The organism is Planomonospora antibiotica, assembly GCF_014647955.1.
GTDB lineage: Bacteria > Actinomycetota > Actinomycetes > Streptosporangiales > Streptosporangiaceae > Planomonospora > Planomonospora parontospora.
Genome location: NZ_BMQE01000048.1, coordinates 1 through 56042, shown reverse-complemented (window position 1 = coordinate 56042; position 56042 = coordinate 1). Strand labels below are relative to the sequence as shown.

Below are 56042 nucleotides of genomic sequence, written 5' to 3'. Positions count from 1 at the left end.
TACTCCTCGGCGGGGACGCCGATGCCGGTGTCGGCCACCGTGACCGCGACCGTTCCGCTCCAGCAGGTCTCCGCCTCCCCGGGCGGGGACTTTCCTCCGTCGTGCTTCCGGCTTCGGCGGCCGTCGTGGTCGGGCGCGTCGTGGTCGGACGCGCCGTCCCCGGCGGCACCGTGGTCGGGGGCGCCGTGGCCGGGGGCGCAGCCGGCGGTGACGGTGACGGTGCCGCCGTCGGGGGTGTACTTGATCGCGTTGGACAGCAGGTTGTCGAGGACCTGGCGCAGGCGCAGCGGGTCGGCGCGGGCGGGCAGGTGCAGGGCCAGGTCCACGTCGACGGTCAGGTGCTTGGCCGCGGCGGCGGCGCGGTGGTCGTCGACGGCCTGGCGCACCAGCCGGGTCAGCGAGACGGGCCGGGGGTCGACGGCGATGTGGCCGGCGTCCAGGCGGGCCAGGTCGAGCAGGTCGTCGACGAGGTGCTGCAGGTGGGTGCTCCTGCGGTCGATGACGTCGGCGAACATGCGGGGTTCGTCGGTCAGGCCGGGCAGGTCGGCGAGCATCTCGGCGTAGCTGCGGATGACGGCGACGGGGGCGCGGATCTCGTGGCTGACCAGGGCGACGAGTTCGTCCTTCATCCGGTCCAGGTCGCGCAGGCGGCGGACCTGCTCCTGCTCCCTTTCCAGGAGGCGTTCGCGTTCCTCGGCCATCCGGTGGCGCTCGGTGACGTCGGTGCAGATGCCGTCGGCCAGCAGGCGGCCGCCCTCGCGGCGGGGGAAGGCGCGGGTCCAGATCCAGCGGGTGACGCCGTCCAGGCCGACGACCCGGTACTCGGCCTGCGCGGGCCTGCCGGAGGCGACCGTCCCGTGGAGCTCGCGGAAGGCCGGCAGGTCGTCGGGGTGGACGAGGTTCTCGGTGAAGGCGGCGGCGTCGACGCCGAGGGGGACGTGGCCGCCCAGGATCCCTGCGGTGCTCTGGCTCTGGTACGTCCGGCGGGCGTGGCCCCCGTCGTCGATCTCGACGGTCCACACCAGGTCGTCGAGCTGGGCGACGACCTCGTCGAAGCGGCGCTGGCTGGCGGTCAGGGCCAGGGCGAGGTCCTCGGCGCGGCGGCGCTCCATGAAGCGGCCGACGTGCGCGCAGACGCCGTCGAGCAGGTAGAGCAGGTCGTCGTCGGGTTCCTCGGCGGTGTCGGCGAAGAAGGTCAGCACGGCGAGCACCCGTTCGCCGCTGCGCACCGGCAGCCCGACGGCGGTGCGCAGGCCCGCGTGCAGCGCGTGCGGGGTGCGCAGGAAGCCGCCCGGCTCGTCGCGCAGGTCGGGGATCCAGGACCGGCTGCCGGAGGCCCACACCCGGCCGGGCAGTCCTTCCCCGGGCCGGACGGTCATCAGTTCCGGACCGGTGAACTCCGAGAGGTCGTGGCCGGGCTCGACCCAGGAACCGGTGCGGGAGATGCGCTCCCCGCCGGGATCGACCTGCCAGTACTCGCCGCAGCTCCAGCCGAACGCGCCGGCGATCGCGCCGATCACGCCACAGGAGGCGTGCTCGACGGAGCCGGCTTCGGCGAGCGCCTTGATCACGGCGTGCTGGGCGTCGCGGAGCACCTGGATGCGGTGGTGGTCGGTGACCTCCCGGCCGGTGCACATCGCCCCCAGCCGGCGCCCGTCGGCGGTCTCGATCGGCCGCCCGTTGACCGTGAACCGGCGCGGGGGCCTGCCCGGGGCGCGGACCACCACCTCCTGGCCGTCGAAGCGCCCGCCGAGCAGCGCCCGGACCACCGGCGCCTCCTCGGGGGCGAGCAGGGTCCTGCCGTCGGGGCCGAACAGGTGGTAGGCCCGCGGCCAGGCGATCATGTCCACCGGCTGCTCCGGCGCCTGGACGAACTCGCGCATCGGCTCGTTGAAGCGGACCAGCCGGCCGTCGGCGTCGCAGGCCGCCACCCCGACGTCCAGGCTGTCCAGCAGTGCGGACAGGAACGTCCGCTCCTCCTCCAGCTCCCGCCGGGTCTCCTGGAAGCCCGCCTGCGCGGAGATCACCGCCTCCGCCATCGCGGCCAGCTCCTCCAGCGTCCGCAGCTCCTCCGGCTTCCACGGGCGGGGGCGGTGGTCGATCACGCAGAGCGCGCCCAGCGCCTGCCCGCCGGGATCGTGCACCGGGACCCCGGCGTAGGCGGCGAGCTCTCCGCGGAAGACGGCGACGATGTCGCGCCACCGCTCGTCGTCGCGGGTGTCGGTCACGGTCAGCGAGGCGTCGTCGAGGACCAGCTGCCGGCACATGGACTGCGACAGGGGGCTCTGCCGCTCGGACAGGGAGTCGCTGGACCCCTCGGCGCTGACGACCACCTGCCGGTCCTCGGTGATCAGCGACACCCGGGCGATGGGCACGTCCAGCAGCCGGACCGCCATCCGGGTCACCCGGTCCAGCAGCGGCAGCCGGGGAACGTCCAGCAGGCCGGTGGCCCGCAGGGCCTCCAGCCGTCGCACGTCGCTCACGCGGTCCCTGGTCTTCAACGCTCCACCCCCCGAGCCCCCCTCCCTACCCAGCTGCGGGTGATTAATGCATTTACATCCGTTATTTCATAGAATGCCGGTTTCCGATGTTCGAGCTCAGCCCTCGACGTCGGTCGCACCGTGCGGCGCGCCGACCGGCTTGGACTCCGGCGACCCCCGCTGGCGCAGGTACACCGAGAGCACGACCATCGAGAGCACCGCCAGGAACTCCGACTGCCAGTTCTGCAGGGTCCGGTTCCAGAAGTCGGCCGAGGTGACGTACCCCCACCAGTCCAGCGGGTCCTGCAGCCGGGAGAGCCGTTCGGAGTTCCAGCCCGCCAGCCCCGCCACCGACTGCGCCAGCCACGACAGCAGGAAGACCAGCCCCATCACCAGGCCGAGGGAGTTGCCGTACAGGGTCTGCCGCAGGCCCGTCGCCCTGGCCCAGGCCGGGCTGCCGGGCCGGGCGTGCGGGCCGACCTGCTGGTCGGCGTCGCTCTCCGGACCCTCCTTGCCGGGCTGCTTCGACTCCGGCGAGCCGCGCTGCACCCACCAGACGGTGGCCAGGATGAACAGCAGGAACTGCAGGTACTCCGACTGCCAGTTCTCCGCCACGTCGACGGCGAAGTCCGAGGAGGTGACGTACGCGGCCCAGGAGACCGGCGCCCCGCCCTCGGCGAGCTGCCGGTCGTTGTACGCCGCGGTCCCGGCCGCGGACTGCCCGGCCAGCGCCAGCACGAACAGGACCAGGAAGAACAGGCTGAGGGCGTTGTCCCTGGCGAAACGTCTCACGGTCTGCCTCCTACCGGTGCAGCAGGCCGATGGCGAAGACGTACGCCAGGCCCGCCACGATGACGACGACGGTCACGGCGAACATCACCCGCATGGTCACCCCTCCACCTCGCACGAGTACGGCAGCGCGCCGCGCGGCCGGCAGCCCGCCGCGCGCACCAGCCAGCCCTGCGGGAAGCGGTGCAGGAAGACGGTGTCGCGCGCGAGCCGTACCAGGGCCTCGTCCCCCCAGACCTCGGCTCCGCCCGGCGCCCCGCCGGGCAGGTCGAGCTCCAGCACGGCCTGCCCGCAGTCCTGCCCGCCGGTGCGCAGGCCCTCGGCGGCCTCGGGGGCCAGCAGCGCGCACGCCCGACCGCCCTGTCCGGCGGTCACCGCGGCGTAGAACGACTCCGCCGCGTGCCGGGCGGGCTCCCGCTCGGCGGACGCGCAGCCCGCCGACGCCGCTCCCGCCGCCAGCGCCACCGCGGCCCCCAGGATCACTCTCGTCCTCATCACCGCCCCCTGCCCCGGCGGTCACGAAAGTCACCAGGAGAGATCACGGGATCAGCCCCCGGCCGCCTCGCCGAGCAGGCGGTCCCAGTCGGCCAGGAACCGGGGCAGGCCGTAGCGGGCCAGGGCGGCGGCCCGGGCGTGCTTGCCGACCTGCCGGGCCAGCTCCGGCTCTCCGGTGAAGGCCTCCAGGGCGGCGGCGAGCACGGACACCCGGGTCGAGATCACACCCGCCTCCGGCGGGACCGCCTCCACCGCCTCCGTGGCGGCCAGCGCCACGACCGGCATGCCGATCATCATGGCCTCGATCAGCGATAGCCCCAGCGAGGTCCACCGGTAGGGGTGCAGGTAGACCCGGCGCCGGGCCAGCTCGGCGTGCATCGCCGCCTGCGGCAGGTCCTCGAAGGCGCCCAGGGGGATCCCCAGGTGCCCGGCCAGCCCGGTGACCTTCATGCCGAACACGTCCAGCGGCGCCTCCTCGGCGAACCGCGGCAGCAGGTCGGTGCCCGCCACGCGGGTGCGCCGGACCGGCTCGTTGACGACGACGGCGGCCCGGGGCAGCTCGCCGGTGTAGAGGGGACCGGGGTCGAGGACGCCGTGCTCGATCACCCGGACGGGGGCCCGGCCGTTGTCCCAGAACAGCGCGTTGAAGTGGGTCACGTGGACCAGTGGGACGTCGTCGCGGTCGGCCAGCGGGTGCCGGGTGGCCGGGACCTCGCCCTTGGGCGTGTTGTGCTCGACGTAGACGGCGGGCACGTCCCGGCCCGGACGCCGGCCCAGCCACCGCTCGGCCAGCTCGATCTCGTGCGGCCGCTGCAGGACGACCAGGTCGACCTCCTCCTCGCGCAGCCGGTCGGCCGGCACCTCCCGCACGGCCTCCGGCCACGGGAAGGTGCGCGCCCGGCCGCGTCCGTCGGGGCCCCGGTCGGGGGTGAGGGGGACCAGGTAGTCGTGGGTCCCGTGGACGAAGGACGTGGTCCACGAGCCGTGCACGTGCCAGAGCAGGATCCTCATGACGCCGCTCCCCGGGCGGGGACGGGCACGGCGGGCGGGCCCGTGCGGCCGGGCGGGGCCGCCGCGTCCGCGCGGCCCTCGGCGCGGCCGCTCTCCGCCCGGGCCGGCGCGGCGGAGCCGAGCGCCAGGGCGACCGCGGCGGAGAGGTCCGGGGCGACCTCCGGGGCGGCGGCGACCTCCTCGGGCAGGGTCACCTCCGTCGGGACCAGGATGCCGCGCGCCCCGGCGGCGCGGGCCGCCTCGACGTCCCGGCCGATGTCCCCGATCACCACGCAGTCGCGGGGGTCCGCGCCGAGCTCCTCCGCCGCGCGCAGGACCAGCCCGGGGGCGGGTTTGCGGCAGCCGCAGCCGTCGGCGTCACCGTGCGGGCAGACCGCCCACACGTCGAACGGGCCGAGCAGCTCCTCGACGCGGCCGTTGACCGCCGCCAGCTCCTCCGCGCCGATCAGCCCCCTGGCCACTCCCGACTGGTTGGTGACCACGCCGACCCGGACTCCGGCGCGGCGGAGCCGGTCGAGCACCTCCCGGGCGCCGGGGACCGGCTCGACCAGCTCGGGCCGGCGGTTGTACGGAACGTCTTTCACGAGTGTGCCGTCACGGTCGAAAAGAATGGCGGCTGGTCGTTCTTCGTGCGGCACTTCATTCCTCCCGAATGCGCTGTCCCTTGCTTTCCCCTACTTCCCGTTTGCCCGGAGGTTAATCGAGAAAAAAACTACTCAGAGTGACAATCTGCTGGTTGCAAGCCATCTAGCTGCACTTCTACCGGAGTGCGGTGTTTGAGAAGCGCTCCTCTCGGTAGTGACTAGGTGTCTGCGGGAGGCGAATGCATGAAATTCCTTGGATTGAATGCGATCTTTCATGACCCGGCGGCGGCCCTGGTCGTCGACGGCGAGGTGGTGGCGGCCGCAGAGGAGGAGCGGTTCAGCCGGCGCAAGCACGGCAAGCGCCCGGTGCCCTTCTCGGCCTGGGAGCTGCCCGAGCAGGCGGCCGCCTGGTGCCTGGCCCGGGCGGGGCTCGAGCCCGAGGACCTCGACGGGGTCGCCTACTCCTACGATCCCGCGCTGGTGCGACCCGGTCAGCAGGGACTCGACGAGCGCTGGGAGGACCTGCGCACGACCTACGCCCGCCGGGCCCCGAACTTCCTGGCCACCGCGCTGCCCGGCCTCGACCCGGCGCAGGTCCGCTACGTGCCCCACCACGTCGCGCACGCCGCCTCGGCCGGGCTGGCCGCGCCGTACCGCGACTCGGCCGTCCTGGTCTGCGACGGGCGTGGCGAGGCGGTCTCGCACCTGGCCGGGCGCTACGCCGACGGCGAGCTGACCGTCCTGGCCGCCCAGGAACTCCCGCACTCGCTCGGCCTCATGTACGAGGAGGTCACCGAGCACCTGGGCTTCATGCGCTCCAGCGACGAGTACAAGGTCATGGCCATGGCCTCCTACGGCGAGCCGCGCTTCCTCGGCGAGCTGCGCGAGCTGATCCGCGCCACCGGCGACGGCGGGTTCCGCGTCGAGCCGGTCGACTGGGCCGGCTACGCCAAGCGCCTCGGCCGGGGCGAGCCGTGGTCGGAGGACCACGCCGACCTCGCCGCCAGCGTGCAGCAGCGGCTGGAGGAGGTCCTGCTCGACCTCGCCCGCTGGCTGCACGAGCGCACCGGCGAGCGGCGGCTGACCATGGCCGGGGGCGTGGCGCTCAACTGCGTCGCCAACACGCGCCTGCTGGCCGAGGGCCCCTTCGAGGAGCTCTGGGTCCAGCCCGCCGCGGGCGACGCGGGCACCGCGCTCGGCGGGGCGCTGCACCTGGCGCAGGCGGCCGGGGAGCCGGCCGCGCCGATGCCCGGCGCCGACCTCGGCCGCGGCTGGACCGACGAGGAGCTGGCCGCGTGGCTCGACGCGGCGCGGGTGCCGTACGAGCGCCCCGCCGACCTGGCCGCGGCGGTCGCCGCCGAGCTCGCCGCCGACCGCATCGTCGCCTGGTTCCAGGGGCGCAGCGAGTACGGCCCGCGCGCGCTCGGCCGCCGCTCCCTGATGGCCCACCCGGGCCGGGCCGCCAACACCGAGCGGCTCAACGACGTCAAGGGCCGCGAGCAGTTCCGCCCGATCGCGCCGATGGTGCTCGCCGAGCGGGCCGCCGCCATCTTCGAGCGGGGACCGATCCCGAGCCCCTACATGCTCTTCGTCCACGACGTGCGCCCCGAGTGGCGCGACCGCATCCCGGCCGTCGTGCACGTCGACGGCACCGCCCGGATCCAGACGGTGGACCGGGCCGACGACCCGCTGCTCGCCCGGATGCTGGAGGAGTTCGAGGTCAGGACCGGCCTGCCGGTCGTGGTCAACACCAGCCTCAACACCGCCGGGCGGCCCATGGTCGACGACCCCCGCGACGCGCTGGAGTGCTTCGGCTCGGCCCCGGTCGACCTGCTCGTCCTCGGCCCGTACCTGATCCACCGGGGGCGGGTGTTCGCGTCATGATCACCGTTGTCGTGCCGACGATCGGCCGTCCCACCCTGACCGCCACCCTGGCGGCGCTGGACCCCGGCACCGACGTCATCGTGGTCGACGACCGCCCGGACCCGCTCACGGGCGACGGCCGGGAGACCGGCGGCGTCCCCGCGGACGGGCCCGCCGCCGCCCCCGGCGGCCCGCCCTTCGTCGGCCCGGCCTCGCTCGGCACCGACGCCGACGTGCTGGCCGCCGTACGCGCGGCCGGAGGGCGGGTCACGGTCCTGCGCTCCGGCGGCCGGGGACCGGCCGCCGCCAGGAACACCGGGTGGCGGGCGGCGTCCACCCCGTGGATCGTCTTCCTCGACGACGACGTGATCCCCGAGCCCGGCTGGGACAAGGCCGTCCGCGCCGACCTGGAGGACCTGCCCGCCGACGTGGGCGGCAGCCAGGGGCGCATCGAGGTGCCGCTCCCGGCCGGCCGCAGGCCCACCGACGCCGAGCGCAACACCGCGGGCCTGGCCGACGCCGACTGGATCACCGCGGACATGGCCTACCGGCGCGAGGCCCTGGAGCGGACCGGCGGCTTCGACGAGCGCTTCCCGCGCGCCTACCGGGAGGACGCCGACCTCGCGCTGCGCGTGCAGGCGGCCGGATACCGGCTGGTCAAGGGGGAGCGCGTCACCCGGCACCCGGTCCGCGACGACGGCTTCTGGGCCAGCGTGCGCTTCCAGCGGGGCAACGCCGACGACGCGCTGATGCGGCGCGTCCACGGCCCCGGCTGGCGGGCGATGCTCGGCGGCGCGCCCGGCCGGCTCCGCCGCCACGCGCTCGTCACCGGGTTCGGCCTGCTGGCGGCCGGGGCGGGGCTGGCCGGGCGGCGGCGGACGGCGACCGCCGCGGCGGCGGCGTGGGCGCTGCTGACCGCGGAATTCGCCTGGGCGCGCATCGCCCCGGGCCCGCGCACCCCCGAGGAGATCCGGCGGATGGCGGTCACCAGCGCGGTCATCCCCCCGGTGGCCTGCGCGCACCGCCTCCGCGGCGAGCTGAGGGCACGCCGATGACGGACGCTTTCACGGGCCCGGAGCCGGGCCCGCCCGAGCGGCCTGCCGCGGACCGGGTGGACCGGGTGGACGGCGTGGACCGGGCGGACCGGGTGGACCGGGTGGACCGGGTGGACCGGGTGGACCGGGTGGACCGGGCGGATGGCGTGGACCGGATGGACGGCGTGGACCGGATGGACCGGGCGGGCCCGCGGGCGGGGACCGTGCTCGTGGCGCGGCCCGACAACGCCGGCGACGTCCTGCTGGCCGGGCCCGCGATCCGAGCGGTCGCCGCCCGGGCCCGGGAGGTCGTCCTGCTGGCGGGCCCGCACGGCCGCGCGGCGGGCGAGCTCCTGCCGGGCGTCTCGCGGGTGCTGGAGTGGCGGACCCCGTGGATCGACCCCGAGCCGCCGCCGGTGTCCGGCGCCCACGTCACCCGGCTGATCAGGGAGATCCGGCGGCTGGCGCCGGAGCAGGCGCTGATCTTCACCTCCTTCCACCAGTCGCCGCTCCCGCTCGCGCTGCTGCTGCGGCTGGCGGGCACGCCCAGGATCGCCGCGATCAGCACCGACTACCCGGGCTCGCTGCTCGACGTGCGGCGGGTCGTCGACGAGGACGGCGAGGACGCAGACGTGCCCGAGGCCGAGCGCATGCTCGGCCTGGCCCGCCAGGCCGGCTTCGACCTGCCCCCCGGCGACGACGGCCGGCTCGCCGTACGGCGGCCGCTGCCCGACGCCGGCCGCCTGGCCGGGCCGCCCGGATACGTGGTCGTGCACCCCGGCGTCTCGGCGCCCGCGCGGGCGTGGCCGGCCGAGAGCTGGGCCCGGCTGGTCCGGCTGCTCGCCGCCGGGGGCCACAGGGTCGTGGTGACCGGCGGCCCCGGCGAGCGGGTGCTGACGGCGAGCGTCGCCGGGCCCGCCGCGGCCGGATCCGGCGACCGGCCCGCCGCGGACGCGTTCACCAGAGGGGCCACGCCCGGGCATCGGGTGCCCGCCGGGCCGGGGAGCGTGCTCGACCTCGGCGGGCGGACGGACCTCGCCGAGCTGGCCGGGGTGATCGCCGGAGCGTGCGCGGTGGTCGCGGCCAACACCGGCCCCGCCCACCTGGCCGCGGCGGTCGGCACCCCCGTCGTCAGCCTGTTCGCCCCCGTCGTCCCGGCCGCCCGCTGGGCGCCGTACGGCGTGCCGTCCGTCGTCCTCGGCGACCAGCACGCCCCCTGCCGCGGCAGCAGGGCCAGGACCTGCCCGATCCCCGGCCACCCCTGCCTGTCGTCCGTCCCGGCCGAGGAGGTCGTCGAGGCCGTCGGCCGCGTGGCCGCGCCAAGGGAGGCAACCGTATGAGAATCGCTCTGGTGTCCGAGCACGCGAACCCGCTCGCGGCCATCGGCGGAGTCGACGCCGGCGGGCAGAACGTCCACGTGGCGGCGCTGGCGGCGGCGCTGGCCGAGCGGGGGCACGAGGTCGTCGTCCACACCCGGCGCGACGACCCCGACGCCCCCGACACGGTGGCGCTCTGCCCCGGCGTGACCGTGGAGCACGTCCCGGCCGGTCCCGCCGCCCCCGTGCCCAAGGACCTGCTGCCGCCGTACATGCCGGCCTTCGCCGCGCACCTGCGGCGGCGCTGGCGGCGCAGCAGGCCCGACGTGGTCCACGCGCACTTCTGGATGAGCGGCCTGGCCGCGCTGGAGGCCGCCCGGCCCCTCGGCGTGCCGGTCGTGCAGACCTTCCACGCCCTCGGCACGGTGAAGCGGCGCTGGCAGGGCACGGCGGACACCAGCCCACCGCAGCGGATCGCCGCCGAGACCGCGATCGGGCGCGACGCCCAGCTGACCGTCGCCACCTGCACCGACGAGGTGAACGAGCTGCTGGCGATGGGGGTGCCCGCCGAGCGGGTCACGATCGTGCCGTGCGGCGTCGACCTCGAACTGTTCCACCCGGACGGCCCGGCCGCACCGCGCGGGCGGCGGCCGCGTATCCTCAGCATCGGGCGCATGGTGCCGCGCAAGGGCGTCGGCACCGTCGTCGAGGCCCTGCGCGCGCTGCCCGGCGCCGAACTGGTGATCGCCGGGGGCGCGCCGGACGACGAGGAGGCGCGGCGGCTGGAGCGCCTGGCCGCCGCCCACGGGCTCTCCGACCGGGTCAGCGTGGTCGGCAGCGTCGGCCGCGCCGACGTCCCCGCCCTGATGCGCTCGGCCGACGTCGTGGTCAGCGTGCCCTGGTACGAGCCGTTCGGCATCGCCGTCGTGGAGGCCATGGCCTGCGGGGTCCCGGTGGTCGCCTCCTCCGTCGGCGGGCACCTGGACACGGTGGCGGGCTGCGGCGTGCTGGTCCCGCCCCGCCGCCCCCGGGCCCTCGCCCGGGCCCTCAGCGACCTGCTGAAACGCCCTGATCTGCGGGCGGCCCTCGCACTGTCCGGCGAGCGCCGCGCCAGGTCCGGGTACGGCTGGCCCCGGATCGCCGAGCGGACCGAGGCCGCCTACCTGGACGTGATCACCGGCCACCGGACCCGGGGCCGGAACCGGATCGCCGCCGCCGCGGGAGGCTGAAGAACCATGCACCCACACCTGTCACGCCTGAGCGCCGCGCTCGCCGCGGTGGACGACGAGACCGAGACCATCGCCAGTTGGGGGCGGAAGCTCGCGGCCGTGCTCACCGGCGGCGGCCGCCTGCTCGCCTGCGGCAACGGCGGATCCGCCGCCGAGGCCCAGCACCTGACCGCGGAGCTGGTCGGCCGCTTCCGGGACGACCGCCGGCCGTACGCGGCGATCCCGCTGCACGCCGACACCTCCAGCGTCTCCGCGATCGCCAACGACTTCGGCGCCCAGGAGGTCTACGCCCGCCAGGTACGGGCGCACGGGCGCCCCGGGGACGTCCTGATGTGCCTGTCCACCAGCGGTTCCAGCCCGAACGTCCTGGCCGCCGCGCTCGCCGCCCGCGAGTGCGGCCTCACGACCTGGGCGCTGACCGGCCCGGCGCCCAACCCCCTCGCCGACCTCTGCGACGACGCCCTGCCCGTGGCGGCCGCGGACACCGCGACCGTCCAGGAGGTGCACCTCGCGGTGATCCACATGCTCTGCCACGCGCTCGAGGAGGCCGCCGCATGAGGCCGGGGCCGCTCGTCGTCGTCGGCGACACGCTGCTCGACGTGGACGTCGAGGGCGAGGCCGAACGGCTCTGCCCCGACGCTCCGGTCCCCGTGGTGGCCGCGGGCCGCCGCGACCGCCGCCCGGGAGGGGCCGGTCTCGCCGCCCTGCTCGCGGCCCGCGCCGGGGCGGAGGTCGTCCTGGTCACCGCGCTCGGCGACGACGAACCCGGCCGGTGGCTGCGGGAGGCGCTCTCCGGCCTGATGGAGGTCGTCGGGCTGCCGCTGCGGGGCGGGACCGTCACCAAGACCAGGATCCGGGCCCGGGGCCAGACCCTGCTCCGGCTCGACACCGGTGAGGGCCGGGCGCACGTGCCCGGGTTCGGCGCCGGCGAGGGTCAGGCGCACCCGTTCCGGTTCGGCGGCGGTGAGGGCCGGGCGCACCCCGGTCCGCGCGGCGGCCGGCTCGCCGACGCCGCCCGGGACCGCCCGGCGGCCCTGAACGCCCGCCGGGCCGCCGCGGCGCTCCGCGGCGCGGGCGCGGTCCTGGTCTCCGACTACGGCCTCGGCACGGCGGAGGCCCTGCGGGAGGCGACGACCCTGACCTCGGCGCCGGTGGTCTGGGACCCGCACCCGCGCGGGCCGGTCCCGGCCCCCGGCTGCGCGCTCATCACACCGAACGAGGCCGAGGCCCGGTTGCTGTGCGCGCCGGAGCCGTACACCTCGCCCGAGCAGGCGGCCCGCCACCTGGCCCGCGCGTTCGCCGCCGAGGCGGTGGCCGTCACCCTGGGCGCCCGGGGCGCGGCCGTCGCCCGCCGCGGCGGCGCGGTCGTCCGGGTCCCCTCGCCCCCGGTGGCGGCGGGGACGGACGCGTGCGGCGCGGGCGACCGGTTCGCCGGGGCCGCCGCGCTGGCGCTCCGCGACGGCGCGCGCGCCGAGGACGCCGTCGCGGCGGCGTCCCGCGAGGCCGGCGGCTTCGTGGAGGGCGGGGGAGCGGCCGCCGTCCGGCTGCCCGACCCGGAGCCCGGCGGCCGGCTCCCCGGCCTGGGCGACCGGCCGCGCACGCCCCTGGAGGTCGCCCGGGTGGTCCGCGCCGCAGGATGCAGGCTGGTCGCCACCGGCGGCTGCTTCGACCTGCTCCACGCCGGCCACGTCAGCCTGCTGCGGCGGGCCAGGGCCCTGGGCGACGCGCTGATCGTCTGCGTCAACTCCGACGACTCCGTCCGCCGCCTCAAGGGGGCCGGGCGCCCCGTCGTGGGCGAGGAGGACCGGACCGAGGTGCTGCGCGCGCTGGAGTGCGTCGACGCCGTGGCGGTCTTCGACGAGAGCACCCCCGCCGCGCTGATCGAGCGGCTCCGGCCCGACGTGTGGGTCAAGGGCGGCGACTACGCCGAGTCCGACCTGCCCGAGGCCGAGGTCGTCCACCGCGCCGGCGGTGAGATCGTCATCCTCCCCCTGGTCCCCGGACAGTCCACGACCAACCTGATCGCCGCCGCCCGTGCGGCGCTGTGAGACCTGGAGGAACGGCAATGCCTGCGACACTGGGGAACATCCTGATCACCGGCGGCGCGTCCGGCCTCGGCCTGGCCTGCGCCGAGGCCGTCGCCAAGGCCGGCGGGCGGCCGCTGGTCGCCGACGTGAACGTGCCCGCCTACGACGTGGAGCACGTGGTGGCCGACCTGTCCGACCGCGGGGAGGCGGAGCGGGCCGTCACCGAGCTGGCGGAGCGGGCCGGAGGGCTCGACGGCGTCGTCACCGCCGCGGGCACCGACGCCTGCGGCCGCCTGGCCGACGTCCCCGCCGACCGCTGGGAGCGGGTGATCCAGGTCAACCTGCTCGGCACCGCCTCGGTCGTCCGCGCCGCGCTGCCGTACCTGACCGCCTCCCGCGGGCGGATCGTGACCTGCGCCTCCACGCTCGGCCTGCGTGCGCTGAGCGACGCCACCGCCTACTGCGCGTCCAAGTTCGCCGTCGTCGGGTTCACCCGGGCGCTCGCGGCCGAGCTCGCCGGGCAGGTGGGCGTGACCCTGCTGATCCCCGGCGGCATGCAGACCCACTTCTTCGATGACCGCGACCCGCAGTACAAGCCGGGGCCCGACGCGCGGCTCAACAGGCCGGAGGACGTGGCCGCGGCCGTGGTGTTCGCGCTGAGCCAGCCGGAGGGCTGCGAGGTCAGGGAACTCGTCGTCTGCCCGTCCACGGAGACGTCGTGGCCCTGAGCCGGACCCCGGCCGCGCACGGACCGGGATGAGCGGGCAGGACCGGACCGGGATGAGCGGGCAGGACCGGACCGGGATGAGCGGGCAGGACCGGGCCGGGACGGCGGAGCGCGGGAACGGCCGGACGGCGGGAGGAGGCGCCGACCGGCCCGTGCTGCTGGCGCTGCGCGCGCTCGGTCTGGGCGACCTGCTCACCGCCGTGCCCGCGCTGCGGGCGCTGCGGCGGGCCTTCCCCGGCCACCGGATCACGCTGGCGGCCCCGGTGGCACTGGCCGGGCTGGTGCCGCTGATCGGCGCCGTCGACGAGCTGTGCGACGTGCCCGGACCTGATCCGGTCCCCGAACGCGTCCCCGTCGAGGCCCCGGACATCGCGGTCAACCTGCACGGCCGCGGCCCGCAGAGCACCGCCGCGCTGCTGCGCACCGGGCCGGGACGGCTCCTGGCCCACGCGCACCCGGGGATCCCCGGGGTGGAGGGCCCGCGGTGGCGCGACGGAGTGCACGAGGTGCGGCGCTGGTGCGACCTGCTCGGCTGGTACGGCCTCCCGGCGGACCCTGCCGACCTGCTCCTGGCCGACCCCGCCTCTCCGCCCGGCCCGCCGGGTCCGCCCGGCCCGCCGGGTCCGCCCGGCCCGCCGGGTCCGCCCGGCTTGCCTGGTCCGCCCGGCTTGCCTGGTCCGCCCGGCCTGCCCGGTCCGGTGGGCCCGCCCGGTCCGGCACCGGCGGGAGAGCGGACCGGCCCGGTCCTGATCCATCCCGGGGCCGCGTACCCCGCCCGGCGCTGGCCGCCGGAGCGGTTCGCCCGGGTGGCGGCGGGTCTGCGCGAGGCCGGCCACGACGTGGCGGTCACCGGCGGCGCGGCGGAGCGCGACCTCGCGCGGCGGGTGGCCGCCCTCGCCGGACTGCCCGCCGACCGGGTCCTGGCCGGGCGCACCGGCCTGCCGGAACTGGCCGCCCTGGTGGCCCGCGCCCGGCTGGTCGTCTGCGGCGACACCGGCGTGGCCCACCTGGCCAGCGCGTTCGCCACCCCGTCCGTGGTGCTGTTCGGACCTGTCCCGCCCGCCCTGTGGGGGCCGCCGCCCGGCGGGCCGCACACCGCGCTGTGGGCCGGGTCGCGTGGAGACCCCCATGGAGAGCGGCCCGATCCCGGGCTGCTGCGGATCGAGGTCCCGCAGGTCCTCGGCGCCGCACTCGACCGACTGGAGGTGAACGTCCGATGAGTCTTCCGACCCACCGGCGAAACGACGACGGTGCCCGGCGGGGCGCCCGCCGGGCCGTGGTGACCGGCGGAGCCGGATTCCTCGGCTCCTACCTGTGCGAGCGGCTGATCGAGCGGGGGACGGAGGTGATCTGCATGGACAACTTCCTGACCGGCTCGCCGGACAACGTCGCGCACCTGATGGGCCGGCCGGAGTTCCGGCTCGTCGAGTGCGACCTCACCGGCTTCGTGCACGTACCCGGCGACGTCGACCTCGTGCTCCACTTCGCCTCGGCGGCCTCGCCGGTGGACTACCTGCGCCACCCCATCGAGACGCTCAAGGTGGGCAGCCTCGGCACCCTGCACGCCCTCGGCCTGGCCAAGGACAAGGGCGCCCGCTTCGTGCTCGCCTCCACCAGCGAGGTGTACGGCGACCCGCTGGAGCACCCGCAGCGGGAGGGCTACTGGGGCAACGTCAACCCGGTCGGGCCGCGCAGCGTCTATGACGAGGCCAAGCGCTTCGCCGAGTCGCTGACCACGGCCTACCGCAACTCGCACGGGACCGACACGGCGATCGTGCGGATCTTCAACACCTACGGGCCGCGGATGCGCCCGCACGACGGCCGCGCCATCCCCACCTTCATCCGCCAGGCGCTGTCGGGCGAGCCGATCACCGTGGCCGGTGACGGCGGCCAGACCCGCTCCGTCTGCTACGTCACCGACACGGTCGAGGGCGTCCTCGCCCTGGCGGAGAGCGACTTCTCCGGCCCCGTCAACATCGGCAACCCGGCGGAGCTGACCATGCTCGCCCTCGCCGAGACGATCCGCGACCTGACCGGATCGTCCTCGCCGATCGAGTTCGTGGAACGGCCCGCCGACGACCCGGCCGTCCGGCGGCCCGACACCTCGCTGGCCGGGTCCCGGCTGGGCTGGCGGCCGGAGGTGGACCTCCTGGACGGGCTGCGCCGTACCATCGCCTGGTTCGTCGAGGAGCTCCGCCGGCCCGAGCCGGTGGCCCGGCGGCAGGACGCACCGGTAAATTAAAGATCATGACATATCCGGATCCGCGGTATCTCGGCGACGGAGGCGAGGTCAACGCGACCTTCCGGCCCGCCGGCCACGAGCCCGAACTGACCTATCCCAACGGCGGCACCGTGGTGCACTACCTGGCGACGGGAGCCTCCACCGGCGGGAAGTTCGGCCTCTACCGGTGGGACATGGGCCCGAACCCGTCGGGGCCGAGCGCGCACTTCCACCGGTCGATCTCCGAGTCGTTCTACATCCTGTCCGGGACGGTGCGGATCTTCGACGGCACCCGCTGGATCGACACGGCCCCGGGAGACTACGTGCACGTCCCGGAGGGCGGCGTGCACGCCTTCCGCAACGAGTCGGGCGAACCCGCCTCGATGCTGCTGCACTTCGCGCCCGGCGCCCCGCGGGAGGGCTATTTCGAGGGACTGGCGGAGTTCGCCGTATCGGGCCGGCCGAGCGAGGAGGAGATGACGGAGTTCTTCATCCGGCACGACACCCACTGGATCTGAGGCATGTCGCGAAGGGTGCCTGCCGGAGAAGCGTTTGACGCTCGTCGGTGTCCGACGGTCGGATGACGTGCCATGAGCACAGGGCAGATGCATCCCGGCATGCATCCCATCGACGGCGACCTCGTACGGCGACTGGTCGCCGGGCAGTTCCCGCAGTGGGCGGGGTCGGCGGTGGAGCGGGTTCCGTCCGGCGGCACGGTCAACGCCATATACCGGCTGGGCGACGACCTGGTCGTGCGGCTTCCGCTGGGGAAGGGCGGGGCCGGCGACGTGTCGATGGAACGAGCATGGCTGCCCCGACTCGCACCCCACCTGCCCGTACCCATCCCCGAGGTGCTCGGAGCCGGGCAGCCCGCCGACGGGTACCCGTGGCCGTGGTCGGTGTACCGATGGCTCGCGGGAGTAAATCCCGAAGTGGGGGCGCTGAGCGAACCTGTCCTGCTGGCCGAGGATCTGGCCGGATTCGTGGCGGCGATGAGGAGCATCACCCTGCCCGGCGCGCCGCAGGCCCACCGCGGCGGGCCGATCGCCTCACTCGACGCGCAGACCCGGGCAGCGATCGAGGAACTGCGCGACATCCCGCAGGAGGGCGTCGACTGCGACGCCGCCACCGCCGTATGGGAGGAGGCGCTGCGGGTCCCGGACTGGGACGGTCCGCCGGTGTGGCTGCATGCCGATCTCATGCCGGGCAACCTGCTGGTGGACGACGGCAGGCTGACCTCGGTCATCGACTTCGGGTGCCTGGGGGTGGGTGATCCGGCGTGCGATCTGTTCCCGGCGTGGAATCTGCTGCCGGCCGATGCGCGGGAGGTCTTCCGCGAGGCGCTGGCCGTGGACGACGCGACCTGGATCCGCGGCCGGGGGCGGACGCTTTCGCAGGCGCTGATCGCACTGCCGTACTACCGGAGGACGAACCCGGCGATGGCGCACAACGCCCGGCACGTGATCCGGACGGTGCTCGACGAAAGCTGAGGCATCCCACTACGCGTCGGGGACCGAGCCGGACGTGGCCACCCGGCCGGGACGCCTGAGAACAGCAAGGTCGTGGTGCTGCACTTCAGGTCACACCCGGCTCCCCGCCCCTGCCTCCGTGACGTCAGTCGACGTAGGCGTTGGTGATGCTCCACGGGCCGCAGTCGGAGCCGAAGGTGCCGCGGTCGCAGCCTTGCACGACGAAGGTCCACCTGTCCGTCGCCCTGCCGTGGCTGACGGTGTCGTCGTAGTCGACGGCCACGTTCTTGGGCAGGGACAGGGCTCCGCTCCACGGGGTCAGCCGGGTGACCTTCACCTGGTGGGTCCGGTTGCCCAGGTGGGCGTCCTTGCTCCAGCGGACGTTGAAGAAGTCCCAGTCGCGGCCCAGGCCGCTCCACCTGAAGGTGATCCTGCTTCCCGACTCGTAGACGCGGACGAGGGCGCCGCCGCCGAGGTTCGGGGACCAGACGATCTTGCCGTTGCGGAAGCCCTGGTAGGAGCCGCGTTTTCCGGCGTAGCCGTACTCCTTGGTGACAGGGCAGCCGTAGACGCTGCTCTGGCCGCCGTTGGAGCGCCACAGGCCGCCGATGAGGCTCCCCGGGGGAGCGACGAGGGAGGCGTCGCAGGCGGTGCGGGCGGTGGCGGCCTGCGCGGCGGTGGCGGGCGCGACCACGGCGGCGGCCGTCACGGCGGCCGCGGTGAGGCCGAGGAGGGAACGGGAGGTGCGGCTCATCGGAGTGGTCCTTCCGGTGGCGGTTCGCGGCGACGACTCATGTGTACGGCGGGCCGCTTTCACCTGGACTGCCACGCCTTGAGGGCGGCTTACTGGAAGAACATTTCCGACATATCAATCACCTTCCCCGGAGGCTCGGTCTCGGGATTCCAGGGGAAGGGATCGGGCGCCCGCCGTACGCCGCCACCGCGAGCCGGGATCACGCCGGAGCGGCTCGGTTAGGGTGTGTTCCATGATCCTTCGCCATGTGACGATCGACTGCGCCGATCCCTACGGGCTCGCGACGTTCTGGAGCGCCGCGATCGGGTGGCCGATGTCCGAGGAGGACGAGCCGGGCGACTCCGAGGCCCTCGTCGAGGCCCCGGCGCCCGCACCCGGAATGCTGTTCATCCGGGTGCCCGAGGGCAAGACGGTGAAGAACCGGATCCACTTCGACTGGATGCCCACCGAGCGGACCCGCGACGAGGAGGTCGAGCGCCTCCTCGCCCTGGGGGCGAAGCTGCACGAGGACCACCGCGCCCCCGAAGGGCCGGGCTGGGTCACGTTGCTCGACCCCGAGGGCAACGAGTTCTGCGTGGAGCGGAGCGCGGCCGAGCGCGGCCTCTAGTCCTGCCGGGCCCGGAGCAGGTCGGTGAGGCGGGCGGCGTTGCGCTGGGCGTTGTCGCGGCAGCAGTTGTTCATCAGGACGTGGAGGGTCCCGGCCTGACCGGAGAACTCCCGGAGCCGGGCCGCCCAGTGCTCCAGCTCGGCCTCGGAGTAGAGGTAGGCGAAGCGTTCCTCGATCTTCTTGCTGGTCCACTTCTCCGAGTGGCCGTGGAAGCGGACCACGGCCAGGTCGGCGGTGGCGGCCAGGACCGGCGGGATCGAGGAGGGATGTCCCTGCGGCATGTCGACGCCGACGTACGGGACGCCGTGCTCGGCCAGGAAACCGAGGGTCCTCTCGCGCTCGTCCTCCTCCATCCAGGTGCGGTTGCGGAACTCCACGCACGCGCGCATCGGGGCGCAGCGCCGTACGGATTCCAGCACCCGGCGCCGGTTGCCCTCGCCGGCCGGGAACCACGGCGGGAACTGCAGCAGGACGGCGCCCAGCTTGCCCGCCTCGTGCAGCGGCGCGAGCGCGCCCAGGAAGCGCGACCACACCTCCTCGGCGATCTCGGGGCCGACGTCGCGCAGGTAGAGGGTGCCGTCCGGGTCGCCGAGCCGCAGGCGGAGGTCCTTGTAGAGCGAGCGCGCCCGGGTGGGGTGCCCGGTCAGCAGGGAGAACGCCTTGACGTTGAAGGTGAACCCCGGCGGCGTGCGGTCCCGCCAGGCCTCCACTGTCTTGACCGACGGGGGGTGGTAGTAGGTGGCGTCCACCTCCACCAGCGGGAACCGCTCCGCGTAGTAGGCGAGCCGCTCGGCGGGCGTGGACACCCCGTCCGGGTACCAGCCCGAGTCGAGCAGCGACCTGTCGGTCCACGAGGCCGTGCCGACGAGGACGTTCCCCGCCGGCGCGCCGGAGCCGCCCGTCGTCGCGGTGCCCGCGCGGCGCGGCGGGCGGGGGACCGGGATCGGCAGGGAGGTCTGGGTCGCCATGTCAGGGCACTGCCCGTCCGGCGGGCCGTGTCACCTCCCGGTTCCGGAGGCGTTCACCCGCGTCCTCACCGTCAGAGCAACTTGTCCGGGGTGACGGGCAGATCGCGCACGCGCCTGCCGGTCGCGTGGCGGACGGCGTTGGCGATCGCGGCGGCGACGCCGGTGATGCCCACCTCGCCCACCCCGATCAGGCCCAGGGGCATGGTCGGGTCGGGCACGTCCAGGCAGTGCACGTCGATGGGCGGGACGTCGGCGTGGACCGGGACGTGGTAGTCGGCCAGGCCGGGATTCATGATCCGCCCGTTGCGCGGGTCGACGAGCGTCTCCTCCGACAGGGCCATGCCGATCCCCATCACGATGCCGCCGCGGAGCTGACTGGCCACCATCTTCGCGTTGACCACCCTGCCCACGTCGAAGACGCCGAGCCAGCGGGAGACCCGGACCTCCCCGGTGTCCGGGTCGACCCGCACCTCGCAGAAGTGCGCCCCGCACGCGGCCTTCACCCAGCGCCGCCGGTCGCGCAGGAGCTTCGACATGAACCGGAGCCGCCCGGTGACCTTCCCGACGCGGGTGTCGGACCCGACGGCGGCCTCGGCGGAGTCCCGGCCCGCCCGGGTCAGGATCGCCGCGTAGGTCTCACCGGGTCCCGCGGGCCCGGCCCAGAGCCCGCCGTCGCGGGCCTCCAGGTCGCCCGGCCGCCGGCCGCGCAGCGGGGAGCCGTCCGAGCGCCGGGCCAGGGCGAGCAGCGAGCCCTTCAGCTTCTCGCACGCGGCCAGCAGGCTCGCCGCCACGCTCGCGGTCTGCGCGGAGCCGCCGGCCCCGGGCCCGCTGGGCAGGGCCGAGTCGCCGTACTCCACCCGCACGGCCTCGAACGGCACGCCGAGGGCGTCGGCGGCGATCTGCGCCTGCGCGGTCGCCCCGCCCATGCCCATCTCGTGGAAGCCGCAGCGCACCAGGACGGAGCCGCCGGCCGACAGCCTGACCGTGACGTTGGCGGGCATCTGCCACGAGGGGTGGTACGCCGAGGCGACGCCCAGGCCGACGAGCCACCCGCCGTCCCGCATCGAGCCCGGCTCCGGCGTCCGTCCGGACCAGCCGAACCGCTCCGCGCCGAGCGCGTAGGCCTCGCGCAGCATCCGGTGCGCGAACCGCTTGCCGTCGATCGGGTTGCGCTCCGGCTCGTTGCGCATCCGCAGCTCGATCGGGTCGAGGCCGAGCACGCAGGCGAGCTCGTCGACGGCCGACTCCAGCGCGAAGGTGCCGATCGACTCGCCGGGCGCGCGCATGGGCGTGTTCGGGATCGCGTCCAGCTCGACCAGGTTCTGCCGGAGCAGGATGTTCTCCGCGGCGTAGAGGTGCCGTGACTGGGAGGTCACCTGCTCGGGCAGGCCGCCGGTCCGGCCGGTCTGCGTCACGCTGGTGTGGATCAGCGCGGTCAGCGCGCCGTCCGCGCGGGCGCCCAGCGCCACCCGCTGCGCCGACGGGGTGCGCCCGCCGACGGTGCGGTAGACGCCCTCCCGGGTGAGCGCCATCCGCACCGGCCTGCCGGTCACCCGCGCCGCCAGCACCGTCAGCACGGTGCCGGCCCAGACCATGGTCTTGCCGCCGAACGCGCCGCCGACGTACGGCGCGACCACCCGCACGTTCCCGGCCGGGACGCCGAACCGCAGGGCCAGGTGGTCGCGGACCCAGGTGATGTTCTGGGTGCCCTCGTGGACGGTCAGCCGGTCGCCGTCCCACACCGCCGTCGTCGCGTGCGGTTCGATCGCGTTGTGGTGGTACGGCGGCGTGGTGAAGCGCAGGTCCACCGAGACGGGCGCGGCGGCGAGCGCGGCCTCCGCGTCGCCCTTGCGGGCGCCGCCGGGCTGCAGCGCGCTGCTCTTCTGCGGTGCGGCGTTCCCCTCCTCGGCGGTGAAGTCCACGGTGGCGGGGAGCTCCCGGTAGGAGACCCGGACCAGGCCGGCGGCGTGCCGGGCGGCCTCCGGCGTCTCGGCGACGACGACCGCGACGGGCTGGCCGTTCCAGTGCACCTCGTCGGTGTTGAGGTAGTTGACGCTCGACCCGGAGGCGAGGCTGCTCAGGTTGAGCACGCTGACCGGGGGCGGCGGCTTCATCGCCGGGGCGTTCTCGTGCGTGATCACGGCCAGCACGCCGGGGACGGCCTCGGCCCCGGCCGCATCGATGCCGGTGATCCGGCCGCGGGTGACCGCCGCGTGCACCAGCGCGGCGTGCGCCAGGCCGGGATGGGGGTGGTCGGCCGCGTAGCGGGCCGCGCCGGTCGTCTTGACCTGCCCGTCGACCCGGTCCAGCGGCCTGCCGACGCTGCGGCCGGTCGTCGTCTCGGCCGGGGGCGGGGTCCGCGTGGGGGCGGAGGTCATGCCGGGCTCCCCTCGGTGAGCAGCCGCCGCAGCGTCGCCGTGACGGCCCGCCGGGCCATATCGATCTTGAAGGCGTTCCCCGGCAGGCCGGTGGCGGAGGCGAGCTCGGCCTCGGCCGCCCGCCGGAACGACTCCTCGGTGGCGGGCGCCCCGAGCAGGGCGCGTTCGGCCTCCCGGGCCCGCCACGGCGTGGTGGCGACGCCGCCGAGGGCCAGCCCGACCCCGGTCACCGTACCGCCGCGGACCTCCAGCGCGGCGGCGACGGAGACCAGCGCGAACGCGTACGACGCCCGGTCGCGGACCTTGCGGTAGCACGAGTTCGCCGCGAGCGGCGAGGGCGGCAGCTCGACCGCGGTGACGAGCTCGTCGGGGGACAGGCCGGTCTCGACGTGCGGGGTCTCGCCGGGCGGCCGGTGGAAGGAGGCCAGGGGGACGCGCCGGACGCCGCGCACGCTCTCCACCTCCACCACGGCGTCGAGCGCGGCCAGCGCGACGCACATGTCCGAGGGGTGGGCGGCGATGCAGGCGCCGCTCACGCCGAGGACGGCGTGGCTGCGGTTGAACCCGCCGATCGCGTCGCACCCGCTGCCCGGCTCGCGCTTGTTGCAGGCGGCCGTGCGGTCGTGGAAGTAGGGGCAGCGGGTGCGCTGGAGCAGGTTCCCGCCGACCGTCGCCATGTTCCGCAGCTGCGCCGAGGCCCCGGCGAGGACCGCCTGGGACAGCACCGGGTAGCGGGCCCGGATCAGCGGGTGCGCGGCCAGGCGGCTGTTGCGCACCAGGGCGCCGATCCGCACGCCGCCGTCCGGCCGCTCCTCGACCTCGGCCAGGGGCAGGGAGGTGATGTCGACGACCGTGTCCGGCCGCTCGATCCCGGTGCGCATCAGGTCGACGAGGTTCGTCCCGCCGCCGAGGAACTTCGCGCCGGGGTCGTCGGCGACCGTCCGGAGCGCCGTCGCGACGTCGGGGGCGCTCACGTACGAGAACGGCCTCATCGCTCCGCCTCCGCCGCGGCGAACTCCCGGATGGCGTCGACGATGCCGTTGTAGGCGCCGCACCGGCACAGGTTGCCGCTCATCCGCTCCCTGATCTCGTCGTCGGTGAGTTCGGCGCCGTCCGCGCAGAGGTGTCCGGTGACGGCGCTGGGCATCCCGGCGCCGTGCTCGGCCAGCATCCCGATCGCCGAGCAGATCTGGCCGGAGGTGCAGTAGCCGCACTGCAGGCCGTCGTTGCGGACGAAGGCGGCCTGGAGCGGGTGCCCGGGACCGTCGCCGGCGATCCCCTCGATCGTGGTGATCTCCCGGCCGGCGTACTGCACGGCCAGGGCCAGGCAGGAGTTGATCCGCTCACCGTCGGCCAGGACCGTGCAGGCGCCGCACGCGCCCTGGTCGCAGCCCTTCTTCGTGCCGGTCAGGCCGAGGCGCTCGCGCAGCGCGTCGAGCAGGCTGACCTGTGGCGGAAGATCGAGCGACGCGTCGGCGCCGTTCACCCGTAACCGCACCTCGACCACGTGCACTCTCCGTTCGTGAGCCGGTCCGCGGAGCCGCCGCGCGTCCCTGCGGGGAACGGGCGGGGAGGGGCCCGCCGGGGCGGCGGGTCCGTCCGCTGCGGCCGACGCTAACAGTACGACGTGCTCTTAACAAGAGAACGGTGTCCTCTTATCTCCGTCGTATGCTTGCGGGGACATGACACAGCCGGCGTTCGTCCGGGCCAGACGGCCGGAGCACAAGCAGCAGCGGCGCGAGGCGATCCTCGCCGCCGCCCGCGAGCTCGCCCTCCGGTCCGGCGTGCGCGACGTCAGCCTGGGCGGGGTCGCGGCGGCCGTGGGCCTGGCCAAGTCCAACGTGGTGCGCTACTTCGGCACCCGCGAGGAGATCTACCTCGAGCTGGCCGCCGAATGCTGGCTGGACTGGGCGGAGGCGGTCACCGTCCGGCTGCGGGACGCCACCGGGCCGGAGGCCGTGGTCGACGCGCTGGCCGAGACGCTCGCCGAGCGGCCGCTCCTGTGCGACCTGCTCGGCAACGTCTCGACCAGCCTGGAGCACAACGTCTCCGTCCCGGCGGCCCGCGTCTTCAAGCGGACCGTGCTGGGCGTCGTGGCCGGGCTCGGCGAGCAGGTCGCGCGGGCGCACCCGGCCCTGACCGCGGCGGAGGGGCTGGAGGTGGTCGGGGCGGCCGCCGGATTCGCCGGAACGCTCTACCCGGTGGCCAACCCGGCACCCGTGCTGGTCGAGCTCTACGCGCAGGACCCGGACATCGCCGCGGCCTGCCCGTCGTTCCTGCCGACGCTGAAGAGGCTGATCGCCGCGCTCGTCGCGGGGCTGCCGGTGATCCGCTGACCCCGGAGCGGGGGCAGCCGCCGGGGCTGCCGGTGATCCGCCGGCAGCGGTGCGGGGGTGGCCGCGGGGACGCCGGTGATCCACCGGCCCCGGAGCGGCGCCGTGTCGTCATCGTTACCCGTGTTTCCGCGTCCGGTGACTAGAGGTCCGGCGGGCGGGTAGCAGGAGCGGGCACCAGTCCCGATCACACATGTGGGAGACGTCATGGACGCACCGCACACTCACGGCACCGACCGCTCGCAGCTGCAGCTCGCCGCACGGGTCGTCGGGATCGTGTTCCTCCTCGTCGGCGTGCTGGGCTTCATCCCCGGCATCACCAGCAACGTCGACCAGCTCGAGTTCGCCGGGCACCAGTCGGACGCGATGCTCCTGGGCATCTTCGAGGTGTCGATCCTGCACAACATCGTCCATCTGCTGTTCGGTGTGGCGGGCCTCGCGCTCTCCCGGACCTGGTCCGGGGCGCGCAACTTCCTGATCGGCGGCGGCGCCGTCTACCTGCTGCTGTGGCTGTACGGCCTGCTGATCCCGCACGACAGCTCGGCCAACTTCGTCCCGCTCAACACCGCGGACAACTGGCTCCACTTCTTCCTCGGTCTCGGCATGATCGGCCTGGGCGTCGCGCTCAGCCGCCGCCGCGCCACCTCGCGGGTCTGATCGCACGGGGAGACCCGGCGGCGATCCGCCGGAGACGGCGAGGAGAACGGCCGCCCACCGCACGGTGGGCGGCCGTTCCCGCGTCCGCACCGGGCCTGCCCCGAGACGGAACCCGGCCCTCCGGGAGCCGCGGAGGCCGACGCCCGGATCAACGGGGCGTCACGGAGTCAGGGGGCCTGGAAACCGGCCTCGGTCAGCACGTCCCTGCCCTGCGGGGAGAGGACCAGGTCGACGAACCGCTGGGCGGCCGGTCCGGCGGGGGCCTCGGTCAGAGCGGCGATCGGGTAGTCGTTGATCGACTCGCCCGCCTCGGGGAAGTCGATACCTCTCACCTTGCCGCCGGAGGCCAGTACGTCGGTGATGTAGACGAGGGCGGCGTCGACCTCACCGAGTCCGACCTTGGTGAGGGCGGCCTTGACGTCCTGCTCCAGCGTCACGGGGGTGACCTTGAGCCCGGCGGCGTCCAGCGCCTTGACCGCCGCGGCGCCGCAGGGCACCTGGGCGGCGCACAGCGCCACCTTGACCTTCGCGTCCGCCAGATCCTTCAGCTCGTCGACGCCTGCGGGGTTGCCGGCCGGGACGGCGATCTGCAGCCTGTTGCGCACGAACACCGTCGGGGAGGCGGCCAGGCCGGCGTCGGTGACGGTCTTCATGGTGGCCGGGCTGGCCGCGGCGAACACGTCGGCCGGGGCGCCCTGGGTGATCTGCTGGGCCAGGGTGGCGCTGGATCCGAAGTTGAACCTCACCGTCACGCCGGGGTGGGCGGCCTCGAAGGCCTCGCCGAGCTTGGTGAAGGTGCCGGTCAGCGAGGCGGCGGCGAACACCGTCACCTCCGCCGCCGCCCCGCCGGCCGCCGGGGCGGAGCCGGACGCGGTGGAGGTGGCGGCCGGCTCGCCGGAGCCGCAGCCGGTCAGGACGGCGAGTGCGACGGGCAGGGCGATGGTCCAGCGGGGAAGGCGCCGAAGTGGCAACGGGGGACTCCTGGTCAGGTTCCGGCCGCACGGTTCGGTCACGGTCTCCCAGCATACCCTTCGCGCATTTGATGGCTTATGCCAAGCTCCTTGACACGTCCTACGGGCGGGTGCCGATCCCGGTCGCCAGCTCCCCGGCCCGCGCCGGCCCGCCGGTCTTCGGCGACAGGGGCGGTGTGTCCATGCCCGACGCGGTGCGCAGCCCCTCCAGCACCGCGCGCAGCGCGTCCACCGAGGAGTGCCGGGGGGTCCAGCCCAGCTCGGTGCGCGCGCGGGTGACATCCATGATCGGTACGGTGAACAGCATGTCGAGCAGGTCCGGCGAGGCGGGCACCAGGCGCAGGTGCCAGGCGGCGGAGGCGGCGCCGCGCAGCATCCAGCCGGGGACGGGCACCCGCCGGGCGCCGAGCACCTCGGCCAGCACCGTGGAGTCGATCACCGGTTCGGCGGCGATGTTGAAGGCCCCGGACACCTCCTTGACGACCGCCAGGCGGTAGGCCTCGCCCATGTCCTCGGCGTGCAGCGCCTGGAACCTGAGCTCGGGCAGGTCCGGGACGAAGGGAATGAGGCCGGGCCGTACCAGCCGGTGGGGGAGGAACGGCCCGGCGAACAGCCGCCGCTGCTCGGTCGCCGCCTCCCGCTTGAAGACGAAACCGGGGCGGAGCCGTACCACCCGGATCTCCGGGTGCTCGCGCTCGAACGCGTCGAGCGTCCGTTCGAGGTAGGCCTTCTCCCGTCCGTAGGCGGCGCCGGGCCAGCCGTGGGTGGGCCAGTCCTCGGTGACCGGGCGGTCCTTCGGGCCGGGGGAGTAGGCGCCCACCGAGGAGGCGTGGACCAGCACGGGGACCTTCGCCCGCGCCACCGCCTCGAAGACGCGGATGCTGCCCAGCGCGTTGTTGCGCCAGGTGGTCACCGGGCGGCGCGTCGGCTGGAACAGCCAGGCCAGGTGGACGACCGCGTCCGCGCCCGCGAGGTGCGGCGCGAGATCACCGGTGGAGACGTCCACGGTCCGCCACTCGGTCTTCTCCGGGTGCCAGTCGGGCAGGCGGCGGGCCAGCCCGAGGATGGATGTGACGCTGCTGTCGGCGGCCAGGGCGGACACCACGCTCGTGCCCACGTTCCCGGTCGCACCGATGACGATTACCCGCATACCCCCCAGATGCCCAAAGGAGGATGGCCAAACCGGGGAACCGCTCCGGCCCCGCCCCGCGGACGGCGGCCCGGACGTCAGGGGAGACGCGCCGTGGCCGGGCTCTCCGGCCGGGCCTCGGCGAGTGCGTCGCCGAGGGTGGGGTACACGTCGAAGGCGGCGTCGAGGCCGGTCAGCCGCATCAGGCGGCGGGTCGAGGGCTTGAGGCAGCACAGGGCGCAGGTGCCGCCGCACCGATGGGCCCTGCTGGAGGCCTGGACGAGGAGGCGCAGGCCGCACGAATCGATGAAGTTCATGGACGACAGGTCGAAGAGCAGCCGGGGACTCGAGGAGGCGAGCGCTTCGTCGATCTTCTCGCGGAGGCGGGCCTCCGCGGTCTTGTCGACCTCGCCCACGATCCGGATGACGGTGAAGGCCCGGCGGCGCTCCCCGCTGATCTGCAATGGCATACGGACGCCTCCAGAGCAGCGACATGCCCATCGCGGTCCCGGCGGCTTCCGGACCGCTCATGCGCCTGGTCCTCCCAGTGTCACCCCTGCGGGGCGAAAGGCACAAGGAGGCGTGCTGCCCTCTTCCGTTTGACCTCCCCAGCACGGGTATGGAGAGGGTCCGTGCAGCTCATCCCGTGGAGGAGGCGGTATATGACGACGTTCGGATACTTCCTGTCAAGCGAGGAGCACGACCCCAGGGAGCTGGTGCGGCAGGCCAGGCTCGCCGAGCAGGCGGGGTTCGAGAGCCTGTGGATCTCCGACCACTTCCACCCCTGGCTGGACGAGCAGGGGCAGAGCCCGTTCGTCTGGTCGGTGATCGGCGCGATCGCCGAGGCGACCTCACTGCCGATCACCACCGCGGTCACCTGCCCCCTGGTCCGCATCCATCCGGCGATCATCGCCCAGGCCGCCGCCACCAGCGCCGTGCTGACCGGCGGCCGGTTCCGGCTCGGCGTCGGGACCGGGGAGGCGCTCAACGAGCACATCATCGACTCGCGGTGGCCCCCCGCCGAGGAGCGGCTGGAGATGCTCGAGGAGGCGGTCGAGATCATGCGCGAGCTGTGGAGCGGCAAGCTGGTGACGCACCGCGGCACCCATTACGACGTGGACACCGCCCGCCTCTACACGCTGCCCGACTCGCCCCCGCCGATCTACATGTCCGGGTTCGGGGAGAAGTCGGTGGAGCTGGCCGGGCGCATCGCCGACGGCTACATCTGCACCGGCCCGTCGGCCGAGTTCGTGCAGCGGTTCCACGCCTCCGGCGGCCAGGGCAAGCCCGTCCAGGGCGGGCTGAAGGTCTGCTACGCCGCCGACGAGGCCACGGCGCGCAAGACCGTGCACCGGCTCTGGCCGACCCAGGGCATCCAGGGCGAGGCCGCCCAGCTGCTGCCGCTTCCCCGGCACTTCGAGCAGCTCGCGCAGATGGTCACCGAGGAGGAGGCGAGCAAGGGCTCGCCGTGCGGCCCGGACCCCGAGGTCCACCTCAAGGCGATCCGGGAGTACGTCGACGCGGGCTTCGACGAGGTGTACGTCAGCCAGATCGGCGACGAGCAGGAGACGTTCTTCGACTTCTACGCCAAGGAGGTCCTGCCGCGGCTGCGCTGACCGCCCACCCCGGGCGGCGCACGGGCCGTCCGGGCGGGACCGCCGGGGGCGGTCCCCGTCGAATCCGGATAGGAGGCAGACCATGAAGGCCGTCACCTGGCACGGCAAGCGCGACATACGGGTCAAGGAGGTCGCCGACCCGATCATCAAGGAGCCGACCGACGCGATCATCAAGGTCACCACCACCGCCATCTGCGGCTCCGACCTGCACCTGTACGAACTCATGGGCCCGTTCATCAGCGACGGGGACGTCCTCGGCCACGAGGCCATGGGCATCGTCGAGGAGGTCGGCTCGGAGGTCTCCCACATCGAGCCCGGGGACCGGGTCGTGGTCCCGTTCAACATCTCCTGCGGCCGCTGCCACATGTGCGGGCTGAAACTCTTCGCCCAGTGCGAGACCACCCAGGTCCGCGACCACGGCATGGGCGGCGCGCTGTTCGGCTACACCCGGCTGTACGGCGAGGTCCCCGGCGGCCAGGCGGAGTACCTGCGGGTCCCGCAGGCCCACTTCGGGCCGATCAAGGTGCCCGACGGCCCGCCGGACGAGCGGTTCGTCTTCCTGTCGGACGTGCTGCCCACCGCCTGGCAGGCCGTGGAGTGGGCCGACATCCCCGACGTCGGCAGCGTCGCGGTCTTCGGCCTCGGCCCCATCGGCCAGATGAGCGCCCGGATCGCCAAGCACCTGGGCCACCGGGTGATCGGGATCGACGGCGTGCCCGAACGGCTCGAGATGGCCCGCAGGCACGGCATCGAGATCATCGACTCCTCGGCGGTCCGCGACGTCCCCGAGGCGGTCCGCGAGCTCACCGGCGGCCGGGGGACCGACTCGGTGATCGACGCCGTCGGCATGGAGGCCCACGGCTCGCCCGTCGCGAAGTTCACCCAGACCATCACCGGCCTGCTGCCCGACGCGCTCGCCGCACCGCTGATGACCAACGCGGGGGTGGACCGCCTGGCCGCCCTGCACCAGTGCATCGACGCCGTACGGCGCGGCGGCACGATCTCGGTCAGCGGCGTCTACGGCGGCATGGCCGACCCGATGCCGATGCTGAGGATGTTCGACAAGGGCGTCACCATGCGCATGGGCCAGGCCCACGTCCGGAGGTGGACCAACGACCTGATGCCCCTGGTCGTCGACGAGTCCGATCCCCTGGGGGTCATGGACCTGGCCACCCACCGGCTCCCGCTGGACCAGGCGCCGCACGGCTACGAGATCTTCCAGAAGAAGCGCGACGGGGCGATCAAGGTGCTGCTCAACCCGTGACCCCGTCGCCCCCCGAAACCCCCCGAAACCCCATGGAACCCCCCGGAAAGACCCTCCGGGACCACATCGCAGAAAGGCGGAACGTGGACGCCATCGTGCTCCTGAAGGAAGACCACAAGACGGTCGAGAAGCTGTTCAAGCAGTTCGAGAAGGCCGGTGACGAGGCCTACGACGAGAAGCGGAAGCTCGTCGACCAGATCATCGGAGAGCTCACCACCCACGCCTACATCGAGGAGGAGGTCTTCTACCCGGTCGCCCGTGCGGAGGTCCCCGAGACCTCCGACCACATCCTGGAGAGCGTCGAGGAGCACCACGTGGTGGTCTGGATGCTCTCCGAGCTGAAGGACATGGACCCGAGGGACGAGCGGTTCGACGCGAAGGTCACCGTCCTCATGGAGAACGTCCGCCACCACGTCGAGGAGGAGGAGGACGAGTGGTTCCCCGAGGTGCGCAAGGCGATGGGCCGCAAGAGGCTCCAGGAACTGGGCGAGGAGATGGAGAAGGCCAGGGCCAAGGCCCCGGGTGAGCCGCTGGCCGTCTCCAGCGCGCAGCAGTAGGCGGGCGACCGGGGTCCGCCGGGTCCGCCGGGCCCGGCGGACCCGCGCCCGTCCGGCTCAGGCGATCCGGCCGGTGGCCGGTTCGGCCGCCGCCCGCCCGGCGGCGGGCAGGGTGACGGTGAAGAGGCTGCCGGGGTCGGCCGGGGCGTAGAAGGCGTCGCCGCCGTGCGCGCGGGCCAGCTCGCGGGTGATCCACAGGCCGAGGCCGACCGAACCGGGGGTGGCGCCGGCGCCGCTGAAGCGGGAGAACAGCAGGGAGCGCCTGTCCTCGGGAATGCCCGGGCCGTGGTCGCGGACGTGCACGGCGAGCAGCTCGCCGTCCCCGCGCCCGGCGGGGGCGGCGCTGACCACGACCGGCGGGGCGCCGTAGCGCACGGCGTTGGTGGCGAGGTTGACCAGCATCTGCTCCAGCCGCTGCGGGTCGGCCCGCACCGTGAGGCCGGCGGGGACCTCGACGCGCACCGGGGCGCTGAGGTAGCCGACCGCCTTCTCGGCGGCGGCGCGCAGGTCCAGCGGGTGCAGGTCCAGCCGGAGGTCGCCGTGGCTGTCGAGCCGGTCGGCGTCCAGCAGGTCGGCGGCCAGCCGCCGGATCCGGTCGACCTGGCGGATGGCGACCCTGGCGATCGCGTCCCGGCGCTCCTCGGGCAGGTCGGGACCGTCCTCGTTCAGGGTCTCCACCGCGAACTGGACGGAGGTCAGCGGGGAGCGCACGTCGTGGGCCAGGGCGGCGGTCAGCGCGGCCCGCCAGCGCTCCATGCGGCGGATGGTCTCCCGGTCGCGGCGCTGGTGGTCGACCTGGCGGGCGATCAGCACGCCCACCCCCACCAGCGTGGGAACGAACACCACGACGCTGGAGACCGCCACCGGATCGCGGCCCGAGACGACCAGCGGGGCCAGGTAGGCCAGTGTCGCCGGCGGGGTCAGCGCCAGCACGGCCGCGGTGGGGAAGTGCAGCCCCACCCACGCGAACAGCATCATGTAGAACGGCGCCGTGCCCGCCGCGGTCCCGCCGAACGCCCAGGTGGAGACGGACAGCACGGCCAGGGCGGGCAGGCTCAGCGCCAGGGGGGCGCGCGGGTCGAGGCGGTCCCAGGGGAGCCACCAGGCCACCGCGGCCAGGAGCAGGTCGGCCCCGGCGATCGCCGCCAGCAGGCCGCGCTGACCGGCCGGCGTCGCCGCGATCCCCAGGATGGCCAGAACCCCCGCCAGGGCGAACAGCGCCGCGGCCTGCCGGGCGGCGTATCTTCCACCTTCCCCAAGCACAGACCACTTTGTGGTCATCCGTCCCCCTGTGGTGAAACACATCCGGCTTCCACCATAACTATTCGTCGCGATCGCCTCACCTGAAGTGTCGGCGCCCCGGCCGGGTCCCGGGAGGCGCTCCGGGGAGGTCAGGGGGTCAGCAGCACCTTGACGGCCCGGCGTTCGTCCATGGCCCGGTAGCCCTCGGCGGCGTCCTCCAGGGGCAGGGTCAGGTCGAAGACCCTGCCCGGGTCGATCGTCCGGTTCCAGATCAGGTCGATCAGCTCGGGCAGGAACCGGCGCACGGGGGCGGGGCCGCCGTGCAGGTGGACACCGGAGAAGAACAGCTCCATGCCGGGCAGCTCGACGCCGTGGGTGACCCCGACGTAGCCGACGTGCCCGCCGGGCCGGGTGGCGCGGATGGCCTGCATCATCGACTCCTGGGTGCCGACCGCCTCGATGACCGAGTGCGCGCCCAGGCCTCCGGTGAGGTCCTTGAGCCGGGCCACGCCTTCATCGCCGCGTTCGGCGATGACGTCGGTGGCGCCGAATCCGGCGGCGAGTTGCTGCCGGTCGGCGTGCCGGCTGAAGACGACGATCCTCTCGGCGCCCAGCCGGCGGGCGGCCAGCACGCCGAGCAGGCCGACCGCGCCGTCGCCGACGACCGCGACGGTCCTGCCGGGACCGGCCTCGGCGGCGACCGCGGCGAACCAGCCGGTGCCCAGCACGTCGGAGGCGGCCAGCAGCGAGGGGATCAGGTCCGCCTCGGGCATGCCGGGGGTGGCGACCAGGGTGCCGTCGGCCAGCGGGACGCGGGCCCGCTGCGCCTGGGTGCCGACGGCGCCCATCGGCTCGGCGCGCACGCAGCGGGACTGGTAGCCGGCCCGGCAGATCTCGCAGGTGTTGTCGGAGGCGAAGAACGACCCGACGACGAAGTCGCCGACCTTGACGTTCCTCACCTCCCGGCCGACCTGTTCGACCACGCCGACGTACTCGTGGCCCATCGGCTGGTCGTCGACCTTCTCGACGCCGCGGTAGGGCCACAGGTCCGACCCGCACACGCATGCCGCCGCCACACGGATGACCGCGTCGGTCGGCTCGACGATCCGCGGATCGTCGCGGTCCTGCACCCGCACGTCGCCGGGGGCGTGCATCACCACACCACGCATGACTCCCACTCCTTCGATTCCCTGTTCTCACGGCCGGCCCGAAGCCGTCACGAGTTCGGCGGCGGCCTTCCGGCCCCGGTCACCTGTGACGTTCCTTCCCGGGCCCGGCCGGGCGCACCATCCGGAGGTGCCGGCGATCGCGCCGGGTGAAGAGGGCGTGCCCGCCGGCCGCACCCCGCGCCGGCCGGCGTCCGGCGCTCACCCCGACGGCTTCCCCAGCAGGGTCTCGCCGATCCAGCCGTCCTCCGCGCAGCCCGGCGGCACGGCGAACACGGCCGAGCCGATCGGGGTCGTCCACTCGTTGAGCAGGTCGGCCTCGGCCAGGCGCCGCTGGATCGGGAGGAACTGCCGGGCGACGTCGGCCTGGTAGGAGGCGAACAGCAACCCGCTGTCGGCACGCCCGCCGGCGGTGACCCCCTCGTCGTAGTTGTAGACCCGGCGGAAGATCCGCAGACCCGGGTCGGGGACGCGGGCCCGCCGGATGTGGGCCTGCTCGGCGATGACGGGGAAGCCGGCCGGGGTGAGCCGCGCGAAGTCCGGTTCGTCGTGCTCCCGGACCCCGGTGAGCGGGGCACCGCTGTCCAGGCGGCGCCCCACTGTGAACTCCTTGGCGGTCCGGTCGACGGCGTCCCAGGTCTCCATCTCCGCCCGGATGCGCCGCAGCACCAGCGTGGTGCCGCCGCGCAGCCACTCCGGCCCGTCGCCCGTCCACACGGCCCGGTCGAAGTCGGCCGTCCCCGGCTCAGGATTGACGGTCCCGTCGAGCTGGCCCATGACGTTGCGCTGGGTCGTCCCGGGGTCCTGGACCCGGAGGGCGCGCCGGAAGCCGCGCTGGACCCACCGCACCCGGGCGAAGGCGCGGGCGTCCTTGACCGTCATGCGCAGCGCGTGGGCCACGGTGAGGGCGTCGTCGGCGCAGATCTGCAGCAGCAGGTCACCGCCGCTCCACCGCCGCTCCAGCCTGTCGATCGGGAAGGCGGGCAGGGGCGCGACCGCCTCCGGTCGGAGGTGCTCGGCCCCGGCCGCGGCGAACAGCCCGGGACCGAATCCGAAGGTGACGGTCAGCCGGGCGGGGAGCGCGGCCAGTTCCGGCTCGGTGTCGGCGAGCGCGGGCCTGCCCGCGGTCAGCCGGCGCGCGTCGTCGGTGAGCAGCCGCATCATCCGGGCGAGGGCCTCACGTCCGGTGCCGGGCAGCAGGTCCAGCCCGACGAAGGCGGCGTGGGCCTGCGGCGCCGTGGCGATCCCGGCCTGGTGGACGCCGTGGAACGGCTCGGCGGCGGTGCCGCCGGGGGCCGCGGCGGAAGCGGGGGCGGAGCCGGGGGCCGTGGCGGAGACGGGGGCGGAGACGCCCTGCCCGCGCGCGGGGGCGGTCCCGGTGACTCCGGGCGTTCCGGCGCTTCCGGACGCCGCGGATCCGGCGGCCGTCCCCGGTGAGCACGCGGCCAGGGCGCCCGCCGCGGCGGCGGCGCCGCCCGCGAGCAGTCCCCGCCGGGTGATCCGGGGAGCGGCCGTCACCGGTCACCCCCGGCGGTGCGCGCGGTCCCGTCCCCGCCCTTGCCGTGGTCCCCGCCCTTGCCGTGGTCCCCGCCCTTGCCGTGGTCCCCGCCGTGGCCCGTGTCCCCGCCGGTGTGCGTACCGGGCCGGTACTCCTCCTCGCCGCCGGCGAAGTCCTTGCCGACGGCGGTGAACTCCAGGGCCGAGCCGTCCTTCAGGGTGAGGGTGAAGGCGATCTGCGCGCCCGGCTCCACCTTCTCGGCGACACCCATCAGCATGATGTGGTCGCCCCCGGGCTGCAGGGGGTGCGACCCGTGGGCGGGGACGACGAAGCCGCTCTCCTTGGGACGCATGACCATCCTGCCGCCCGAGTCGACGACCTCGTGCAGCTCGACCTCCGGCGAGAGCGGGGAGGAGGCGGAGACGACGGTCACGTCGGTGTCGCCGCTGTTGACGAGGGTGCCGAAGGCGGCGGTCATGCCCTCCTCGGTGGTCTTCACCCACGGGTCGGTGATCGTCAGCGCGGGTGAGGGGGCGGACGGGGACGCGGCGGAGGCCGCGGCCGGTGGCGGGCTCGCGGGCGCGGCCGAGGTGCCGGTCCGGGAGGCGCATCCGGTGAGCGCCACCGCGGCGGCGAGCAGGACCGCTGCGGGGACGGTGGGGAGGGTACGGCGAGAGAGCACGCTGAACGCCTTTCTGGCTGGTGCGGCGGGCCGCGGCACCGGGAACCGGGGGGGACCGTGCCGAAGATGAGGGCACGGATCCGCCGCACCGGACCCCGGGCGGCCTCGCCGGAGAAGGTGTCGCACAGGTCGGATCCGCCGGGCCGCGGGACGGCGGCCTCGGCGTGGGCGGGCCCGCACGCGCGGGCCCGGGGGCATGGAGCGGCCTCCGGCCCGTCCGGGGTCGGCCCGGGGTCAGGAGGCTGCGACGACCTGCGGAGGAGGGCCGCGGCGCCGTACGGCGTGGCGGAGCAGGGCCGGGCGCGGCGGCGCGGGCTCGGTCGCGGGCACCGCGAAGAAGGGCGTCAGGTCCGGGACCGCGTGGGCCAGGAGGAGGCGGAGCCGTACCGGCAGCCGGCGCAGCAGCGCCCAGAGCGCCGCCTCGCCGCGTGCCAGCCAGAGGGCGGTCAGCCCGACCGCCCAGCCGTGCATGACCAGCATGCCCAGACCGGGCAGGAGCCCCGAGTGGGCGTGCTGCCCGGCGGCCTCCGCCGGGGGCACCGCGTGGGTCAGGGAGAACAGCAGGTGCAGCGCGGCCTGCAGACCGGCCAGGAGCGGCAGGATCACGGCCGCCGAGCGCTCACGCCCCGCCGCCGCCAGTGCCGCGGCGAAGGCCAGCGCCGTGCCGCCCACCGCACCCGGCGCGGAGACGGGGCCCCCGGCGAACAGGTGCGCCGCCACGCCCAGCCCGAGGCACACCGCGGTGAAGACCGCGGCGCGGGCGAGCCGGAACGGCAGGGAGGCGGGCATGGCGTGCATGGCGGGGCCATCATCGCACGGGGGAGGGCCGCCCTCCCGCCGGGCCCGCGCGACCCGGCCGTCGGCCCGGGCCGTCCGGTCGGCTCTCGGCGGACGACGGCGAGCGCGACATCCGGCTCCACTCCGGCGGAGGAGGCCGGCCGTACGGGCGCCGGGGGAATCAGCGGTGGCAGAGCAGGCAGTGCAGGGCGTGCTCCAGCGCGGCGGTGTCACCGGCGGGGGCGGGCCAGGGCAGCCGGATGAGGACGGGGTCCTCGATGCCCGAGCGGACGGTGGCGCCGAACCTGTCCAGCTCCCAGAGCCACACGTCGCCGGCGGGCTCGCAGAGCAGGGCGCCGAGCGCGGCCGAGAGCCGGTCCCGGTGGGCGTCGTTGACGTGGCGGACCATGCGCTCGGCCTCGGCCGTCAGCGGGTCGGGGGCGGCGTCGAGATATTCCTCCGCGTCCAGGACGCCCGACTCCGGCCCGGTCAGGTAGACGACCTGGCCGACGTCCACCCGGAGCAGGCGCGGGCCGCCGCGGTGCTCCAGCACCTCGAACAGGGCCTCGTCGGGGCAGCGGTCGGCGATCGCGATCGCGGTCTCGCGCAACTCCCGCTCCGGTACGGCCTGCACCCAGCCCTGCACCTTCAGCAGGCCCCGGGAGAGCTCCACCCCGCCGAGCGAGCGGCTCGCGGTCAGGTCCACGGTCACCACCGGCTCGTCCCGCATCCCGTGGAGCGGGTCCCCCGGCAGGACGAGCAGCACCGGCCGCCCGGCGCGGTCCACCCCGCCCCGGGCGGACCACGCGGGCTCGGCCGTCCCCGCGAGGGAGACGTGGGTGGGGACGGCGGCCGCGGCGAGGGTGCGGACCCGCTCGGGGGCGGGCGGCGCGGTGACGGGCTGCTGCATGGACCGGCTCTCCTTGAGATCTTGCGACCGTTTCGTCTAAGGTAAGGCTAACCTCAGTAAGGCATACCTAAGCACAATGGAGTGACTGTGCGCTACACCGGACCCAAGGTGCGACTCTCGAGGCGCGCCGGCGTCCCCCTCACCCGCAAGGCCGTTCGCTACTTCGAGGAGCGCCCCTACCCGCCGGGTGAGCACGGCCGCAAGACCAACCGCCGGCAGACCGGCGACTACGGCCTGCGGCTGATGGAGAAGCAGAAACTGCGCTGGTACTACGACGTCTCCGAGCGGCAGATGCGCCGCTACTGGGACATGGCGCTGCGCAGCCCCGGCCGCTCCGGCGCCGAGCTGGTGGTGCTGCTGGAGAGCCGCCTGGCCTCCCTGGTCCTGCGCGCGGGCCTCGCTCCGTCCATCTACGCCGCCCGGCAGTACGTCACGCACGGTCACATCACCGTGGACGGCCGCAAGGTGGACATCCCCAGCTACCTGGTCAAGCCGGGCCAGGTCATCGCGGTGCGGGAGCGCTCCCGGGCCATGCAGCCGTTCGTCGCCGCGGCCGAGGGCGTCTACGCCGACGAGCGGACCGCCCCCTATCTGGCGGTCGACCACGCCGACCTGCGTTTCACCGTGGTCTCCCGGCCGGTGCGCGAGCAGATCGCCGTGCCGGTGGACGAGCAGATGGTCGTGGAGTTCTACTCCCGCTGAGGCGGGACGCGGCCTTCCCCTCCGCTCCCGGTGGCCGGCGGCGTCCCCGTCCCGGGCCCGGTCACCGGCGGGCGGGCCGCTTGCGGGAGGACCGCCTCCCGGCGGCCGGGGCGACCGGCCCGGCGGAACCGGCCGGAGCCGCCGGGTCGGCGGGACCGCCCGGCGTCGCGGCGCCGGGCGGTCCCGCGGCGCCGTCGGGGAGGCGTGCGGCGGCCGGGGCGGGCGGGACGCGGTCGCGCAGCTCCCGCACCTCGGCCCGGAGCGCGGCCAGCTCCGCCATCACCGCGGTGCCCAGTTCCGCGGTCGCCTGCGCCGACTCCTCCGCGTGCTCCTCCTCCATCGCGCTGACCACCACCGCGATGAACAGGTTGAGCACCACGAAGGTGCACACCAGCATGAACAGCACGAAGAACACCCACGCCCCCGGGTGCTCGGCCATCACCTCGCGGGTGATGTCGGACCACGCGTCCCCGGTCATCATCTGGAACAGCGTGAACAGCGAGGTGGGCAGGTCGCCGAAGTACTCCGGCGCGGTGGCGCCGTACAGCTTCGTGCCCATCACGGCCGCGACGTAGAGCACCAGGCCGAGCAGGAGCACGATCGAGGTCATCCCGGGCACGGCGGTGAGCAGGGCGGTGACCACCCGGCGCAGGCTGGGCACCACCGAGATGAGCCGGAGCGCCCGCAGGATCCGCAGCGCCCGCAGCACCGAGAGCCCGCCCGCGGCGGGCAGCAGCGAGACGGTCACGATCGAGGCGTCGAACAGGTTCCACGGGTCGCGGAAGAAGCGCGGGCCGTACGCGTAGATCTTCGCGGCCAGCTCCGCGGTGAAGAAGTAGAGCGCGAGATGGTCGACGACCGACAGCGCCGTGCCGTACCGCTCGACGACCGCGGCCGAGGTCTCCAGGCCCAGGGTCGCCGCGTTGACCACGATGACCGCGATGACGGCCTGCTGGAAGCGCGAGGTCTCCAGGGCGGCGCGAACACGCTCGCGCACGGGCACGAGGGCTCCCGGGGTCGGAGGTCGGAGGACAGCCCAAGATCATAACGGATGCCCGGTGCCCGGCCCCCTACCCGGATGGGCGGCGGGCGTCGCGTGACCGCCGCCCATCCGGGTAGGGAGCCCGGCATGCCGGGACGAGAGACACGACGGAACACGGCGGCGGCTCCGGGCTGGGCCGCGCCCTCCCTGCGCCCCTCGCTGCTGTCGGCCGCCCTCATCGGCATCGGCGTCATGGCCGCCGTCGACGAGGTGGTCTTCCACCAGCTCCTGGCCTGGCACCACTTCTACGACCGGGCCACCCCCCAGGTGGGGCTGCTCTCGGACGGCCTGCTGCACGCCGCCGAGCTGGTGGCCGTCGTCGGCGGGTTCTTCTGGCTGTCCGACCTGCGCCGCCGCGCGCTGCTGGTCGCCCCGGCGGCCTGGGGCGGCTTCCTGATGGGCGCCGGAGGCTTCCAGCTCTTCGACGGGCTGGTCGACCACAAGGTCCTGCGCGTGCACCAGATCCGCTACGGCGTCGATCTGGGCCCCTACGACCTGGTGTGGAACCTGGCCGCGGTCCTGCTGCTGGCCTGCGGCACCGCTCTGGCCCGGCGCGCCCGGCGCCGGCGCGCCGGGGACACCCGCACCCCGCCCGGTGACCGGCGCCCCTGATGAGGCTCGTCCTCCCGGCCCCCGTTCAGCAGGAGGCCCTCCCGGCCCCCGCCCGTACGGGCGTCCACCCCGCTCCGCCGCACCACGGCCCCCATCCGGACCCCGGCCACCTGGACCCCGCTCACCTGGACCCCGGCGCGTGGCAGGCGTCCCTGCCGGTGCTGCTGCCGATCGCCGCCTGCGCCGCGGTCTACCTGGTCGCCGCCCGGCAGGCGGCGACCGGGCCCCGGGGCTGGAGCCGGCTGCGCAGCGCCTCCTGGCTGACCGGCTGCACCGTGCTGGCCGTGGCGGTCTCCCCGCTCCCGCACGCCCTGGCCCCGGCGGGCGCCACCGCTCACATGGTCCAGCACCTGCTGCTGGGCATGTTCGCCCCGCTGGCCCTGGTCATGGCGGCGCCGGTCACGCTGCTGCTGCGCACCGCGCCGGCGCCCTGCCGCCGCCGCGTCGCCCGCCTGCTGCGCTCGCCGGTCCTGCACGCGGCCGGCCACCCGGCCGGTGCCGCCGTGCTCAACGCCGGCGGTCTGCTGCTGGTGATGCTCACCCCGCTGTACGCGGCGACCCTGACCAGCCCCCTGCTCCACCACACGGTCCACCTGCACTATCTGGCGGCCGGCTACCTGTTCGCCTGGGCCGTCGCCGGTCCCGACCCGGCCTCCCGCAGGCCCGGGACGGCCGTCCGGGTCACCGCCCTGGTCCTGGCGTCGGCGGTCCACGCCTGGCTGGCCAAGCACCTCTACGCCCACGCCCCCGCCCTGCCTCCGGGCGCCGGGGACGCCGCGGACGTCCGGCAGGCCGCCCAGGTCATGTACTACGGCGGCGACATCGCCGAGCTCCTGCTGGCCACCGCCCTGTTCGCCGCCTGGTACCGGCGGCGGCACCGCGCCGGTCACCGCCCGTCTGTCGGCCGCCGATGAGGACACCGTGCGCGAGGTGGTCCACCGCTTCGACGAGATCGGGCCGGTCTGCCCGGGCCCTCGGTGGGCGGGGCGTCGGCGGTCATCGCCATCACCCACGGGTCACCGATCCGAGGCTGCACGGCCCCTCCACGGCGGCGTTCGACGGCCGCGACCTGCTGGTGTCGACTTCCAGTACGGAGCCACCAGCCCGGTGCTGCCGTACACGGTGGTGCGGCTGACCCCGGACCGCGGCCGGCCGGGTTGACCGGCCCGGTCTCGCCGGAGCGGTGGATCACATCGTCGCGCCGGGCCCTGCCACGACGTCGTGGGGCTCCGCGCCGTCGAGGTGGCGGCGGACGTTCTCCACGGCGGCCAGGGCGATGCGGACGAGCGTCTCGCGGGTGACGGCTCCGGCGTGCGGGGTGAGCACGACGTTGGGCGCGCCGAGCAGCCGCGAGCCGGGCGGCGGCGGCTCGGGGTCGAACACGTCGATGCCCGCGGCGGCGAGCCGGCCGTCCTCCAGGGCGGCGGCGAGCGCGTCCTGGTCGATCAGCGGCCCGCGCGCGGTGTTGACGACGACGGCCGTGGGCTTGAGCAGGGCCAGGCGGCGGGCGTCCAGGAGGTGCCGGGTGCCGTCGTTGAGCGGCGCGTGCAGGGTGACGACGTCGGACGTCCGCAGGAGCTCCTCCAGTTCGGTCCACCGTGCGCCGGTGCGCTCCTCGACGTCGCGCGGCGCGCGGCGCGGGGAACTGTAGAGGACGGTCATGTCGAAGGCGGCGGCCTTGCGGGCCACGTCGCGGCCGATGTGGCCCAGGCCGACGATGCCCAGGGTCTTGCCGGCCAGCTCGGTCAGGTGGGGGCGGAGGCGGGGCAGCGCCCAGTCACCCGCGGCGAGCGCGGTGTGGGCGGGCACGATCCGCTTGGCGCAGGCCAGGATGAGGGCGAAGGCGTGCTCGGCGACGCTGTTGCCCTCCGCCCCGCTGGAGGCGATGGTGCACACCGTGACGGCGTGCCGTTCCGCGGCGGCGAGGTCGACGTGGTCGTGCCCGTGGCCGACGCACTGGACGAGCTCCAGCAGCGGGGCCGCCCCCAGGTGGTCCGCGTCGACCGGGCTCAATGCGGTGATGATCACATGGGCGGCGGCGAGGGCGCCCGGGTCCTCCCCGGCGGACTCCGCGACGGTGACGTGCGCGCGGCCGGCGAGGAGCCCGGCCAGGGCGGATCCCGCCTCACGACCTCCGACCTGCGGGGGGATGACGGCCAGGACGTTCTTGCGGGACACGTTCTTCTCCTGTGCGGGCTCCGGCCCGCGGCACGGGACGCGGGCTTCGTGACGCGGACGACGTACGGACTCGGGGCAGGACGATGATCGCGGCAACGGCGTCCGGGCGTCCACCCCGCGCCACCGCCACGCTGCGCCACCGTCGCCCCGCGCCACCGCCACGCTGCGCCACCGCCACGCTGCGCCACCGTCGCCCCGCGCCGCCACCACCCCCTCGGCCTCGACCCCGGGGTGCGCGGCGGCGCGGTCGCGGAAATTCCCGGCCGCGGGCCCCGCCGGATCCTCAGGTCCGGGCCCGCCGTGCCGATCTGCTGCTGTGAGGGCATAAGGAGCGATGATGATGAAATTCTGGCGGTCTCGCCGAGCGGCCGCTGACGTCCACCCGCTGGTGCAGTCCCGGGACTCGCTGATGACGGCACTGGACAAGGCGCCCGCCGCACTGCTGATCGTCGACGAGGCGGGGGAGGTCGTCTACCGCAACCAGGCCGCCGACCGGCTCATGCAGGAGACCGTGGCGACCTACGGGGTCGAGGCGCTGCTCATGCTGGCCGACGTCCTGAAGAAGGACCTCCGCGCGGCCAGGTCCTTCCCGTTCACCAAGATCAACATTATGGAGTTCAAGGGCCAGACGACTCACGGGTCGTCCACCTACGACCGCATCCCCGGCGGGTACATCCTGACGTGGGCCGACTCCACCAAGCAGGTCCGCACGGAGGAGGCCCTGAGCCAGCTGAGCCAGGAGCTCTCCACGGCCAGCTCCCACCTCACCGAGGCCGGCGAGGAGCTCGTCCGCACGGCCGGGGAGAGCGCGAGCCGGGCCGAGACCGTCTCGCACAGCTCCACCGAGCTGAGCGAGAGCATCCGGGAGATCTCCCAGGGGGTCAGCAGCGCGGCGTCCAGCACCACGACCGCCGCCGACTCGGCGCGCGACGCGACCCGCCGGATGGAGCAGCTGCAGGAGTCGAGCCGGCAGATCGGCAGCATCACCAAGCTGATCACCGAGATCGCCGAGCAGACCAAGCTGCTCGCCCTGAACGCGACCATCGAATCCGCACGCGCGGGTGAGATGGGCAAGGGCTTCGCGGTCGTGGCGTCCGAGGTCAAGGACCTGGCCGCCCGCACGGCCGAGGCCACCGCGCAGATCACCGACATGATCGAGGGCATCCAGGCGGAGAGCACCCAGGCCGCCGAGGGGATCTCCGGGATCGCCGGGCTCATCAACACCGTGGCGGAGCAGCAGACGCTGATCGCCACCACGGTGGAGGAGCAGAGCGCGACCAGTACGGAGATGTCCCGCGGGATGGTCGCGGTCGCCGAGTCCGGGCAGTCCGCCGCCCGGGCCGCCGAGACCGTGCTCGCCGCCGCGGCGGCGCTGAAGGAGCAGGCCGCCAGGCTCAGCTCCGTCACGAACGGCTGACCGGCCCCGCACCGCACCCGGCCCCCGACCGCCCGCCGGTCGGGGGCCGGCCGCGTCGAGATCGGGCCCGCTCCACCGCGGCGGGCCGGCCGCCCGTGGCCCGCGGCCGTACCGCCGTGCCGCGGCCCACCGCCGTGCCGTGGCGGGCCGGCCGCGCGGCGGCGCACCGCCCTACCGCGGCGGGCCGTACGGTTCGACGGGCGGGTCGGAGTAGGGACCGCCCCCGGCCTCCGGGTCCATCCGGCGGGCGCCGGCCTCCGTCACGCGCAGGCCGTACAGCCCCTGGTCCGGATCGATCGCCACCAGGCCGTAGCCGGTGTCGACCTCCTCCTCCGGCAGCCCGAGCTCCTCCATGGCCCGCGCCAGCGTCGCCCCGGCCGCCAGACGCACCGTCACCATCCGCATGAGACCACCGATCGTCCGCGACGTAGGGGCCCGCTCTCGGGCCGGCGTCTCCGACGCTACCGAAACACGGGCCCGGGCGGGTCTGCGGCCCGGAGGCGCCGCCCGCGGCCCGGGGCGGCGCCGGTCCGGCCCGGAGAGCGCGTCAGGCCCTGCTCCTGCGGCGCAGCGCGGCGAGTATCCCCCGCGGGTCGACGACGCCGTAGCCGTAGTCGTGGTCGAAGCCCACCTCGCTGCGGTCGTCGGCGGTGCGGCGGAGCAGGGTGCGCAGCTGGGCGGGGGAGAGCCGGGAGGCGGGCCACCGCGTGCGGACGGCGGCCACCAGCCCGGCGGCGACCGGGCAGGCGGCCGAGGTGCCGGAGTCGGGCTGGTCGTCGCCGAACGCCTTCGATCCGGAGAAGTGGGTGTAGGCGCACAGGTCCGGCTTGCGGCCGTCCAGACGGCCGGGGCCCTGCGAGGAGTAGCCCACCCGCTCGCCGCCCGTGTCGACGCCGCCGACCGACAGGACGCGGGGGTGGGAGTTGGCGCCGACGATCGGGCGGTCGGGGAAGGCGCACCGGCCGTCGCGGCAGTCGCGCCCGCAGTTGCCCGCCGCGAACAGCACGTCGGCGCCGGCCGCGTCCAGACTGGCCACGATCAGGTTGAACGGGTGGGCCGGGTTGTCGGAGTAGTTGCCCGGGCTGCCGACGGGGAAGTCCCAGCGGGGGGAGAAGGAACCCCAGCTGTTGCTGATCACCAGGGCCCGCGACTCCTCCGGCTGGGCATCGAGGACCGTGCGCAGGTGGGCGAAGGCCGCGACCGCGTCCGAGAGCAGGCCGTCGACGGCCGAGCCGCCCGGCCGCCGGGAGAGCAGCACGGGGACGTCGAGCAGCGTCGCCCGGGGGGCGGCGATGAGCGTGTCGAAGGCGCACATCGTGCCGTGGCCCACCTCGAACTCACCGGCCTTGCCCGTCACCCCGGCCGGGTTCCAGCTGCGCGCGGCGTCCAGCGTGAACTCCCGGCCGAGGTGGCGGGTGACGTGCGCGGTGTTGATCCCGGTGTCCAGCACGGCGAGCGCGACCCCCGAGCCGTCCAGCCCTTCGCCCGCGAGATCCTCCACGGCCAGCAGCCGCGCCACGTCGTGCCAGTCGCCCACCGGGGCGTCGCCGCCGCAGGTGAGGTTCGACTCGATCACCGGGTCGGCGAAGACGCCGACGACGTCGGGCCGGAGCGCCGGGAGCAGGGCCAGCCGGACCGCGGCCTCGTCGTCGGAGATCTCCCCGCGGACCAGGACCGAGGCGTCCTCCGCGGCGAGCGAGAAGCGCAGCGGCTGGTTCAGCGAGAGCGGGTCGCCGCCCGCGGGCGGGACGGGGCGCGGCACCGCCACCGGCGCGAAGGAGGGGTCCAGGAGGACTCCCGGCAGGCCGTCGGCGACGTCGGCCGCGGCCGCGGTCCGGCGGGGGTCGGCCACGGCCGCGACGACGTCCGGAGAGGGGCGGAGCTGGATCAGGACCCGCATGGCACACCACCGAGGGCTCGAAGGGTTCGGAGACAGCGAACCTCCCCACGTTCCTGCATCCCCGCGGGCGCGTCCAGTCCCGTAAACCGCCCGCCACCAGCGTCTGTACGCCAATCCCGGCAAATCGTCGTGCCCGGTCCTCCTTCCGCGGGACGGCCGGGATCACTACGTTTGGACGGCATGACCGCCGCGGCGCAGAGCACGCCACCCCACCGTCCCGACAGCCGTTCCGAGCACTGGCTGGACACCCGGCCGAGGCTGGTCGTGGCCAGCGCCTTCATGCTCTTCCTGGAGCTGGCGCTGATCAGGTGGACCGGGTCGAACATCGTCCACCTGAGCTACTTCACCAACTTCGTGCTGCTCGGCTCGTTCCTCGGCATCGGGCTGGGCTTCCTGCGGGTGGGGCGGACGGACCGGCCGCCGTACTACTCGCCGATCGCGCTGGCCGCCCTGGTGGCGGTCATCCTGCTGTTCCCGGTCACTGTGGACCGGCACACCGAGGGCGTCCTGTACTGGACCAGCCTGAGCGCGGGCGGGCCGCCGCCCTGGCTGATCCTGCCGGTGGTCTTCGTCGCCGCGGCGGTCGTGCTGATGGGCCCGGCCGAGCTGGTCGGCCGCTGCTTCCCGGAGCTGGACCGGCTGGAGGCCTACCGCTACGACCTGGTCGGCAGCCTGACCGGCATCGGCCTGTTCACCGCGCTGTCGTTCCTCGGCGCGCCCCCGGTGGTGTGGGGCGTCATCGCCGCGCTCGCCTACGCCGTGCTGCTCCGGCCGCGCGGGCTCTGGCCGCGGGTCGCGCTGGCCGTGCCGGCGCTGGTGGTCGTCGGGGCGCTGGCCGCCGAGACGCTGACCGCCGGGGCCCTGTGGTCGCCGTACTACAAGGTGACCCACAGCCGCTTCGAGCAGGAGGGCGTGCCGGTGATGGACATCCAGGTCAACGGGATCCCGCACCAGCGGGCCGTCCCGGCTGTGAACCGGCTGGAGTGGGAGCGGCAGTACGCCCTGCCGTACGAGCGGGCGGCCGGCGGGCGGCTGGACGACGTGCTGATCGTGGGCGCGGGCAGCGGCACCGACGTGGCGATCGCGCTGTCCAAGGGGGCGAGGCGGGTGGACGCGGTGGAGATCGATCCCCGGCTCCGCGAGCTGGGCGCGGCCCACCACCCGGACCGGCCCTACGCCGACCCGCGCGTCACCACCCACATCACCGACGGCCGAGCCTTCCTGGAGCAGACGGACAAGAAGTACGACCTGATCCTGTTCGCCCTGCCCGACTCGCTCACCCTGGTCTCCGGGGCGAGCTCGCTCCGGCTGGAGAGCTACCTGTTCACCCGGGAGGCGATGGAGGCGGCCCGCGAGCACCTCAAGCCCGGCGGCGCCTTCTCGATGTACAACTACTACCGGGAGAGCTGGCTGGTGGACCGGCTCGCCTCGACCGTGCAGGCCGCCTTCGGGCACAAGCCGTGCGTGGACGTCGTGAGCACGGCCGGGCAGCAGGCGGTGATCACCGCGGGGGTCACCGCGCAGGCCCAGTCCTGCGGCGCCGAGTGGGCGGGCGCGACCGCCGCCACTCCGCCGCCCTCGGGGGACGACCGGCCCTTCCTCTACCTGAAGGACCGGACGATCCCGCAGATCTACGTCGTCACCCTGCTGCTGATCCTGATCGTCAGCCTGCTCGCGGTCCGGGTGGTCGCCGGGCCGTACCGCCGGATGCGCCCCTATGCCGACCTGTTCCTGCTCGGGGTGGCGTTCCTGCTGCTGGAGACCAAGAGCGTGACCGGGTTCGCGCTGCTGTTCGGCACCACCTGGGTGGTCAACGCGATCGTGTTCGCCGGGGTGCTGGTCGCGGTGCTGGCCGCGGTGGAGGTGACGCGCCGCTTCCGCACCCCGTCGCTGCCCGTCATGTACGGCGTGCTGCTGGCCGGCCTCGTGCTGGCCTGGCTGGTGCCGGACTCCTGGCTGCTGGGCCTGCCGGTGCCGGCGCGGGCGGCGGTCGCCGTGGTGGTGGCGTTCCTGCCGATCTTCGCGGCCAACGTGGTGTTCGCCAAGCGCTTCGCCGACTCCGCCGACGGCACGACCGCGTTCGGCGCCAACCTGCTGGGGGCGATGGTCGGCGGCTGCCTGGAGTACCTGGCGCTGGTCATCGGCTACCAGGCGCTGCTGGCCGTGGCGGGCCTGCTCTACCTGGGGGCGTTCGCGCTGCTGCCGAGGACCGCCCGGGCGGTCTGAGCGCGCCGGGTCGCCTGAGCACACCGGGCCGTCTGAGCACACCGGACGGTCCGGACGCGGCGGTCGGCCGACGCCGGACGCGCGGGGCCCGGACCCCCGTGCGGGATCCGGGCCCGGGTATGCGGCGCGGCGGCTAGAGGCCGCAGAGCTCGTCGAGGGACTGGGCGCTCTTGTTGGCCGTCGGGCTCTTGCTCGCCGTCGGTCTGGCGGGCGCGCTGAGCGCCGGGGTGGGGGAGGTGCCGGTCGCGCCGGGCGTGGCCGTCCCGCGGCCGGCCAGGGAGTTCCGGCGGGGCTGGGTCGACTGGCGCAGCGCCTTGGCGGACGCGGCGCGGATCTTCTGCCAGTCGGGGGAGCCGGTGTAGAACTCCGGCGGCACGAACTGGAGGCTGGTGATCCTCGCGTCCTTGACCTTGAGGGCCAGGTCGGTCAGGTGCTCCAGCATGTCGCGCGGGATGTTCGTCTGGGCCATCCGCTTGGCCACGCCCGCGATCTTGGTGAAGTTCGTCAGGACGACGGCGGGGGTGGCCTGCTGGGCGAACGCGCCGATGACGCAGCGCTGGCGGGCCATCCGGGAGAAGTCGTCGCTGCCGACGCGCGAGCGGCCGTACCAGAGGGCCTCCTCGCCGGAGAGCGTCTGGTAGCCGGCCTTGATCGTGCCGGCGGTGCCGAACGAGCCGCCGTACTTGACGTCGTGCTCCACCTTGATCTTCAGCCCACCGATGGCGTCGACCAGGTGGGCGAAGCCGTACATGTTGATCAGGGCGTAGTAGTCGATCTTCAGGTTGAGCGTGTAGCCGATGGCGTCCATGAGCGCCCGGGGGCCCTGGTGCTTGCGCCCCATGACCTCCGGGTGGTCCTCGGCGTACTGCCAGACCTCGTTGAGCAGGCCGCCGTTGGGCAGCTCGCGCATGAAGCCGTTGGGGAACTGCTTGGCCAGCGGGCTGGTGGGCGGGAAGCGCACGTGCTGCAGGTTGCGCGGGAGGCTGAACATGACGGTGTTGCCGGTCTTGATGTGGATGCTGGCCACGTTCATGCTGTCGGTGCGGATGCCCTCCCGGTTGCCCGCGCCGTCGCCGCCGATGAGCAGGAAGTTGATCCGGTCGCGCCCGTCCCAGGGGTCCTCGGGCTTGAACGTGGGCGCCGCGGGGTCGTCCTGCGGGCCGCTCGGAAAGATGTCGTTGGCCGTCTGCTTGATGGTCAGCACCGTGCTGGCGGCCAGCGCGAAGGGCGCCATGACGGTGACGCAGAGCGTGCCGATGGCGATCCCGGAGACGATCTGGCCCGTGCCGCTGAGGCGGCTGGGGCCGAGCGTGATGTAGGAGGCGAGCACCAGCAGAAACCAGCCGAGCGCGCCGAGGCCGGCCAGGCCCGCGCCCAGGCCGAGGACGCCGTCCCGGGCGGCGAGACCGGTGTTGTTGCCCAGCGCGATCCCGGCGACCAGTCCCAGGAGCAGCAGCACGCCGAAGGCGCCGAGGAGGATGTAGCCGACGCGGCGCCGCCCGGCGCGCAGGTGCGCCGCACCGGGCAGGATCACCGAGAGCGCGGTCCAGCCGATGAGTGCCCCGGTGGTCAGCGGCCGGGCGAACCGGGGCCGCGGCGCGGGTGCGGACGGCGGACCTGAGGGCGCGGGTGCGGACGGAGAGCCCGAGGGCGCGGAGCCCTTCGGAGCGGGACCGGTCTGCATGCCGGGCGGCGGACCCGAGGGCGCGGAGCCCTCCGGCGGGCCCGCCGGAGCGGGACCGGCCTGCGTGCCGGGCGGCGGGGTCCCGGCCTCCCCCGGTGCGGCGTCCCGGGGGCGTGGGGCTCTCGCCGCCTCCGCGGTCGGCACCCCGGATGCGGCGGTCGGCACCCCGGGTGCGCCGGAGGCGCCGGGAGCGCTGCCGGAGGCACCGGACGCGGCGGCCGCGCCCGGCGTACCGGCCGCGTCGGGTGGGTGCCCGGCGGGCGCACCGCCGGGGCCCGCCGCCCGGCTCGCACGTCGGCGGGGGCGGCGTTTCCCGCCCTCGCCGGTGAGATCCCCCGAGTCCTGCCCAAGGTGCATCGTCACACCGCTTCCTATGGTTTGGCCCGGTCCACCTGGCATGACAGCCGAGGTCCCCCAATTGCACAGAATTGCCCTGGATTCTAGCCCCCATATCTGGACATGACAGACAGCTGGGCAATTCTGGGTGAAGGGAGGTTTAACCTATGAGGTCGTGGAGGACGGGGCGAGCCAGGTGTTGCACTGGAAGGTCTTGTTCTTCTCGTATCCCTGGCGGAACCAGCGGTTGTTGTTCGCCGGGGAGCCGTGGTCGCGGGGCCAGCCCGGATGGTCGCCCACCCGCGAGTAGAAGTAGTAGAGCGTGTTGCGCCGGGCCGGGGTGACCGGGTAGCTGGCCGCGGCCGCGCGCATGAACATCCCGCCGAAGCAGGTGGCCTGGAGCTCGAACCGGCGGCTCAGCGCGAGCTTGCCGCTCCGGCTGCCCGACTCGAGCGTCTGCTGCCACCACGTGTTGGACAGTCCCGACAGCTGCTGGACGTGGTGACCGTACTCGTGGGCCATCATGCTGATGATCGCGCCGTGCCAGTCGGTGATCTGGCCGTAGCCCAGCGCGTTGCCCGACCCCTTGGCCATCGCCGTGGTGGAGGCGTAGATCGTGGTGTTGCGCGGGCAGTAGTACGGCACGATGCTCCCGGTCTGCGGGAAGTCGCCGCAGGCGCCGCGGCCCCGCCGCGACGTGATGGCGTACCCCGGGCGGTGCCAGGCGATGCCCCTGTCCTGCAGGGTCTTCGACCAGACCTTGTCCATGCACCGGGAGGTCTTGAGGATCAGTGACTTGAGCTGGCTGTGGCTGTAGATGCTCCCGGACCCCGCCGGGCAGTTCACCCGGGGCAGGCCCCGGTTCGCGTAGAGCGAGTTGTTCTTCAGGCTCGTGTTGAGGGTCCGGCGGGGCTCCGAGGTCTCCGTGGTCTCCGACGGCTCCGCGGACGGCTGGGACGTGCGGGGCTCCGGTTCGCCGCTCCTGCCGTCGCCGGGCCGCTCGGTGGACCGCTCGGGCGGAGTGAAGGTGGGGATCGCGACCGGCGAGACCGAGACCGAGTCACGGCTGCTCTTGATCAGCGCTCCGACCAGCACGAGTCCGGTGAAGGTGAGCGCGAGCAGGCCGAAGACGGCGCCGACCACCACCCCGGCCCCGCCCCCGCTGCGGGGCCGCGGCGGCTGCCAGGCGGGCGGCGGGTAGGCGGGTTGCCGGTGGTGCGGGCCGGGCGGCGGGGGCGGCTGGCCGTACGGCATGCGCCCCTGGCCCGGCGGCGGCCCCTGCGGGTGGCCGTGGCCGGGCGGGGGTCCCTGCGGGTGTGCTGGGGGCGGGTAGGGCGCGTTCGGCGGGGGCGGGTAGCCCTGTCCGGCGGGCGGGCCCTGCGGAGGAGCCTGGTACGGGTGCCCCTGCGGGGGGCGCCCCGGCGGCGGATGACCCGGTCCGGGCCCCTGCGGTGAGTGGGCGGGTTGCCGGTGGTGCGGGCCGGGCGGCGGGGGCGGCTGGCCGTACGGCATGCGCCCCTGGCCCGGCGGCGGCCCCTGCGGGTGGCCGTGGCCGGGCGGGGGTCCCTGCGGGTGTGCCGGGGGCGGGTAGGGCGCGTTCGGCGGGGGCGGGTAGCCCTGTCCGGCGGGCGCGCCCTGCGGAGGAGCCTGGTACGGCTGCCCCTGCGGAGGAGCGTGGTGCGGGTGCCCCTGCGGCGGGTGGCCGGGCGGGGGCGGGGCGGGATGCGGACGCCCCCGAGGCGGCGGTGGCGGCGGAGGGTACTGCCCGCTGGCTGTCACTCTGTCTCCCCGTGTCTCCCCGTGCACCAGGAGCCCGATCGATCCGGCCGGCCTGATGCCCTGTCGAATTTGGGGCGTAAGCATACTGATTTATCATTCGTCACGGATGTGACCGTATTCGGCTACCGTCCGAAATCATCTGAGGTGATCTCCGCGATGTGCAGGACCGGGCCGGTCGCCGTGTCCTAGCTTCGGAGCCATGAATCTGCAGCAGCTCCGCTACGTGGTCGCGACGGCGGAGCACCGCACCATGACCGATGCGGCCAGGTCGCTGTACATCGCACAACCTGCGCTTTCCCGTGCGATCAGGGATCTGGAACGCGAGCTCGGGATGACGTTGTTCGCCCGCTCCGGGCGCGGCGTGATCGTCACGGCGCAGGGGCGCCGGGTGGTCAAGCTGGCCCGGGAGGCGCTCGACGCCGTCCACGAGATCGAGGCGCTCTCCGCCCAGGGCCGGTCGCCCGAGGCGGAACTGCGCATCGCCTCCCCACCCGGCCTCGAGCCGGGGGTGGCGGGCCGCATCCTCCGCGCCTACAGCGCGGAGCACCCCAAGGTGCGCGTGCACATCGTCCGTTGCGACGGACGGGACGGCGTGGTCAGCGCCATCAGGGACCAGCGGGCCGACCTCGGCCTCACGGACCTGCCCGTCCCCGCCGACCTGATCAGCCACCCGCTGGAGCGGCAGGAGATCGTGCTGATCTCCCCGCCCGGCCTCGACCTCCCCGACCCGGTGCCGGTGCGCATGCTCGACGGCATGCCGCTGGTGCTCCCGGCCCCGGGCGGCATCCGGCGCAGGGAGTTCGACTCCCTGTTCGCCAAGTACGGCGTCGCCCCCGTGGCGGCCCTGGAGACCGATGGGCGCGACGACCGGCTGGAGCCGGTCCGGGCGGGCGCGGCCTCCCTGCTCTGGTACCGCGGGACGGCCGAGCAGGCCGTCCGGGCCGGACTCGTGGTCCGGTCGCTCGATCCCTCGCTCCGCCGGGTGATCGCGCTCGTCCACGCGAGGCGGCGTCTGCCCGCCATCGCGCAGGAGTTCCTGACCGTGGCCGAGGGTGGGTCGGCCGCCTAGGAACGCCTGGCACGTCGGTTGTCAGCAGAACCCACAGAGGCGGCGCAGGTGGGAGCGCCGGCCTCTCCGGCCCGGGCGGTAGGCTCGGTCCCGATGACTATCTTGCGTCTGCGCGGCCGTGAGTTCCGGCCCGGCGAGTTCGCGATCATGGCGGTGGTCAACCGCACCCCCGACTCGTTCTTCGACAAAGGCAGGACCTACGGGTTCGACGCCGCCCTGGAGGCGGTGGACCGGGCGGTCGCCGGAGGCGCCGACATCGTCGACATCGGCGGGGTCAAGGCGGGCCCCGGTGACGAGGTGGACCCGGCCGAGGAGATCCGCCGGGTGGCGGACCTGGTCGCGGCGGTCCGCGAGCGCCATCCCGATCTGATCGTCAGCGTCGACACCTGGCGCGCGGAGGTCGGCGAGGTCGTGGCCGAGGTCGGCGCCGACCTGCTCAACGACACCTGGGGCGGAGTGGACCCGGCCCTAGCCGAGGTCGCCGCCGCGCACGGCATCGGCCTGGTCTGCGCGCACGCCGGGCGGGTCGCCCCGCGCACGCGCCCGCACCGCATCGCCTACGCCGACGTGGTGGCCGACGTGATCGGCTACACCGTGGACCTGGCCGAGCGGGCGGTCGCCGCCGGGGTCGCCCGCGAGTCGATCCTCATCGACCCGGCCCACGACTTCGGCAAGAACACCTACCACTCCCTGGAGGTGGGCCGCCGCCTGGACGAGATGGTCGCCACCGGCTGGCCGGTGCTCGTCGCGGTCTCCAACAAGGACTTCGTCGGCGAGACCCTGGGCGGGCTCCCGGTCGACGAGCGGCACGCCGGGACCATGGCCACCCTGGCGGTCTCCGCCTGGCAGGGCGCCCGGGTCTTCCGCGTCCACGACGCCGCCTCCGCCCGCGCCGCCCTCGCCGCCGTCACCGCGTTGCGGCAGGGCGCCGGACCCGCCTGAGCGCTGCGGCAGGGCGCCGGACCCGCCTGAGCGCGGTGGCCTGCCGGTGGAGTCCGGCCTGGGAGGGATGGCCTGCCGGTGGGATCCGCTCACCCGGAGCGGTGGCCTGCCGGTGGGATTCCGCCCGGTGCGGTGGACCCGCGCGCGGACACGTCGCCGGAGGACGCGCGGGCGGCCGGTCCGGTGCCTGTGCATGCCGGTAACGGACCGGTAACCGGTCGCCGGGGGGCGCCGGAACGGAGCGATGGGCGTCCGGTGGACGCGGCCGTGCAGGGTTGAGCCCCGGGACCGGCCGCGTCGCCGGCCCGGTTCCGGCGAGCGCCGAGCAGTCGCCCGCCCTCCCGCGATCCACTCGAATGATTCGGAGCATGCACATGAACAGTGAGCGTCCAGCGGTCACCGTCCTCGGTCTGGGCATGATGGGCGCCGCCCTGGCCGGCGCGTTCCTCGACGGCGGTCACCCGACGACGGTCTGGAACCGCTCCGCGGGCAGGGGCGACGACCTCGTCGGGAAGGGTGCGGTGCGCGCGGCCGCGGTCGGCGACGCGGTCGCGGCCGGGCAGGTGGTCGTCGTCTGCGTCCGCGACTACGACGCGGTACGGGAGGTCCTGGAGCCGGTGAGCGCGGCGCTGGCCGGCCGGGTGGTGGTCAACCTGACCTCCGGGACGTCGCAGGAGGCGCGCGACCTGGCCGGCTGGGCCGCCGGGCACGGGATCGGCTACCTCGACGGAGCGATCATGATGACCCCGCAGGGCATCGGCACGCCCGAGGCCGTCATCCTCTACGGCGGGGAGCAGGAGCTCTTCGACGAGAGCAGGCCGGTGCTGGAACGGCTGGGCGGGGGCAGCACCTACCTGGGTCCCGACACCGGAATCCCGGCACTGTACGACGTGGCCCTGCTGGACATCATGTGGTCGACGCTCAACGGGTTCCTGCACGCCGCGGCGCTGGTCGGCACCGAGAAGATCCCGGCGACCGCGTTCGTGCCGTTCGCCACCGGCTGGCTGGGCGGGGTGGCCTCGTTCCTGCCCCCCATGGCCGAGCAGATCGACGCGGGCGAGTACGCGGCGCACGACGCGACACTGGAGACCCACCTGTCGCCGCTCGGCCACCTGATCCACGAGAGCCGGCTCCGGGGCGTCGACGCCGATTCTCCCGCCCGGACCAGGGCCATGGTCGAACGGGCGATCGCCGACGGCCACGCCGCCGACGGCTACGCCCGGCTGATCGAGCAGATGCGCGAACGGTAGGACCCGGCGCCGCCGGGACGGCCGCGGGGAGACCGGCCGGGCCGGACGGTCACTCCCTCCGGGCTCAACGGCTCCGTGGTTCCGGCGGCCGCGCGGCCGCCTGCAGCAGCCCGCGCAGGTGGTCGCGCCGGTCGCCGGGCGGGCCGTGCGGCTCCACCGCGCCGGTGAGCCACAGGAAGTCGAGCAGCTGGTCCACCGCCGTGTCGGAGAGCCGGTCCAGTGTGAGTACGGCGGAGTCGGACCCGCCGCCGCTCCAGCAGGGGCTGCGGTCCAGCAGGTCCGCGCGGGCGGCCGCGACGACCAGCACGGGAACCGGATCGGAACCCACGGCCAGCCCGTCCACGAACTCCAGCAGGGCGTCCGGTCCCTGGTGCAGATCATCGATGACCAGGACCAGCGGAAGGTCCAGCGGGTGCCCGGCGAGGAACTCCTTCCACACCGCCGCCATGCGGGCGGCGTCCTGGGCGCCGTCCACCGCCAGCATTCCCTCGAGGCGGGTGAGCTCCGAGGCCGGCAGCCGGGGGGCGCCGCCCAGGCTCTGGATCGTGACGCCGGTGGTCGGGCACCGGCTCACCAGATAGCGGGCGCTCTGCGTCCGGCTGACGAGCCGGCGCTCGACCTCGATCAGGAACCGGGTCTTGCCGAGGCCGGGCCCGCCCAGCACCGTCACCAGGTGCGGCCGGCGCCGGTGCCGGGCCCGCTCCAGCATCCCCTGGACGACGGCCAGCTCGTACTCGCGGTCCACGATGGGCAGTGAGTGCCCGGCCAGGCACTCCTCCACGGCGGCCGCGCCGTCCCGGGAGGTGCCCGCCGCCCCGACCGGCGCGGGGGGCCCGGCGGCCACGGCCGGGCGGAGGGCGGGATCGTGGTTGAGGATCGCCCGCTGCAGCGCCCGCAGGTCGTGGCCGGGATCGACGCCCAGATCCTCGACCAGCGCGGTGCGTGTCCGCTCGTACGTCTCCAGAGCGTCCGCCTGGCGCCCGCACCGGTAGAGGGCGAGCATGAGGTGGCCGCAGGACCTCTCGCGCAGCGGCTCGCTCCGCACCGCGGCCTCGAGCTCGCGCACCACCTCGTGATGCCGGCCGCAGGCCAGCGCCGCCTCGAAGTAGTCCTCGGTCGCGTCGAGCCGGGTGTTCTCCACCGCCGCCAACTCCGGCCAGGAGACGCCGGTCTCGACCAGGTCGGCGAGCGCGGGGCCGCGCCACAGGTCGAGCGCCTCCCGGAGGACCGCGGCGGCCTGCGCGTACCCGCCCCGGGCGAGATGGGCACGGCCCTGGGCGACCAGCCGCTCGAACACGTGGAGATCGACCTGCTCGGGATCGACCGTGAGCATGTATCCGGGAGGACGGGTGACCAGCACCGCCCCGGCCGCCGCCCGCCCGTCGCCGGCCAGGGCCTCGCGCAGGCCCGAGACGGCGTTCTGCAGGATCTTGCGCGCCGAGGGCGGAGCCTGTCCCGCAGGCCAGAGCGCGTCCAGCAGCCTGCTCGTCGCCACCGTCCGGTTGGCGTGCAGCAGGAGCAGGGCGAGTGCCGACTTCTGCCTGGCGCCGCCGAGCGCGGCCGCCCGATCTCCGTTCCGGACCTCCAGCGGGCCCAGCATGCGGAAACGCATCACGCCTGTCCGCGATCAGGGGCCGTCATGCCTTGATCGTACCGGCCGGTCCGGATCCGGGGGTTCCGCGGTGCATCCGGATCGGGTGAGCGCCGACTCGGCGGACGCCTCGGAACGGGACACCCCGGGACCGCCGGGGCCGCGCCGGACCCCGTCCACGCCGCCCACGCCGTCACCGGCGTACCGGTCCGGCAGGCCGACTTCTCCGGCACTCTCGGGGAACGCACCCCGTACGGGCGCACCCCGTACGGGACGGTTCCGGGGTTCGCTACGGTGGGCGTGTCCACGGGCCCGCCGCCTCCGCCCCGGCGGGAGCCGCCGGCCGCGCACCCGCGCCCGCCGGTCCGGGCAGGGCGTGCCCGCGCCCCGTGGCGCCATCCCCGCGGTGAACCCCAGGAGAGGACGATCGTTGCCTGACACGAGGAACGACCCGGTCGTGGTGATCGGGCTCGGCCGGTTCGGCAGTTCGCTGGCGGCGGAGCTGGTGCGGCGGGGCACCGAGGTGCTGGCGATCGACAGCCGGCCGAAGGTGGTGCAGA

Annotated in this window: 52 protein-coding genes; 26 read left to right on the top strand and 26 right to left on the bottom strand. The window is 74.6% G+C overall.

The window, feature by feature from the left end:
- The 5 genes from IEZ06_RS29895 to IEZ06_RS29875 all read right to left on the bottom strand — a co-directional run.
- A partial coding sequence (locus IEZ06_RS29895; RefSeq protein ID WP_189240027.1) for a GAF domain-containing protein occupies window positions 1–2483 on the bottom strand: 2483 nt, incomplete at its 3' end.
- Window positions 2484–2597: 114 nt separating this feature from the next.
- Window positions 2598–3272 (bottom strand): DUF6766 family protein, encoded by a 675-nt coding sequence (locus tag IEZ06_RS29890; protein WP_189240026.1) that lies wholly within the window; start codon window positions 3270–3272, stop codon window positions 2598–2600.
- A 96-nt stretch (window positions 3273–3368) separates the two neighbouring features.
- The gene (locus IEZ06_RS29885; protein ID WP_189240025.1) at window positions 3369–3764 is read right to left on the bottom strand and encodes a hypothetical protein; all 396 of its coding nucleotides are present in this window, start codon (window positions 3762–3764) and stop codon (window positions 3369–3371) included.
- A gap of 51 nt (window positions 3765–3815) precedes the next feature.
- Window positions 3816–4775, bottom strand: a complete 960-nt coding sequence (locus IEZ06_RS29880; RefSeq protein WP_189240024.1) for a glycosyltransferase — start codon at window positions 4773–4775, stop codon at window positions 3816–3818.
- On the bottom strand, window positions 4772–5413 hold the full coding sequence (locus tag IEZ06_RS29875; RefSeq protein WP_307811766.1) for a D-glycero-alpha-D-manno-heptose-1,7-bisphosphate 7-phosphatase: 642 nt from the start codon (window positions 5411–5413) through the stop codon (window positions 4772–4774). Before IEZ06_RS29875 ends, IEZ06_RS29880 begins: the two co-directional genes overlap by 4 nt.
- A gap of 189 nt (window positions 5414–5602) precedes the next feature.
- Here IEZ06_RS29875 and IEZ06_RS29870 point away from each other — a divergent pair, with 189 nt between their 5' ends.
- The 11 genes from IEZ06_RS29870 (at window position 5603) to IEZ06_RS29820 (ending at window position 17266) form a co-directional block, all read left to right on the top strand.
- Window positions 5603–7243, top strand: a complete 1641-nt coding sequence (locus tag IEZ06_RS29870) for a carbamoyltransferase family protein (protein WP_189240023.1) — start codon at window positions 5603–5605, stop codon at window positions 7241–7243.
- Window positions 7240–8277: a glycosyltransferase family 2 protein gene (locus tag IEZ06_RS29865; protein ID WP_189240022.1), complete on the top strand. Its 1038-nt coding sequence runs from the start codon at window positions 7240–7242 to the stop codon at window positions 8275–8277. Before IEZ06_RS29870 ends, IEZ06_RS29865 begins: the two co-directional genes overlap by 4 nt.
- A gap of 173 nt (window positions 8278–8450) precedes the next feature.
- Entirely contained in the window at window positions 8451–9596 is a 1146-nt protein-coding gene (locus IEZ06_RS29860; protein WP_189240034.1) for a glycosyltransferase family 9 protein, read from the top strand.
- Window positions 9593–10801: a glycosyltransferase gene (locus IEZ06_RS29855; protein ID WP_189240021.1), complete on the top strand. Its 1209-nt coding sequence runs from the start codon at window positions 9593–9595 to the stop codon at window positions 10799–10801. Before IEZ06_RS29860 ends, IEZ06_RS29855 begins: the two co-directional genes overlap by 4 nt.
- A 6-nt stretch (window positions 10802–10807) precedes the next feature.
- Window positions 10808–11359: a D-sedoheptulose-7-phosphate isomerase gene (locus tag IEZ06_RS29850; RefSeq protein WP_189240020.1), complete on the top strand. Its 552-nt coding sequence runs from the start codon at window positions 10808–10810 to the stop codon at window positions 11357–11359.
- The gene (gene rfaE2 / locus IEZ06_RS29845; RefSeq protein WP_189240019.1) at window positions 11356–12849 is read left to right on the top strand and encodes a D-glycero-beta-D-manno-heptose 1-phosphate adenylyltransferase; all 1494 of its coding nucleotides are present in this window, start codon (window positions 11356–11358) and stop codon (window positions 12847–12849) included. The genes IEZ06_RS29850 and rfaE2 overlap by 4 nt, the downstream gene beginning before the upstream one ends.
- A 17-nt stretch (window positions 12850–12866) precedes the next feature.
- Entirely contained in the window at window positions 12867–13556 is a 690-nt protein-coding gene (locus tag IEZ06_RS29840) for an SDR family oxidoreductase (protein ID WP_189240018.1), read from the top strand.
- A gap of 28 nt (window positions 13557–13584) precedes the next feature.
- Entirely contained in the window at window positions 13585–14775 is a 1191-nt protein-coding gene (locus tag IEZ06_RS29835; protein WP_229798885.1) for a glycosyltransferase family 9 protein, read from the top strand.
- On the top strand, window positions 14772–15797 hold the full coding sequence (locus IEZ06_RS29830; protein ID WP_189240017.1) for a UDP-glucuronic acid decarboxylase family protein: 1026 nt from the start codon (window positions 14772–14774) through the stop codon (window positions 15795–15797). Before IEZ06_RS29835 ends, IEZ06_RS29830 begins: the two co-directional genes overlap by 4 nt.
- 5 nt (window positions 15798–15802) lie before the next feature.
- Window positions 15803–16294, top strand: a complete 492-nt coding sequence (locus IEZ06_RS29825) for a cupin domain-containing protein (protein ID WP_189240016.1) — start codon at window positions 15803–15805, stop codon at window positions 16292–16294.
- Between the two features lie 72 nt (window positions 16295–16366).
- Complete coding sequence (locus IEZ06_RS29820; RefSeq protein ID WP_203872209.1) at window positions 16367–17266, top strand: aminoglycoside phosphotransferase family protein; 900 nt, start codon at window positions 16367–16369, stop codon at window positions 17264–17266.
- Window positions 17267–17390: 124 nt separating this feature from the next.
- Here IEZ06_RS29820 and IEZ06_RS29815 read toward each other — a convergent pair whose 3' ends face one another.
- Window positions 17391–17999 carry an LGFP repeat-containing protein gene (locus IEZ06_RS29815; RefSeq protein ID WP_189240015.1) on the bottom strand — a complete coding sequence of 203 codons (609 nt, stop codon included), beginning with the start codon at window positions 17997–17999 and terminating at the stop codon, window positions 17391–17393.
- Between the two features lie 232 nt (window positions 18000–18231).
- Here IEZ06_RS29815 and IEZ06_RS29810 point away from each other — a divergent pair, with 232 nt between their 5' ends.
- The gene (locus IEZ06_RS29810; protein WP_189240014.1) at window positions 18232–18606 is read left to right on the top strand and encodes a VOC family protein; all 375 of its coding nucleotides are present in this window, start codon (window positions 18232–18234) and stop codon (window positions 18604–18606) included.
- Here IEZ06_RS29810 and IEZ06_RS29805 read toward each other — a convergent pair.
- The 4 genes from IEZ06_RS29805 to IEZ06_RS29790 all read right to left on the bottom strand — a co-directional run bounded on the left by IEZ06_RS29805 (window position 18603) and on the right by IEZ06_RS29790 (window position 23438).
- Window positions 18603–19574: a DUF72 domain-containing protein gene (locus IEZ06_RS29805; RefSeq protein ID WP_189240013.1), complete on the bottom strand. Its 972-nt coding sequence runs from the start codon at window positions 19572–19574 to the stop codon at window positions 18603–18605. The genes IEZ06_RS29810 and IEZ06_RS29805 overlap by 4 nt on opposite strands.
- Before the next feature lie 71 nt (window positions 19575–19645).
- A complete protein-coding gene (locus IEZ06_RS29800; RefSeq protein ID WP_189240012.1) occupies window positions 19646–21952 on the bottom strand; it encodes a xanthine dehydrogenase family protein molybdopterin-binding subunit in 2307 nt (768 codons plus the stop codon).
- Entirely contained in the window at window positions 21949–22944 is a 996-nt protein-coding gene (locus IEZ06_RS29795; protein ID WP_189240011.1) for an FAD binding domain-containing protein, read from the bottom strand. The genes IEZ06_RS29800 and IEZ06_RS29795 overlap by 4 nt, the downstream gene beginning before the upstream one ends.
- Entirely contained in the window at window positions 22941–23438 is a 498-nt protein-coding gene (locus tag IEZ06_RS29790; protein WP_229798883.1) for a (2Fe-2S)-binding protein, read from the bottom strand. The genes IEZ06_RS29795 and IEZ06_RS29790 overlap by 4 nt, the downstream gene beginning before the upstream one ends.
- A 196-nt stretch (window positions 23439–23634) precedes the next feature.
- Between IEZ06_RS29790 and IEZ06_RS29785 the strand changes: the two genes are divergently transcribed.
- Both IEZ06_RS29785 and IEZ06_RS29780 read left to right on the top strand, forming a co-directional pair.
- A complete protein-coding gene (locus tag IEZ06_RS29785; RefSeq protein ID WP_189240010.1) occupies window positions 23635–24288 on the top strand; it encodes a TetR/AcrR family transcriptional regulator in 654 nt (217 codons plus the stop codon).
- A 204-nt stretch (window positions 24289–24492) separates the two neighbouring features.
- Entirely contained in the window at window positions 24493–24942 is a 450-nt protein-coding gene (locus IEZ06_RS29780) for a DUF4383 domain-containing protein (RefSeq protein ID WP_189240009.1), read from the top strand.
- 167 nt (window positions 24943–25109) lie between these two features.
- On the opposite strand, the gene modA is transcribed toward IEZ06_RS29780, so the two are convergent.
- From modA to IEZ06_RS29765, 3 genes are all read right to left on the bottom strand, one after another.
- Window positions 25110–25913: a molybdate ABC transporter substrate-binding protein gene (gene modA, locus IEZ06_RS29775; RefSeq protein ID WP_189240008.1), complete on the bottom strand. Its 804-nt coding sequence runs from the start codon at window positions 25911–25913 to the stop codon at window positions 25110–25112.
- 100 nt (window positions 25914–26013) lie between these two features.
- Window positions 26014–27063, bottom strand: a complete 1050-nt coding sequence (locus IEZ06_RS29770; protein ID WP_189240007.1) for an NAD-dependent epimerase/dehydratase family protein — start codon at window positions 27061–27063, stop codon at window positions 26014–26016.
- 77 nt (window positions 27064–27140) lie between these two features.
- Entirely contained in the window at window positions 27141–27512 is a 372-nt protein-coding gene (locus tag IEZ06_RS29765) for an STAS domain-containing protein (RefSeq protein WP_189240006.1), read from the bottom strand.
- Window positions 27513–27704: 192 nt separating this feature from the next.
- On the opposite strand from IEZ06_RS29765, the gene IEZ06_RS29760 reads away from it, so the two are divergent.
- From IEZ06_RS29760 to IEZ06_RS29750, 3 genes are all read left to right on the top strand, one after another.
- The gene (locus IEZ06_RS29760; RefSeq protein WP_189240005.1) at window positions 27705–28658 is read left to right on the top strand and encodes an LLM class F420-dependent oxidoreductase; all 954 of its coding nucleotides are present in this window, start codon (window positions 27705–27707) and stop codon (window positions 28656–28658) included.
- Window positions 28659–28740: 82 nt separating this feature from the next.
- A complete protein-coding gene (locus IEZ06_RS29755; RefSeq protein ID WP_189240004.1) occupies window positions 28741–29922 on the top strand; it encodes a zinc-dependent alcohol dehydrogenase in 1182 nt (393 codons plus the stop codon).
- Window positions 29923–30005: 83 nt separating this feature from the next.
- A complete protein-coding gene (locus IEZ06_RS29750; RefSeq protein ID WP_203872210.1) occupies window positions 30006–30479 on the top strand; it encodes a hemerythrin domain-containing protein in 474 nt (157 codons plus the stop codon).
- Between the two features lie 57 nt (window positions 30480–30536).
- Here the strand turns inward: IEZ06_RS29750 and IEZ06_RS29745 are convergent, their stop codons facing one another.
- The 6 genes from IEZ06_RS29745 to IEZ06_RS29720 form a co-directional block, all read right to left on the bottom strand.
- Window positions 30537–31742 carry a sensor histidine kinase gene (locus IEZ06_RS29745; RefSeq protein WP_189240002.1) on the bottom strand — a complete coding sequence of 402 codons (1206 nt, stop codon included), beginning with the start codon at window positions 31740–31742 and terminating at the stop codon, window positions 30537–30539.
- Between the two features lie 128 nt (window positions 31743–31870).
- Window positions 31871–32890: a zinc-dependent alcohol dehydrogenase family protein gene (locus IEZ06_RS29740; RefSeq protein ID WP_189240001.1), complete on the bottom strand. Its 1020-nt coding sequence runs from the start codon at window positions 32888–32890 to the stop codon at window positions 31871–31873.
- Window positions 32891–33088: 198 nt separating this feature from the next.
- Window positions 33089–34405: a Dyp-type peroxidase gene (locus IEZ06_RS29735; RefSeq protein WP_203872211.1), complete on the bottom strand. Its 1317-nt coding sequence runs from the start codon at window positions 34403–34405 to the stop codon at window positions 33089–33091.
- A complete protein-coding gene (locus tag IEZ06_RS29730) occupies window positions 34402–35067 on the bottom strand; it encodes a copper chaperone PCu(A)C (RefSeq protein WP_229798881.1) in 666 nt (221 codons plus the stop codon). The genes IEZ06_RS29735 and IEZ06_RS29730 overlap by 4 nt, the downstream gene beginning before the upstream one ends.
- Before the next feature lie 234 nt (window positions 35068–35301).
- Window positions 35302–35865: an MFS transporter gene (locus IEZ06_RS29725; RefSeq protein WP_189239999.1), complete on the bottom strand. Its 564-nt coding sequence runs from the start codon at window positions 35863–35865 to the stop codon at window positions 35302–35304.
- Window positions 35866–36025: 160 nt separating this feature from the next.
- Window positions 36026–36754, bottom strand: coding sequence for a DUF2470 domain-containing protein (locus IEZ06_RS29720; protein WP_189239998.1), 729 nt, complete (start codon window positions 36752–36754; stop codon window positions 36026–36028).
- Between the two features lie 87 nt (window positions 36755–36841).
- Between IEZ06_RS29720 and rpsD the strand changes: the two genes are divergently transcribed.
- Entirely contained in the window at window positions 36842–37456 is a 615-nt protein-coding gene (gene rpsD, locus IEZ06_RS29715) for a 30S ribosomal protein S4 (protein ID WP_068893873.1), read from the top strand.
- Between the two features lie 61 nt (window positions 37457–37517).
- On the opposite strand, the gene IEZ06_RS29710 is transcribed toward rpsD, so the two are convergent.
- On the bottom strand, window positions 37518–38453 hold the full coding sequence (locus tag IEZ06_RS29710) for an ion transporter (protein WP_189239997.1): 936 nt from the start codon (window positions 38451–38453) through the stop codon (window positions 37518–37520).
- Window positions 38454–38585: 132 nt separating this feature from the next.
- Between IEZ06_RS29710 and IEZ06_RS29705 the strand changes: the two genes are divergently transcribed.
- The gene (locus tag IEZ06_RS29705; RefSeq protein WP_189239996.1) at window positions 38586–39110 is read left to right on the top strand and encodes a DUF2243 domain-containing protein; all 525 of its coding nucleotides are present in this window, start codon (window positions 38586–38588) and stop codon (window positions 39108–39110) included.
- Window positions 39110–40024 (top strand): cytochrome c oxidase assembly protein, encoded by a 915-nt coding sequence (locus tag IEZ06_RS29700; RefSeq protein ID WP_189239995.1) that lies wholly within the window; start codon window positions 39110–39112, stop codon window positions 40022–40024. The genes IEZ06_RS29705 and IEZ06_RS29700 overlap by 1 nt, the downstream gene beginning before the upstream one ends.
- Window positions 40025–40298: 274 nt before the next feature.
- Here the strand turns inward: IEZ06_RS29700 and IEZ06_RS29695 are convergent, their stop codons facing one another.
- Window positions 40299–41288, bottom strand: a complete 990-nt coding sequence (locus IEZ06_RS29695) for a 2-hydroxyacid dehydrogenase (protein ID WP_189239994.1) — start codon at window positions 41286–41288, stop codon at window positions 40299–40301.
- A gap of 334 nt (window positions 41289–41622) precedes the next feature.
- Here IEZ06_RS29695 and IEZ06_RS29690 point away from each other — a divergent pair, with 334 nt between their 5' ends.
- Window positions 41623–42705, top strand: coding sequence for a methyl-accepting chemotaxis protein (locus IEZ06_RS29690; protein ID WP_189239993.1), 1083 nt, complete (start codon window positions 41623–41625; stop codon window positions 42703–42705).
- A gap of 171 nt (window positions 42706–42876) precedes the next feature.
- Here the strand turns inward: IEZ06_RS29690 and IEZ06_RS29685 are convergent, their stop codons facing one another.
- Complete coding sequence (locus IEZ06_RS29685; protein WP_229798879.1) at window positions 42877–43104, bottom strand: hypothetical protein; 228 nt, start codon at window positions 43102–43104, stop codon at window positions 42877–42879.
- A 148-nt stretch (window positions 43105–43252) separates the two neighbouring features.
- Entirely contained in the window at window positions 43253–44605 is a 1353-nt protein-coding gene (locus IEZ06_RS29680) for a S8 family peptidase (RefSeq protein ID WP_189239991.1), read from the bottom strand.
- 180 nt (window positions 44606–44785) lie between these two features.
- Between IEZ06_RS29680 and IEZ06_RS29675 the strand changes: the two genes are divergently transcribed.
- On the top strand, window positions 44786–46831 hold the full coding sequence (locus IEZ06_RS29675; protein WP_189239990.1) for a spermine/spermidine synthase domain-containing protein: 2046 nt from the start codon (window positions 44786–44788) through the stop codon (window positions 46829–46831).
- Between the two features lie 133 nt (window positions 46832–46964).
- Here the strand turns inward: IEZ06_RS29675 and IEZ06_RS37370 are convergent, their stop codons facing one another.
- Together IEZ06_RS37370 and IEZ06_RS29665 are read right to left on the bottom strand one after the other, a co-directional pair.
- Complete coding sequence (locus IEZ06_RS37370; protein ID WP_268245637.1) at window positions 46965–48872, bottom strand: LCP family glycopolymer transferase; 1908 nt, start codon at window positions 48870–48872, stop codon at window positions 46965–46967.
- Between the two features lie 144 nt (window positions 48873–49016).
- Entirely contained in the window at window positions 49017–50105 is a 1089-nt protein-coding gene (locus tag IEZ06_RS29665; RefSeq protein WP_189239988.1) for a neutral zinc metallopeptidase, read from the bottom strand.
- Between the two features lie 724 nt (window positions 50106–50829).
- Between IEZ06_RS29665 and IEZ06_RS29660 the strand changes: the two genes are divergently transcribed.
- From IEZ06_RS29660 to IEZ06_RS29650, 3 genes are all read left to right on the top strand, one after another.
- Window positions 50830–51699 carry a LysR family transcriptional regulator gene (locus IEZ06_RS29660; protein ID WP_068893856.1) on the top strand — a complete coding sequence of 290 codons (870 nt, stop codon included), beginning with the start codon at window positions 50830–50832 and terminating at the stop codon, window positions 51697–51699.
- Window positions 51700–51792: 93 nt separating this feature from the next.
- Entirely contained in the window at window positions 51793–52641 is an 849-nt protein-coding gene (gene folP / locus IEZ06_RS29655; RefSeq protein ID WP_189239987.1) for a dihydropteroate synthase, read from the top strand.
- Between the two features lie 368 nt (window positions 52642–53009).
- Window positions 53010–53891, top strand: coding sequence for an NAD(P)-dependent oxidoreductase (locus IEZ06_RS29650; protein ID WP_229798877.1), 882 nt, complete (start codon window positions 53010–53012; stop codon window positions 53889–53891).
- A 64-nt stretch (window positions 53892–53955) separates the two neighbouring features.
- On the opposite strand, the gene IEZ06_RS29645 is transcribed toward IEZ06_RS29650, so the two are convergent.
- A complete protein-coding gene (locus IEZ06_RS29645) occupies window positions 53956–55503 on the bottom strand; it encodes an AfsR/SARP family transcriptional regulator (RefSeq protein WP_189239986.1) in 1548 nt (515 codons plus the stop codon).
- Between the two features lie 409 nt (window positions 55504–55912).
- Between IEZ06_RS29645 and IEZ06_RS29640 the strand changes: the two genes are divergently transcribed.
- Window positions 55913–56042 (top strand): NAD-binding protein (locus tag IEZ06_RS29640; protein WP_229798887.1); only part of this gene is annotated, 130 nt, incomplete at its 3' end.

Bases quoted from the DNA above. Each gene is read 5' to 3' on its own strand.
- IEZ06_RS29785 (WP_189240010.1), top strand. From the start codon at position 23,635: ATGACACAGCCGGCGTTCGTCCGGGCCAGACGGCCGGAGCACAAGCAG.
- IEZ06_RS29705 (WP_189239996.1), top strand. From the start codon at position 38,586: ATGCCGGGACGAGAGACACGACGGAACACGGCGGCGGCTCCGGGCTGG.
- IEZ06_RS29820 (WP_203872209.1), top strand. From the start codon at position 16,367: ATGAGCACAGGGCAGATGCATCCCGGCATGCATCCCATCGACGGCGAC.
- IEZ06_RS29855 (WP_189240021.1), top strand. From the start codon at position 9,593: ATGAGAATCGCTCTGGTGTCCGAGCACGCGAACCCGCTCGCGGCCATC.
- IEZ06_RS29780 (WP_189240009.1), top strand. From the start codon at position 24,493: ATGGACGCACCGCACACTCACGGCACCGACCGCTCGCAGCTGCAGCTC.
- IEZ06_RS29885 (WP_189240025.1), bottom strand. From the start codon at position 3,764: ATGAGGACGAGAGTGATCCTGGGGGCCGCGGTGGCGCTGGCGGCGGGA.
- IEZ06_RS29880 (WP_189240024.1), bottom strand. From the start codon at position 4,775: ATGAGGATCCTGCTCTGGCACGTGCACGGCTCGTGGACCACGTCCTTC.
- IEZ06_RS29680 (WP_189239991.1), bottom strand. From the start codon at position 44,605: ATGCGGGTCCTGATCCAGCTCCGCCCCTCTCCGGACGTCGTCGCGGCC.
- IEZ06_RS29755 (WP_189240004.1), top strand. From the start codon at position 28,741: ATGAAGGCCGTCACCTGGCACGGCAAGCGCGACATACGGGTCAAGGAG.
- IEZ06_RS29645 (WP_189239986.1), bottom strand. From the start codon at position 55,503: ATGCGTTTCCGCATGCTGGGCCCGCTGGAGGTCCGGAACGGAGATCGG.
- IEZ06_RS29825 (WP_189240016.1), top strand. From the start codon at position 15,803: ATGACATATCCGGATCCGCGGTATCTCGGCGACGGAGGCGAGGTCAAC.
- IEZ06_RS29650 (WP_229798877.1), top strand. From the start codon at position 53,010: ATGCACATGAACAGTGAGCGTCCAGCGGTCACCGTCCTCGGTCTGGGC.
- IEZ06_RS29795 (WP_189240011.1), bottom strand. From the start codon at position 22,944: ATGAGGCCGTTCTCGTACGTGAGCGCCCCCGACGTCGCGACGGCGCTC.
- IEZ06_RS29720 (WP_189239998.1), bottom strand. From the start codon at position 36,754: ATGCAGCAGCCCGTCACCGCGCCGCCCGCCCCCGAGCGGGTCCGCACC.
- IEZ06_RS29800 (WP_189240012.1), bottom strand. From the start codon at position 21,952: ATGACCTCCGCCCCCACGCGGACCCCGCCCCCGGCCGAGACGACGACC.
- IEZ06_RS29810 (WP_189240014.1), top strand. From the start codon at position 18,232: ATGATCCTTCGCCATGTGACGATCGACTGCGCCGATCCCTACGGGCTC.
- IEZ06_RS29850 (WP_189240020.1), top strand. From the start codon at position 10,808: ATGCACCCACACCTGTCACGCCTGAGCGCCGCGCTCGCCGCGGTGGAC.
- IEZ06_RS29830 (WP_189240017.1), top strand. From the start codon at position 14,772: ATGAGTCTTCCGACCCACCGGCGAAACGACGACGGTGCCCGGCGGGGC.
- IEZ06_RS29660 (WP_068893856.1), top strand. From the start codon at position 50,830: ATGAATCTGCAGCAGCTCCGCTACGTGGTCGCGACGGCGGAGCACCGC.
- IEZ06_RS29805 (WP_189240013.1), bottom strand. From the start codon at position 19,574: ATGGCGACCCAGACCTCCCTGCCGATCCCGGTCCCCCGCCCGCCGCGC.
- IEZ06_RS29815 (WP_189240015.1), bottom strand. From the start codon at position 17,999: ATGAGCCGCACCTCCCGTTCCCTCCTCGGCCTCACCGCGGCCGCCGTG.
- IEZ06_RS29860 (WP_189240034.1), top strand. From the start codon at position 8,451: ATGGACCGGGCGGGCCCGCGGGCGGGGACCGTGCTCGTGGCGCGGCCC.
- IEZ06_RS29690 (WP_189239993.1), top strand. From the start codon at position 41,623: ATGATGATGAAATTCTGGCGGTCTCGCCGAGCGGCCGCTGACGTCCAC.
- IEZ06_RS29725 (WP_189239999.1), bottom strand. From the start codon at position 35,865: ATGCACGCCATGCCCGCCTCCCTGCCGTTCCGGCTCGCCCGCGCCGCG.
- IEZ06_RS29700 (WP_189239995.1), top strand. From the start codon at position 39,110: ATGAGGCTCGTCCTCCCGGCCCCCGTTCAGCAGGAGGCCCTCCCGGCC.
- IEZ06_RS37370 (WP_268245637.1), bottom strand. From the start codon at position 48,872: ATGCACCTTGGGCAGGACTCGGGGGATCTCACCGGCGAGGGCGGGAAA.
- IEZ06_RS29665 (WP_189239988.1), bottom strand. From the start codon at position 50,105: ATGCCGTACGGCCAGCCGCCCCCGCCGCCCGGCCCGCACCACCGGCAA.
- IEZ06_RS29835 (WP_229798885.1), top strand. From the start codon at position 13,585: ATGAGCGGGCAGGACCGGACCGGGATGAGCGGGCAGGACCGGACCGGG.
- IEZ06_RS29765 (WP_189240006.1), bottom strand. From the start codon at position 27,512: ATGCCATTGCAGATCAGCGGGGAGCGCCGCCGGGCCTTCACCGTCATC.
- IEZ06_RS29865 (WP_189240022.1), top strand. From the start codon at position 7,240: ATGATCACCGTTGTCGTGCCGACGATCGGCCGTCCCACCCTGACCGCC.
- IEZ06_RS29675 (WP_189239990.1), top strand. From the start codon at position 44,786: ATGACCGCCGCGGCGCAGAGCACGCCACCCCACCGTCCCGACAGCCGT.
- IEZ06_RS29770 (WP_189240007.1), bottom strand. From the start codon at position 27,063: ATGCGGGTAATCGTCATCGGTGCGACCGGGAACGTGGGCACGAGCGTG.
- IEZ06_RS29740 (WP_189240001.1), bottom strand. From the start codon at position 32,890: ATGCGTGGTGTGGTGATGCACGCCCCCGGCGACGTGCGGGTGCAGGAC.
- folP (WP_189239987.1), top strand. From the start codon at position 51,793: ATGACTATCTTGCGTCTGCGCGGCCGTGAGTTCCGGCCCGGCGAGTTC.
- IEZ06_RS29840 (WP_189240018.1), top strand. From the start codon at position 12,867: ATGCCTGCGACACTGGGGAACATCCTGATCACCGGCGGCGCGTCCGGC.
- rfaE2 (WP_189240019.1), top strand. From the start codon at position 11,356: ATGAGGCCGGGGCCGCTCGTCGTCGTCGGCGACACGCTGCTCGACGTG.
- IEZ06_RS29870 (WP_189240023.1), top strand. From the start codon at position 5,603: ATGAAATTCCTTGGATTGAATGCGATCTTTCATGACCCGGCGGCGGCC.
- IEZ06_RS29685 (WP_229798879.1), bottom strand. From the start codon at position 43,104: ATGGTGACGGTGCGTCTGGCGGCCGGGGCGACGCTGGCGCGGGCCATG.
- IEZ06_RS29760 (WP_189240005.1), top strand. From the start codon at position 27,705: ATGACGACGTTCGGATACTTCCTGTCAAGCGAGGAGCACGACCCCAGG.